At 54.4% G+C, this 57,671-nt stretch carries 51 protein-coding genes (1 of these 51 running past the window's edge); 23 read left to right on the forward strand and 28 right to left on the reverse strand.

Features of this window, described 5'->3' with window-relative positions; genetic code table 11:
* The first annotated feature begins 101 nt into the window (after positions 1 to 101).
* Both DYY88_RS00005 and DYY88_RS00010 read left to right on the forward strand, forming a co-directional pair.
* Positions 102 to 503 carry a hypothetical protein gene (locus tag DYY88_RS00005; RefSeq protein ID WP_130199281.1) on the forward strand — a complete coding sequence of 134 codons (402 nt, stop codon included), beginning with the start codon at positions 102 to 104 and terminating at the stop codon, positions 501 to 503.
* Positions 503 to 2,038: a phytoene desaturase family protein gene (locus tag DYY88_RS00010; protein ID WP_084606913.1), complete on the forward strand. Its 1,536-nt coding sequence runs from the start codon at positions 503 to 505 to the stop codon at positions 2,036 to 2,038. The genes DYY88_RS00005 and DYY88_RS00010 overlap by 1 nt, the downstream gene beginning before the upstream one ends.
* Here the strand turns inward: DYY88_RS00010 and DYY88_RS00015 are convergent.
* From DYY88_RS00015 to holA, 3 genes are all read right to left on the reverse strand, one after another.
* Positions 1,963 to 2,973: a hypothetical protein gene (locus tag DYY88_RS00015; RefSeq protein WP_039724844.1), complete on the reverse strand. Its 1,011-nt coding sequence runs from the start codon at positions 2,971 to 2,973 to the stop codon at positions 1,963 to 1,965. The genes DYY88_RS00010 and DYY88_RS00015 overlap by 76 nt on opposite strands.
* Before the next feature lie 183 nt (positions 2,974 to 3,156).
* Complete coding sequence (locus tag DYY88_RS00020; protein ID WP_052288166.1) at positions 3,157 to 3,666, reverse strand: DUF4168 domain-containing protein; 510 nt, start codon at positions 3,664 to 3,666, stop codon at positions 3,157 to 3,159.
* Between the two features lie 73 nt (positions 3,667 to 3,739).
* Positions 3,740 to 4,750, reverse strand: a complete 1,011-nt coding sequence (gene holA, locus DYY88_RS00025) for a DNA polymerase III subunit delta (protein ID WP_039724843.1) — start codon at positions 4,748 to 4,750, stop codon at positions 3,740 to 3,742.
* A 67-nt stretch (positions 4,751 to 4,817) separates the two neighbouring features.
* Between holA and DYY88_RS00030 the strand changes: the two genes are divergently transcribed.
* Both DYY88_RS00030 and DYY88_RS00035 read left to right on the forward strand, forming a co-directional pair.
* Complete coding sequence (locus DYY88_RS00030) at positions 4,818 to 5,435, forward strand: cobalt-precorrin-8X methylmutase (RefSeq protein ID WP_039724842.1); 618 nt, start codon at positions 4,818 to 4,820, stop codon at positions 5,433 to 5,435.
* Positions 5,432 to 6,676, forward strand: a complete 1,245-nt coding sequence (locus tag DYY88_RS00035) for a bifunctional cobalt-precorrin-7 (C(5))-methyltransferase/cobalt-precorrin-6B (C(15))-methyltransferase (RefSeq protein WP_039724841.1) — start codon at positions 5,432 to 5,434, stop codon at positions 6,674 to 6,676. The genes DYY88_RS00030 and DYY88_RS00035 overlap by 4 nt, the downstream gene beginning before the upstream one ends.
* Here the strand turns inward: DYY88_RS00035 and DYY88_RS00040 are convergent.
* Positions 6,659 to 7,501 (reverse strand): CPBP family glutamic-type intramembrane protease, encoded by an 843-nt coding sequence (locus DYY88_RS00040; RefSeq protein ID WP_052288165.1) that lies wholly within the window; start codon positions 7,499 to 7,501, stop codon positions 6,659 to 6,661. The two genes, DYY88_RS00035 and DYY88_RS00040, sit on opposite strands and share 18 nt — an antisense overlap.
* Positions 7,502 to 7,661: 160 nt before the next feature.
* Here DYY88_RS00040 and DYY88_RS00045 point away from each other — a divergent pair, with 160 nt between their 5' ends.
* Both DYY88_RS00045 and DYY88_RS00050 read left to right on the forward strand, forming a co-directional pair.
* Positions 7,662 to 8,111: a MarR family winged helix-turn-helix transcriptional regulator gene (locus DYY88_RS00045; protein WP_039724840.1), complete on the forward strand. Its 450-nt coding sequence runs from the start codon at positions 7,662 to 7,664 to the stop codon at positions 8,109 to 8,111.
* A gap of 385 nt (positions 8,112 to 8,496) precedes the next feature.
* On the forward strand, positions 8,497 to 9,264 hold the full coding sequence (locus DYY88_RS00050) for a DODA-type extradiol aromatic ring-opening family dioxygenase (RefSeq protein ID WP_039724839.1): 768 nt from the start codon (positions 8,497 to 8,499) through the stop codon (positions 9,262 to 9,264).
* Here the strand turns inward: DYY88_RS00050 and DYY88_RS00055 are convergent.
* Entirely contained in the window at positions 9,261 to 9,497 is a 237-nt protein-coding gene (locus tag DYY88_RS00055; RefSeq protein WP_039724838.1) for a TfoX/Sxy family DNA transformation protein, read from the reverse strand. The two genes, DYY88_RS00050 and DYY88_RS00055, sit on opposite strands and share 4 nt — an antisense overlap.
* A 52-nt stretch (positions 9,498 to 9,549) precedes the next feature.
* Here DYY88_RS00055 and DYY88_RS00060 point away from each other — a divergent pair, with 52 nt between their 5' ends.
* Positions 9,550 to 10,530: a glutathione S-transferase family protein gene (locus tag DYY88_RS00060; protein ID WP_039724837.1), complete on the forward strand. Its 981-nt coding sequence runs from the start codon at positions 9,550 to 9,552 to the stop codon at positions 10,528 to 10,530.
* Positions 10,531 to 10,589: 59 nt separating this feature from the next.
* On the opposite strand, the gene DYY88_RS00065 is transcribed toward DYY88_RS00060, so the two are convergent.
* The 3 genes from DYY88_RS00065 to rpmG form a co-directional block, all read right to left on the reverse strand.
* A complete protein-coding gene (locus DYY88_RS00065; RefSeq protein WP_039724836.1) occupies positions 10,590 to 12,647 on the reverse strand; it encodes a ribonuclease catalytic domain-containing protein in 2,058 nt (685 codons plus the stop codon).
* A gap of 65 nt (positions 12,648 to 12,712) precedes the next feature.
* On the reverse strand, positions 12,713 to 12,928 hold the full coding sequence (gene rpsR / locus DYY88_RS00070) for a 30S ribosomal protein S18 (RefSeq protein ID WP_039724835.1): 216 nt from the start codon (positions 12,926 to 12,928) through the stop codon (positions 12,713 to 12,715).
* A gap of 48 nt (positions 12,929 to 12,976) precedes the next feature.
* Entirely contained in the window at positions 12,977 to 13,165 is a 189-nt protein-coding gene (gene rpmG / locus DYY88_RS00075) for a 50S ribosomal protein L33 (RefSeq protein ID WP_072041276.1), read from the reverse strand.
* Positions 13,166 to 13,391: 226 nt separating this feature from the next.
* Between rpmG and DYY88_RS24585 the strand changes: the two genes are divergently transcribed.
* On the forward strand, positions 13,392 to 14,228 hold the full coding sequence (locus tag DYY88_RS24585) for a cold shock domain-containing protein (protein ID WP_084606912.1): 837 nt from the start codon (positions 13,392 to 13,394) through the stop codon (positions 14,226 to 14,228).
* 38 nt (positions 14,229 to 14,266) lie between these two features.
* On the opposite strand, the gene DYY88_RS00090 is transcribed toward DYY88_RS24585, so the two are convergent.
* Positions 14,267 to 16,081 (reverse strand): ABC transporter ATP-binding protein/permease, encoded by a 1,815-nt coding sequence (locus tag DYY88_RS00090; RefSeq protein WP_039724834.1) that lies wholly within the window; start codon positions 16,079 to 16,081, stop codon positions 14,267 to 14,269.
* A gap of 277 nt (positions 16,082 to 16,358) precedes the next feature.
* Here DYY88_RS00090 and DYY88_RS00095 point away from each other — a divergent pair, with 277 nt between their 5' ends.
* Positions 16,359 to 17,831, forward strand: coding sequence for a glycoside hydrolase family 13 protein (locus DYY88_RS00095; protein ID WP_039724833.1), 1,473 nt, complete (start codon positions 16,359 to 16,361; stop codon positions 17,829 to 17,831).
* On the opposite strand, the gene DYY88_RS00100 is transcribed toward DYY88_RS00095, so the two are convergent.
* On the reverse strand, positions 17,785 to 18,930 hold the full coding sequence (locus DYY88_RS00100; RefSeq protein WP_039724832.1) for a calcium/sodium antiporter: 1,146 nt from the start codon (positions 18,928 to 18,930) through the stop codon (positions 17,785 to 17,787). The two genes, DYY88_RS00095 and DYY88_RS00100, sit on opposite strands and share 47 nt — an antisense overlap.
* A 525-nt stretch (positions 18,931 to 19,455) precedes the next feature.
* On the opposite strand from DYY88_RS00100, the gene DYY88_RS00105 reads away from it, so the two are divergent.
* From DYY88_RS00105 to DYY88_RS00115, 3 genes are all read left to right on the forward strand, one after another.
* The gene (locus tag DYY88_RS00105) at positions 19,456 to 20,034 is read left to right on the forward strand and encodes an Npun_F5749 family FMN-dependent PPOX-type flavoprotein (RefSeq protein WP_039724831.1); all 579 of its coding nucleotides are present in this window, start codon (positions 19,456 to 19,458) and stop codon (positions 20,032 to 20,034) included.
* A 105-nt stretch (positions 20,035 to 20,139) separates the two neighbouring features.
* Entirely contained in the window at positions 20,140 to 20,406 is a 267-nt protein-coding gene (locus DYY88_RS00110) for a hypothetical protein (protein WP_039724830.1), read from the forward strand.
* Positions 20,407 to 20,573: 167 nt separating this feature from the next.
* Positions 20,574 to 21,947 carry a hemolysin family protein gene (locus DYY88_RS00115; RefSeq protein ID WP_039724829.1) on the forward strand — a complete coding sequence of 458 codons (1,374 nt, stop codon included), beginning with the start codon at positions 20,574 to 20,576 and terminating at the stop codon, positions 21,945 to 21,947.
* A gap of 380 nt (positions 21,948 to 22,327) precedes the next feature.
* Here DYY88_RS00115 and hemF read toward each other — a convergent pair whose 3' ends face one another.
* The gene (gene hemF / locus DYY88_RS00120; RefSeq protein ID WP_044150350.1) at positions 22,328 to 23,374 is read right to left on the reverse strand and encodes an oxygen-dependent coproporphyrinogen oxidase; all 1,047 of its coding nucleotides are present in this window, start codon (positions 23,372 to 23,374) and stop codon (positions 22,328 to 22,330) included.
* 528 nt (positions 23,375 to 23,902) lie between these two features.
* Here hemF and DYY88_RS00125 point away from each other — a divergent pair.
* Positions 23,903 to 24,472, forward strand: coding sequence for an SRPBCC family protein (locus DYY88_RS00125; protein ID WP_302849217.1), 570 nt, complete (start codon positions 23,903 to 23,905; stop codon positions 24,470 to 24,472).
* 35 nt (positions 24,473 to 24,507) lie between these two features.
* Here DYY88_RS00125 and DYY88_RS00130 read toward each other — a convergent pair whose 3' ends face one another.
* The 4 genes from DYY88_RS00130 to gghA form a co-directional block, all read right to left on the reverse strand.
* Entirely contained in the window at positions 24,508 to 25,698 is a 1,191-nt protein-coding gene (locus DYY88_RS00130; protein ID WP_039724827.1) for a glycosyltransferase family 4 protein, read from the reverse strand.
* A 62-nt stretch (positions 25,699 to 25,760) separates the two neighbouring features.
* A complete protein-coding gene (locus DYY88_RS00135) occupies positions 25,761 to 27,200 on the reverse strand; it encodes an MFS transporter (protein WP_052288164.1) in 1,440 nt (479 codons plus the stop codon).
* Positions 27,201 to 28,094, reverse strand: a complete 894-nt coding sequence (gene recO / locus DYY88_RS00140) for a DNA repair protein RecO (protein WP_039724826.1) — start codon at positions 28,092 to 28,094, stop codon at positions 27,201 to 27,203.
* A 91-nt stretch (positions 28,095 to 28,185) separates the two neighbouring features.
* On the reverse strand, positions 28,186 to 30,792 hold the full coding sequence (gene gghA / locus DYY88_RS00145) for a glucosylglycerol hydrolase (protein ID WP_044150228.1): 2,607 nt from the start codon (positions 30,790 to 30,792) through the stop codon (positions 28,186 to 28,188).
* Positions 30,793 to 31,483: 691 nt separating this feature from the next.
* On the opposite strand from gghA, the gene ggpS reads away from it, so the two are divergent.
* The 4 genes from ggpS (at position 31,484) to DYY88_RS00170 (ending at position 37,704) form a co-directional block, all read left to right on the forward strand.
* A complete protein-coding gene (ggpS, locus tag DYY88_RS00150; RefSeq protein WP_039724824.1) occupies positions 31,484 to 32,983 on the forward strand; it encodes a glucosylglycerol-phosphate synthase in 1,500 nt (499 codons plus the stop codon).
* A gap of 190 nt (positions 32,984 to 33,173) precedes the next feature.
* A complete protein-coding gene (gene glpD / locus DYY88_RS00155; protein ID WP_039724823.1) occupies positions 33,174 to 34,868 on the forward strand; it encodes a glycerol-3-phosphate dehydrogenase in 1,695 nt (564 codons plus the stop codon).
* A gap of 225 nt (positions 34,869 to 35,093) precedes the next feature.
* Complete coding sequence (locus DYY88_RS00160) at positions 35,094 to 36,077, forward strand: NAD(P)H-dependent glycerol-3-phosphate dehydrogenase (RefSeq protein WP_084606911.1); 984 nt, start codon at positions 35,094 to 35,096, stop codon at positions 36,075 to 36,077.
* 1,366 nt (positions 36,078 to 37,443) lie between these two features.
* A complete protein-coding gene (locus DYY88_RS00170; protein ID WP_052288163.1) occupies positions 37,444 to 37,704 on the forward strand; it encodes a hypothetical protein in 261 nt (86 codons plus the stop codon).
* A 188-nt stretch (positions 37,705 to 37,892) separates the two neighbouring features.
* Here DYY88_RS00170 and DYY88_RS00175 read toward each other — a convergent pair whose 3' ends face one another.
* The 9 genes from DYY88_RS00175 to DYY88_RS00215 all read right to left on the reverse strand — a co-directional run bounded on the left by DYY88_RS00175 (position 37,893) and on the right by DYY88_RS00215 (position 47,904).
* Complete coding sequence (locus tag DYY88_RS00175) at positions 37,893 to 39,191, reverse strand: dihydrolipoamide acetyltransferase family protein (protein ID WP_039724821.1); 1,299 nt, start codon at positions 39,189 to 39,191, stop codon at positions 37,893 to 37,895.
* Between the two features lie 172 nt (positions 39,192 to 39,363).
* Positions 39,364 to 39,849, reverse strand: a complete 486-nt coding sequence (locus DYY88_RS00180; protein ID WP_039724820.1) for a GNAT family N-acetyltransferase — start codon at positions 39,847 to 39,849, stop codon at positions 39,364 to 39,366.
* Between the two features lie 224 nt (positions 39,850 to 40,073).
* Positions 40,074 to 40,904: an alpha/beta hydrolase gene (locus tag DYY88_RS00185; RefSeq protein WP_039724819.1), complete on the reverse strand. Its 831-nt coding sequence runs from the start codon at positions 40,902 to 40,904 to the stop codon at positions 40,074 to 40,076.
* 395 nt (positions 40,905 to 41,299) lie between these two features.
* Positions 41,300 to 42,124, reverse strand: a complete 825-nt coding sequence (locus DYY88_RS00190) for a DUF3800 domain-containing protein (protein WP_039724818.1) — start codon at positions 42,122 to 42,124, stop codon at positions 41,300 to 41,302.
* A gap of 34 nt (positions 42,125 to 42,158) precedes the next feature.
* On the reverse strand, positions 42,159 to 43,628 hold the full coding sequence (locus DYY88_RS00195) for a restriction endonuclease subunit S (protein ID WP_084606910.1): 1,470 nt from the start codon (positions 43,626 to 43,628) through the stop codon (positions 42,159 to 42,161).
* Positions 43,621 to 43,953, reverse strand: coding sequence for a hypothetical protein (locus tag DYY88_RS00200; RefSeq protein WP_130199282.1), 333 nt, complete (start codon positions 43,951 to 43,953; stop codon positions 43,621 to 43,623). Before DYY88_RS00200 ends, DYY88_RS00195 begins: the two co-directional genes overlap by 8 nt.
* A 237-nt stretch (positions 43,954 to 44,190) precedes the next feature.
* Entirely contained in the window at positions 44,191 to 45,783 is a 1,593-nt protein-coding gene (locus DYY88_RS00205) for a type I restriction-modification system subunit M (RefSeq protein WP_130199283.1), read from the reverse strand.
* Between the two features lie 517 nt (positions 45,784 to 46,300).
* On the reverse strand, positions 46,301 to 47,341 hold the full coding sequence (locus tag DYY88_RS00210) for a permease (RefSeq protein WP_039724814.1): 1,041 nt from the start codon (positions 47,339 to 47,341) through the stop codon (positions 46,301 to 46,303).
* An 89-nt stretch (positions 47,342 to 47,430) separates the two neighbouring features.
* The gene (locus DYY88_RS00215; RefSeq protein WP_201278891.1) at positions 47,431 to 47,904 is read right to left on the reverse strand and encodes an ArsR/SmtB family transcription factor; all 474 of its coding nucleotides are present in this window, start codon (positions 47,902 to 47,904) and stop codon (positions 47,431 to 47,433) included.
* Between the two features lie 98 nt (positions 47,905 to 48,002).
* Here DYY88_RS00215 and DYY88_RS00220 point away from each other — a divergent pair, with 98 nt between their 5' ends.
* The 3 genes from DYY88_RS00220 to arsJ are packed head-to-tail and all read left to right on the forward strand — an operon-like array spanning position 48,003 to position 51,401.
* A complete protein-coding gene (locus DYY88_RS00220; RefSeq protein ID WP_039724813.1) occupies positions 48,003 to 49,052 on the forward strand; it encodes a PstS family phosphate ABC transporter substrate-binding protein in 1,050 nt (349 codons plus the stop codon).
* Between the two features lie 33 nt (positions 49,053 to 49,085).
* On the forward strand, positions 49,086 to 50,096 hold the full coding sequence (locus DYY88_RS00225; protein WP_236146267.1) for an ArsJ-associated glyceraldehyde-3-phosphate dehydrogenase: 1,011 nt from the start codon (positions 49,086 to 49,088) through the stop codon (positions 50,094 to 50,096).
* A 57-nt stretch (positions 50,097 to 50,153) separates the two neighbouring features.
* On the forward strand, positions 50,154 to 51,401 hold the full coding sequence (gene arsJ, locus DYY88_RS00230; RefSeq protein ID WP_039724811.1) for an organoarsenical effux MFS transporter ArsJ: 1,248 nt from the start codon (positions 50,154 to 50,156) through the stop codon (positions 51,399 to 51,401).
* On the opposite strand, the gene DYY88_RS00235 is transcribed toward arsJ, so the two are convergent.
* Positions 51,402 to 52,040 (reverse strand): class I SAM-dependent methyltransferase, encoded by a 639-nt coding sequence (locus DYY88_RS00235; RefSeq protein WP_039724810.1) that lies wholly within the window; start codon positions 52,038 to 52,040, stop codon positions 51,402 to 51,404.
* Positions 52,041 to 52,766: 726 nt separating this feature from the next.
* Between DYY88_RS00235 and DYY88_RS00240 the strand changes: the two genes are divergently transcribed.
* Complete coding sequence (locus DYY88_RS00240) at positions 52,767 to 53,423, forward strand: tetratricopeptide repeat protein (RefSeq protein WP_039724808.1); 657 nt, start codon at positions 52,767 to 52,769, stop codon at positions 53,421 to 53,423.
* A 107-nt stretch (positions 53,424 to 53,530) separates the two neighbouring features.
* Here the strand turns inward: DYY88_RS00240 and arsB are convergent, their stop codons facing one another.
* Together arsB and DYY88_RS00250 are read right to left on the reverse strand one after the other, a co-directional pair.
* The gene (gene arsB, locus DYY88_RS00245) at positions 53,531 to 54,682 is read right to left on the reverse strand and encodes an ACR3 family arsenite efflux transporter (RefSeq protein ID WP_039725037.1); all 1,152 of its coding nucleotides are present in this window, start codon (positions 54,680 to 54,682) and stop codon (positions 53,531 to 53,533) included.
* A gap of 273 nt (positions 54,683 to 54,955) precedes the next feature.
* Positions 54,956 to 55,285 carry an ArsR/SmtB family transcription factor gene (locus DYY88_RS00250; RefSeq protein WP_039724807.1) on the reverse strand — a complete coding sequence of 110 codons (330 nt, stop codon included), beginning with the start codon at positions 55,283 to 55,285 and terminating at the stop codon, positions 54,956 to 54,958.
* A gap of 216 nt (positions 55,286 to 55,501) precedes the next feature.
* Here DYY88_RS00250 and DYY88_RS00255 point away from each other — a divergent pair, with 216 nt between their 5' ends.
* Entirely contained in the window at positions 55,502 to 56,317 is an 816-nt protein-coding gene (locus DYY88_RS00255) for a hypothetical protein (protein WP_130199284.1), read from the forward strand.
* 420 nt (positions 56,318 to 56,737) lie between these two features.
* Positions 56,738 to 56,926: a hypothetical protein gene (locus DYY88_RS00260; protein ID WP_039724805.1), complete on the forward strand. Its 189-nt coding sequence runs from the start codon at positions 56,738 to 56,740 to the stop codon at positions 56,924 to 56,926.
* A gap of 107 nt (positions 56,927 to 57,033) precedes the next feature.
* On the opposite strand, the gene DYY88_RS00265 is transcribed toward DYY88_RS00260, so the two are convergent.
* Positions 57,034 to 57,671, reverse strand: the 3' end of a protein-coding gene (locus DYY88_RS00265) for a flavin monoamine oxidase family protein (RefSeq protein ID WP_052288161.1). 838 nt of this gene lie beyond the right edge of the window; only the last 638 of its 1,476 coding nucleotides appear in the window; its start codon lies off the right edge, out of view; it ends in the stop codon at positions 57,034 to 57,036.

Here is a 57,671-nt window from a genome sequence, read left to right on the forward strand (position 1 = left end):
CCCTTGCCAGGTGTCAACGTATTGGCCACTGCCATTGAACGTTTCTTCTTTGTCAAACAGGGCGCTGCAGCTGTTTCTAAACCCCTACAAGATTAGCATGGTTGAGAGGGAGTAACGTGCCGCGATCGCTAACGCCAGAGATCATTTCACAATTGCTCGCGCAACCGTATGGCGCGACGCGATCGGCAGAGTATGAGCGGTTGATGGAGATTTATTGCGTGGTCAAAGCTGGGGGCACTGCAGCTCAAGTGACGGCGGCGCAGCAGTTGCAGGCAGCGGAGCAAGCCAATCTGGAGGCGGAGATCGCGCAGTTATCCTCCCAAGCGAATACTGCAAATCAGGTGGCCGCTCTGCGTCAAGAAATTCAAGAAGTGCAACGTTCAGTAGCGCACCGGGTGGCGTATCTGCAAAGTATCGACCCCCAAGAAGAGCGCACCGTGCACGACTGCCTGCCCGCGATCGAAGCCCATTTTGCTCAGCTCACAACGCCGCCCCCGCAATGATGTCCTCCCCCCCTCCAGAAGTCGTCGTCATTGGCAGTGGGCTCGGCGGCCTCGTCGCGGCGGCCCTGCTCGCCCGCTATGGCAAGCGCGTTGTTGTTTGCGAAAGTCACACCCTTCCCGGCGGCGCGGCCCATGGGTTTACCCGGCGGGGCTTTCACTTTGATTCGGGGCCGTCGTTCTTTTCGGGGTTGAGTGAGCCCGCGTCGCGCAATCCGTTGCGGCAGGTGTTGGATGTGTTGGAGGAGCCGTTGGCGGCGATCGCCTACGATCCCCTCGGCTATTACCATCTGCCCGAGGGCACCCTGCCCATTTATCGACAGCTCGCCGACTACCGCCGCGAGGTGGCAAAGTTCACCCCCCAAGGAGCGACGGAACTCGACGCCTTTGTGAACCGCTTGCTGGCGCTGTATGAGCCCCTGAGCCAAATTCCCAGCTTGGGGCTGCGACCCGATTTCGGCGTCGTGCCGTTTTTGTTGCGCCATCCCCTCGCGTTGTTGAAACTGCTGCCCCAGGTACCCGCGGTGCAAAAGTCGGCGGGGGCGTTGATGGATCAAACGGTGCGCGACCCGTGGGTGCGTCAACTGATTGATTTGGAATGCTTTTTGCTGTCGGGGCTCGATGCCCACGGCACGATCGCCCCTGAAGTCGCGTTTGTCTTTGGGGAACGCGAAACCGCCCCGGTAGACTATCCCGTCGGCGGCAGCGAGGCGATCGTCAATGCGCTGGTGCGGGGCCTGCAAAAGTGGGGCGGCGAGTTGCGGCTGGGCACCCATGTAGAGCAGATCTTGGTCGAGGACGGACGCGCCACGGGCGTGCGGCTCCAGTCGGGGGAAGCGATCGCCGCAAAGACAGTAATTTCCAACGCCACCCTCTGGGACACCTACAGCCACTTGTTGCCACCAGACACATTGCCCCAGGACTTTCGGGAAACGGCGATCGCGACCCCCGCCATCAACAGCTTTATGCACCTGCATCTGGGCATTGATGCCACAGGATTGGAGGATCTCACCGTCCATCATGTGGTGGTGCAGAACCGCGATCGCCCCCTCGATGCCCCCGGCAATACCTGCATGATTTCCATCCCCTCGGTGCTCGATCCGAGCCTCGCCCCCGCAGGCAAACACGTCGTTCACGTTTACTCGCTGGAGCCGTATGCGGGCTGGCAGCGCGATGAAGCCTATGGGCAACGGAAACGCGATCGCGCGGAGCCGCTCTACCAGGCCCTGGCTAAAGTGATTCCCGATATTCGCGATCGCATCGAGGTCGAGCTGATTGGCACGCCATTGACGCACCAGCGGTTTTTACGCCGCTATCAAGGCACCTACGGGCCAGCGATTGCCGCCGAGCAGGGCTTGTTTCCCAGCTGCCGCACTCCGATTGCGGGGCTATTGCGGGTGGGCGACTCGACCCTGCCCGGCATTGGCGTGCCCGCAGTCGCAGCCTCGGGCATCCTCTGTGCTCATTCGCTGGTGCCCGCATCGCAAACGGCGGCCCTGGTGGAGGTGCTGGTTTCCGCCAGGGGGCGATCGCAGTAGCGGTCAAGCAAGTCGTGTCGGGTCGGCGCTAACTCCATCGACAGGGTCGGGGCAGGCGTCGTGACGGAAGTCGTCGCCACTGGTGCCAGGGGGACGGTCGCAATCGGGGTGGCCGCTGGCGTCACGGGGGGCAAATCCGCGAGGGAGGGTGTCGCACTTTCAGAAATCACTGCTTCAGGAGCGGCCATCGCTGCTAACGGGTCGTAGGTCACCACGTCCGTCATCGCGATTTCCGGCGGGGCGGCTGGCGGGACTGCAGGCGCTGGCAAATCAGCGGGCGGAGCGATCTCAATCTCGTCGGGCAACGCCGCAAACAGTTCAGGCGCATTGTTGATCGCAGCCACCTCAGTCGCAGGGGCGGCGGGCGCTGGTGTGACCTTGGGGGGAACTCTGGGGGTCGCGGCCGGAGCAGCGGGGGCCGGAGCCGAACGAGGGGCAAAGCTGGGGGTAGTGGCGGCCCGTTCGGGTCGGGGTGAGTTGACGGCCTGGGGTCGAGGGGCGATCGCCACCGAGGAGCTGGCTGCCAGAGGAAACGGATTAACCGATGGTGGTGGTGGAAACGGCGTCGGTAGGGGAGCGATCGCATCTACCCGATAGGTGATTCCCCCTGGCAGACCGGCAGGCAATCCGCCCACCAAATCGACCTCTCTCACCGGATATTGCGCCGGGTCATACAGGGCTGGATTATAACCAGGCGGCTCATCGATTTTTCTCGCCAGTTGAGGTTGATCGGGTAACGGGGGCCGGGCAATTTGCTCAAACTCAGGAAACTGACCGCTCATCGTATCCAACGAAAACTTGGCCGACTCACTGACCTGATCGCTGGGGTCAGGGACAGGCTCGGGGGCGGACTTGGCCGTTTTGGGTAAATGGGTCAGGTTGTAAGCGGTCAGCGTAATTAAGCTGCTGCAAGAAAAAAGCGCCCAGGTATGCATAGGTCGGTACCGGAAAACGTATTCGGAAGGGAGCTATTCCCCTTTTCCAGCACCGCCCTCCTGAATCCGTATAATTTCCGATGACAGTCTGTAACCAATGTCAAACGACTCTCCCCAGCCCTTGAGCACTCAGCCAGGAACATTTGCACAGACCTGTAAACACCGCCGGCTCAGCCCCGAACACTACTGGGCTTCTTGCAGGCGCAGCAGCTCTTGTTGAATGCGTTCAAAGACGGTTTGGTCAGAAGCGTGAGCGTCGGTGATTTGGTTAAACCGTCGCGCCGTGAGCCCCATATCTTCCACTGCCGCCCGCGAATCGTTGCAGTAACGGGTCAAAATTTCCCGCACATCACGACGCACGGAGCGGGGCACCTCCGAAATATTTTGGGTATTGGTGCAGCTCATGTTGATGGCACTGATGTCCATTTCCACCGTGAGCAAAATATCTTTAATTTGCGTATACGCAGCGTTGCGATACTGGTCGATCGCTAACACCGCCCGCGCATACTGGGTGATTTCTTCGTTTGAAATGCTGCTTTGGGCGATCGCGGCCTGCTGCGTTAACGGCCACTGGACCCCAGCCGTCGCGGGTAAACCAACGACCCCCAACCAGCCCGAAACCACACCGATTACCAGCAACTTAGACCAGCGCTGTCGCCGTTGCGCAGTTGGCATCACTAAAAAACTCGTCATAGCCTGAGACTCAATCCCAATATTTCAGTGTGGACAGCGATTGCTTGTGCAGCTACTTATTGTAATCAGGAGACTACCGCACGCGCGCAGAAATCTGCCGAGGATTTTGACAGATTTGGGCAATTTCGACCACTTTGGTTTGCAAGAGGGCGGTGGCATCTTGGCCGCTTTTGAGCCCCGCTTCGAGGGCTAGCAAGTGTTCCAGCACTTGTTGCAAACCGCTGAGCGAAAGCATCGCCACTTCCTTTTGTAAGAAGTAAACCCGCTTGGGGTTGCCGATTTCTGCCGCCTTGGCGATGGTTTGCGGATTGCGTTCGCCGCTGTCGGCCATCAGCTTGACCCACAACCAAGTCCGAAATTGTCCGACGAGGGTAGAGACGATGCGGAGGGGCGCTTCGTTCCGATTCAACAGGTCAGCGAGCAGGCTAAGGGCGCGATCGGTGTTGCCCTCGCGCAGGGCAGCGGCCAGTTGCAGACTGCTCTGGGTGCTCACGGTGACCAGTTGCGACACCGCCGCCGCATCGATGGGACCAGGGCGATCGCCCCAATACAGCGACAATTTTTCTAACTCCAGCATAAGCTGGCGAGTTTGGTTGCCCACCGCATCCACCAACAAATCCACCGCGTCTGAGGTGAGGGTGAGCCCCTGGGCTTTCGCGGTTTGCTCAATCTGCCGCACGATTTGGTCACTCTTCCACGGGGGAATGGTGCCAAACTCTCGAATTTCGCCATGCTTTTGCAGCAGTTTCGTGAATTTGGAGCGACCATCGGGCTTTTGCTGACTGCTCAGCAGCAAGATGCTGGTGTCGGGCACCTTGGGTAAAGTGCGCTCAAATTCCAAGCGCAGGGCTTCGCTGCATCGTTGTCCCAAAGGCGTATCCACCAGCCACACAAACCGTTTGCCTGTGCCAAAGGGGGGTGTCATGGCCTGGTTGAGGGCGATGGTGGGGCCTTCGGCGACGTCGCTGCCAATTTTGTCATAGTTAAAGCTGGCCCAGGCGTCATCGATCGCCCGCTCCCGCAGTTGCGCGATCGCCTGATTCATTTGAAAGTCGTCGTCGCCCCAGAAGTAATAGACTGCCATCGGCTCTGTGAGTGGTGTCCTGCGCCTAACCGTTCTAAAATCTTAAATCCCATCACCCAGGGTAACGATGCCGCCGCTATCGCAACATCCCATTTTGCAGGAAAGTTTTGCCCGCATCGATCGCGAGCTGGGCAGACACGACTTTGCTCCTGAAGAATACGCCATTCTGCGCCGCATCATTCACACCACAGCGGATTTTGACTTCGCGCAACGGCTGAAGATTGCGCCGGGGGCGATCGCGGCGGGCATCCAAGCGCTGCAAAGCGGGACGCCCCTGGTGGTGGATGTGGGCATGGTGCGGCAGGGTTGTCAGGGCATGGTGCAGCGGACGTTCAACAATCCCCTGTGGACGGCAGTGGACCTGGCAAGGACAGCGGCCCCCGGCCAGACTCGCACCGAAACGGGACTGCTCAAAGCGTGGGAGCAGTGGCCTGAGGCGGTCTATGTGATCGGCAATGCGCCCACGGCACTACAAGCGCTCTGCGATCGCGTGGTCGATGCCCCGGTGAAACCACCGCTGATTATCGGCGTTCCCGTAGGGTTTGTCGGCGTGCTGGAAGCAAAATCGCGGTTGGCGGCGTTGGCGGTGCCTCAGATTCGGGTGGAAGGCCGCAAGGGGGGCTCGACGGTGGCGGCGGCGATCGTCAATGCCCTGCTGGTGTTGGCGTGGGAAGCGTTGCCATGACCCCCATTCAAGTGGTCGGCGTGGGACTGGACGGCGCAGCGGGACTGGCCCCAATGGTGCTTTCAATTATCCAGCAAGCCCAGATTTTGGCGGGTAGCGATCGCCTGCTCCAGCAATTCCCCGATCATCCCGCTCAGCGCTGGACCTTAAAGGATTTGCCCCAGCGGTTACAGCAGCATGTCGCCCAGCCAGATCCGGCATTGGTGGTGGTGCTGACCTCCGGCGACCCGCTGTTTTTTGGGCTGGGTCGGCAGCTCCTTCAGGTCATCGCACCGGAATGGCTCACCTTTCATCCCCATGTGAGTTCGGTGCAGTTAGCCTTCAGCCGCGCCAAACTGCCCTGGCAAGACGCGACGGTGGTCAGTGCCCACGGGCGATCGCTCGACCGCCTAGCCGCCGCAGTCAAAAAAGGGATCTCCCCCATCGCCGTCTTGACCGACCCGGAAAATACGCCGACCGCGATCGCTCGCTGGTTACAATCCCTCGGACTGCCCACCCATTACCGCCTGTGGGTCTGTGAAAATCTGGGCGGGGCGGATGAACAGGTGCGGCAATTTGCCCTCTCTGAGGTTCCCTCCGGTGTCTGGAGCGGCCTCAACGTGGTGATTTTGCAGCGCTGTGACGCGCCTCCTGAGCTGTCCCGCATTCCGCTCTTGGGCATCCCTGATGCAGTGTTTCTGAGCTTTCGCGATCGCCCTGGCCTGATGACGAAACGGGCGGTGCGAGTGCAAATTTTAGCGGAGTTGGCACTCCAGCCCCACCAGGTCATTTGGGATATTGGGGCGGGTACGGGCAGCGTCAGTGTCGAAATCGCGCGATTGGTGCCGACTGGGCAGGTCTGGGCGATCGAGTGCACCACGGCAGGCGCTGAATTGATCCGACAAAATGCAGCGCGATTTCAGACGCCCAATCTGCAAGTGATTACTGGATCAGCCCCCACAGTCTTAACTGACCTGCCCGCCCCCGATCGCATTTTTATCGGCGGCAGTCATGGCCAGCTGACCGCAATTCTGACCCATTGCTGCGGGCAGCTGCGGGACGCGGGCGTCATCGTCATCGCCTTCGCTACGTTGGAAAATCAAGCCGAACTCGCCCAGTGGCAACGGGATCATCCCGACTGGACGGTGACCTATCAGCAACTCGCCCTGACCCGCTCCGTCGCCGTGGGCAGCTTTACCCGCTGGGATCCCCTCAATCCCGTTATCTTAGCGACGCTGCAACGGTCAGCCGGGGGGCAATAAGTCAGCGAGCAACCACACCACAACCGCCGTCAATATCAGGAGTGAGCCATCCCATATATCCGTCAGCGGCTGGGCAGCGCGCCCCGTCAGCCACGTCGGTTTCTCCTCGACCGGCGACGGGCGCACAAATTCACCGATGTAGGCCAGACCTGTCACCCAACCTGCGTGCAGGCCCCAAGCGATCGCGATCGATCCGTCATCCGCCCAACAGGCGACCACCAAAACCAGCCCCAACAGCCAGAGCCCCGGTTGCTGCCACAAACCCTCACGCCCATCCCAAATCAGGTGCGCTACCGCAAACAGGGCACTCGCGATCGCTGCCGCACCCCACGGCGAGAGCACCAGCGCGAGCTGAGTTTGCAACCAACCGCGAAAAATCAGTTCTTCGCTGCCGCCAATTACCAGGCCCAGCGCCAGCAGCCCGACGGTGGGTAACCAGCGCTCCCTTAACGTCTCACTCTGCCGGGTGTTGTCGTCAGCAACAGGTAGCGTGTTCAGTCCGCTGAGTCGCTTTACCCACAGCACCAAACCCAGCCCGGAGATCGCCACGCCCCAGCCCAACCCAAAAGCCCAGACACTGTGCCAGCCCCTAACCAATCCCTGGTCTGCCCAGGTTTGATGCAAGCGACGATTGGCGATCGCGATCGCCACGGGAGCCAGCGCATACAGCGGCAGCAGCAGCGCCAACTTTTGCTCCGGTGGCGTGGGCTGAAAGGGTCGCCAGCCGATTTTTTGACTGAGGGGAATTGCTAGCAAACTCCAGACTCCCAACCAGCCCACACAGAACCCAACAATACTGACGACAACGCGGGGGAGTTCTTCCATCGTGAACAGTGCTACCAGCCATTTTCCAGCCCTTCGAATATAAAGGGATCTGAGTTCCGAAGCGCGGAGGAATGAGGATCAAATCACATCCAAACGGTTAAAGCAGCTAGCCTGTCTGCGTGGGATGATTTGAATTAGAACTGTCTGGGCTAAGTTACCCATGTCTGCCGAAGTTTCTCGCAATGAAATGCATCCCACTCAAGCCTTGGCAACGGTGCGATCGCTGGCCCGAGCTTACCAAGCGTTTGCCAGCTATTCCGAAACCTTTGTGCGCCAGTACGATCTGACACCCGCCCAGTTTGATGTCGTGGCGACTTTGGGCAATACACCAGGCATGACCATGGGAGAAATCGGAGAAAAGACACTGATTACCAAAGGGACTCTCACTGGCGTCGTCGATCGCTTAGAGAAAAAAGAATTGGTCACACGGGAAGTCCCGCCGGAGAATCGTCGCAGCGTGGTGGTGCGCCTCACACCCAAGGGTCAGCAGGTATTCGAAACCGTGTTTCCGGCTCACGTCGACGACATTCATCAACACCTATCAAGCCTCGACGCCTCCGAACTAGAGCTTTTACAAGTGCTACTAAGCCGCATCCAGAAAGCATTCTAAATGTCATTTCCAACTCGTCACCTTTGCGCTTGCCGCTTCAAGACTGAAGATGTTATTTTGGATTCAGACAGTTTTAACTAGAACTATTTAGCTGAAGCGGCTAAAAGCCGAGGTGATTGGCTTGGCTCCGTCTTCCTTGTCAGGGCTTTCCTATCATCGCCAGCCAAATCAATCTGGATCGGCAACGAGAAAGCTCACAACTTAGCGACGAGAGCTTAAACAACTCACCTGATTTTTAGTTTTAGTTAGAACTATTCAGGAATAGACAAAAGTTCGTCGTCATTGATTTCATCGACTAAGGCTTGGGGCAGTCGATGCTGGCCGCCTTAAAAGACGTCAAGCCGTTGTCCCTGAGTGTCTTTACCCTTTCGTTGAGGTTGTCGTTATGACGTTCCCCACGCTCTTTATTTCCCATGGCGCGCCCGATTTGCCGATTCGCGAAGGGGCCACGCAAACTTTCCTTCGAGGCTTGTTTACAGAAATTCCCGTGCCGAAGGCGATCGCAATTGTCTCAGCCCACTGGCTCACTGCTCAGCCCACCATCAGTTCAGCAGCAAAGCCAGCCACGCTCTACGATTTCGGCGGCTTTCCACCTGAGTTATCTCAGTTGGTGTATCCCGCTCCGGGACATCCAACCTTGGCAGATAAAATTGCCAACCTGTTGACTGCCCAGGGATTTCCCGTGCGCTTGAATGGGCAGCGGGGCTATGACCACGGCGTTTGGACGCCTCTGATTTTGGCTGACCCGACAGGACGGATTCCAGTGGTGCAGATTTCGATGCAGCCCCACGAAACGCCCGCTCACCATTTGCGACTGGGCAAAGCCCTAGCGCCGCTGCGAGATGAGGGAGTGCTGATTGTGGGGTCTGGAGCGGCTACCCATAACTTTGGCGGCTTTAGCGATCGCTATGATGCACCGCCTCCCGACTGGGCTGTAGCGTTTGATGATTGGCTAGCGAACGCGATCGCCCAAAACAACATCACTCAACTGTTGAACTATCGCCAAATCGCACCCTTCGCCGCCCGCAATCATCCCACCGAGGAACATTTGCTGCCTCTATTTGTGGCGCTGGGGGCAGGCGGCCAAGGGCGGCAACTCCATCGGGGCTTCACTTACGGGGCCTTTAGCATGGCGGCCTATGCCTTTGCTTAGCGCAGTTGCCAGCGTAGGGCTGATTTTTGCGCGGCTGACAGAGCCCGCCAGTCCACATCCAAAATCGCCCCTTCCAAAGCCCACAGCAAATTCAAGCTCACCTTGGGATGACGCTGGCGAATCATCTCAAACGCGGCAACCGAAACACAGGCTTGCAGCTCATGCAGACTGTAAATTTCAATCTCGGCTAACCATTGCCGCGAGACTTTTCCAACATTGCGAATCTGGGTCATCCCCTTCGCCCAACCTAAACCTCAATTCTCATTTAACTAGGAGATCAACCCCATGGCTCTCGGCAAACTGATTGATGGTCAATGGACCACAGCATGGACAGAGCGTGATGACTCGGGTCAGTTCAACCGCATGCCGACCCTGTTTCACCATCAAATTACGGCAGACGGTTCTAGCGGCTTTCAGGCCGAACCGGGACGCTATCACCTCTACGTGTCGCTGGGGTGCCCGTGGGCGCATCGTACAGTGCTGCTGCGATCGCTCAAGGGCCTGCAAGACGTGATCAGTCTCTCCATTGTCGATCCGGTCATCAGCGACCAGGGGTGGCAATTTTCGGAACGGTTTGGCAGCATTCCCGATAGTCTGTACGGCTCAGAATATCTTTGGCAAATCTACGTAAAAGCGAAGGCCGACTATTCGGGGCGGGTCACTGTGCCCGTGCTGTGGGACAAGCACACCGAAACCATTGTGAACAATGAATCGCGCCAAATTATTCAACTGTTCAACTCCGCCTTTGACGAGTTTGCGCAGCATCCTGATCGCGACTTTTACCCGACTTCCTTACGTCCCCAAATTGATGCCGCGATTGATGCGATTTATCAGCCCATCAATAATGGCGTCTATCGCAGCGGCTTTGCCTCGTCCCAATCGGCCTACCACCAAGCGGTCACAGAGCTATTTCAAGCGTTAGACCACTGGGAAGACATCCTCGGGCAACAACGGTATCTGGTGGGCGATCGCCTAACTCTGGCGGATTGGTGTATGTTCACCACTCTATTCCGGTTTGATCTGGCCTATCACGGTCTTTTCAAAACCAATCTCAAACGCCTCGTCGATTACCCCAACCTGTGGAACTATTGCCGCGAGCTGTATCAGTATCCGGGCGTTGCCGAGTGGTGCAGCATCGACCATGTCAAACAGCTCTACTACGCTGGGTTGCCCGAGCTGAATCCCAGCGGTATCGTCCCAGCGGGGCCAAATATTGATTATGCCGAACCCCACACCCGCGATCGCCTGCTGGCCACAGCAGCCTAAACAGACCCCCAAGCTGGCTTCCCACTGACCACGACTACTGTACGGAGAGCAGGCGTGAGTTAGGAAGAAGCCGCTTCAGTCACTTCGGCGTGGGCTTCGGCCTGACTCGGGGCCGAGACCTCCGCCATGCGAATGATGTCCTGGCGGGGATTAGCCTGAGTGATTTGCACTTGCAAGCGCTCACCCAGTTCTACATTGCGCTCAAAGCGCATGGGCAATTCCAGACCTAAATCTTCGAACATGACCAGCCCTAAGCGATCGCCTTCCCGCAGCCAGCGCAGCAGCATCACCGACCAAACGTAGTCAAACCCTTGTCGGCGCAAATATTCCAACGCCCAATAGCGCTTGGTTTGCCGTTCCACCAACACGGCCTCATAGGCCCCCGAACTGACCCCCTGAGTCAACTCGGTAATCTCTTCGGAAGAAAAGGGCAGCGGCTCGCCGCGCAGGTGGGCCTTAATTTGAAAATGCGCCAGCAAATCGGTGTAGCGACGAATCGGCGAGGTGACCTGGCTGTAGCCTTCCAAGCCCAAAGTGGCGTGACGGGCGGGGGTGATGCCCATCTCGCTGCGAGGCATACAGCGCCGAATAGCCGAGTAGCGCACCAACGCTGAGGGCAACTGCATGAGTTCTTCGTCAGGGGGCAACTCTGGCTGTGGTTGACTGCGGAACGGCATGGCCAAGGCGTGGTCATGGCCGTAGCGGGCCGCGACCTCTCCAGCCAAAATCATCATTTCCGCCACGAGTTCACGAGCGGGCGAATCGTCCAAAACTTTGATTTCGATGGACTCCTGCTCCTCGACCTGAGACACCCGAATCGACGTTTCCGGCATGTGAATATTGATGGCGCCCTGCTGCGCCCGCCATTGCTCACGCACTTTCGCCCAATGGGCGATCGCTAACAGTTCGGGCTCGGCCTGAATGCCTAAATCCAGCATTTCATCGACATCTTCGTAGGTGAGTCGATAGGTCGGCTTCACCAAGCTGGCAGCGATTTGATAGTCGGCGATCGCGCCTGCCTCGGTCAGGACAACCCCAAAACTCAGGGCACAATGCACTTCTCCCTGAATCAAGCTCATGGGGCCAGTCGCCAACTCCAGCGGAAACATCGGCACCATGCCGGTTGGCAAGTAAACCGTTGTGCAGCGACGCCGCGCTTCCAGGTCCAAATCATCCCCCGGAATCAGCCAGCGCGTCGGATCGGCAATATGCACCCATAATCGCTGCTGACCATCGGCTAAGGTTTCGACACTCAGCGCATCATCAATCTCGCGAGTGCTTTCGTCGTCAATGGTGTAAGTTTTGAGGCCCGTCAAATCGAGCCGATTGGCATCGGCATCGGGCGGCGGATTGCTCAGGCGGTGTTGCGCCATAGTGAGAAGAGCCTCTGAGAAGTCCACTGGAATTTGCCGCTTCCGCAGTTCCAGATTTTCGTGCGGCTGCCAAACCCCCAAATCCACCAGCAGATTAAAAGCTGATTCCGGGCTAAAGCCTCGCTCCAGGGCCGATAAGATTTCCTGGGCAGGCGCTTTTTGGTTCGACTCTTCGCCCCACAAAGCCAACTTTTCAATCACTTCGATGCGCGGGCGATCGCTCTTGTGCCATTCTACCGATTCGCCCGCTAGCCGTTGTCGAACGCGCGACAAAAATCCTTCCCATTCGGCCTTGCGTTGAGCTTCTTTTTCGATCTGATGCAGGAGTTCTTGCACCTGACTGGCAGGACGAGGCTCGTAGCGATCGCCCTTTTGCTTGAAGTAAATCTTGTCTGCCGACAGCATTTGGTGTGCCGCATAGCAAAAAGCTGCTCCCTGATCAGAGAACAGCAATTGCGCTAAAGCTACCGGATCCGTCGATTCGTTGGTTTCACTCAGTAGCTCCCAAGCGACTTCTAAGTTGCTGGGATCAATATAATCTGCCGCTTCAGCCACAATGTCACTAACGCTGTCAGGCTCAAAAACCTGCCCCGTTAGCTGAAAAGTCAGTGAGCGAGGGTGAACCGTATGGGACTGACCCTGGTCATCAAGGACGACCCAGTTCTTTTTGCCCTCAGGCCGATCTAACACACCTAAGCGGGAACTTCCTTTGACCTGGAATTCGACAAGTGTCCCCTTTTCCACAGTCCCCAACGTTCCCCAAGATTGTCACGACATCTAAAGCATAGCGGCTAGACGCAGCGTGCTGATTAGCCTTCCGTATTCACATAGGGCAGCAGTGCCAGCATCCGCGCCCGCTTAATGGCGGTGGTCAGATCGCGCTGCTGCTTGGCCGTCAAACCGGAAATCCGACGGGGCAAAATCTTGCCACGCTCAGTAATAAACTTGCGGAGCAAATCCACATCTTTGTAATCAATCGCGTCACCCGGCTTGATGGGGGACAAGCGACGACGGAAATATGCCATTGCAAAACCTACCTTTATTGCTAACGATTGCGGTAATTGAGGATGAGATTACTTAATCTCTTTGTGCACGGTGTGCTTGTTGCAGTGCGTGCAGAATTTCTTCAGTTCGATGCGGCTGGGGGTGTTACGACGATTTTTCTCCGTCGTGTATCGCGATACCCCATTCGACCGCTTATCGTTGTTGGTGCGACACTCAGTGCACTCAAGAGTAATTACTAAACGAACGCCTTTAGCCATGACAAGTTAGATCAGCCTTAATAAAACGAGAGACACAATCTCCTATTATTTCACGGCAATCCTAATCCGGCAAATCTTTTTCTTTCCAACGAACCCCTTTCCTGAGCCTCGAATCGGTGCTGCCCAAGCTTGAGCAGTGCAGTTTGAGCAGCAGGGACGAAATGCGAGGGATGTTATTAATGGCTTATGGGAACCCTACCGGTAGTTGAGCTTATTCGGTGGCCTGATGGTAGAGAGTCGTCAAAAAGGCACACTCAAGGTCTGGAAAAGCGATCGCGGCTTTGGCTTCATTAAGCCAGAAGACGGCAGCCAGGATGTATTTGTTCACATCACGGCAATCCGTAAGGCCGTGCGCGACCCCAAAGTGGGCGACCAAATTCTGTACACCCCAGCGTTGCAAAACGACGGACGACTCAGAGCCCTCAATGCTTCCATCCAGGGATTACCGCTGCAAACACCGCAGACCTCGCCAACAGCCATTCCACAGACACCCCAAAAATCGGCTCTGAGCCGTGGTGAAGCATCGGATTCTGGGCATTACTGGCTGTTAGTGATTGGGGTGTCTGTAATCTCTCTTCTGAGCTTAGCCATTCTCGGAATTGGATGGTTAACAGCTTCAAATCTGCAATCCGATGAGGACAGGGCAACAATGACTGAGGCATCACTGCCGGACAGTAATGCCGCGCCGGACAGTAACGCCTCAACAGCAGCCAACACTCCTCCTGAGCCAGCAACCTCTCTGCCAGAGCCGATCTCCCCCCCAGCAGAACCATCCTCCGAACCCTCCAAACCGATCGAAACCGTTTCACCACCGACGAGCATTCCTTCAAGCCCCGCCCCAACGACTTCTGAGCCAGAGCAAACTACGACTCAACCGATTGCGTCAATTCCGACCTGCAAGATTAAAGGCAATATTTCTTGGAATTCTGGACGCAAGTATTATCACCTACCAGGAATGGAAGATTATGCCATCACTGAGATTGATATCAATCGAGGCGAACGTTGGTTTTGTTCAGAGGCTGAGGCAAAAGCCGCCGGTTGGAGTCGAGCACCGACCCCCTAATGCGGCATTAGCAACTATAGAGACTACTAGAGCACAAGCTAAGCACCTTTCAGCGCATGGAGCTGCCAAGTGTGGTCTTCGGCGAGGCGCAAGAGCCAGCGGTGGTGGGCCTCCAGCGATTCATGGTGGCCGACGCTGAGATAGGTGGTCGATGTCGCTTCGAGGGCTTCGTAGAGCTGCGCTTCGTTGTGGCGATCAAGGGCACTGGTGGCTTCGTCGAGCACGGCGTAGCGCGGAGAATGCAGCAACACTCGGGCAAAGCTCAAGCGCTGCTGTTCACCCAGTGAGAGCACATCGCTCCATTCTTCATCGGCATCAAAACCGCCAAAGCGCTCAGCCAAGTCAGGTAAATTGACCGTTTTGAGCACGTTGTGCATCTGCTCGTCCGTGATGTCAGCATCGGGGTAGGGATAGCGCAGTTGCTGACGCAGCGTACCGAGAATCATGTAAGGCTTTTGGGGCAAAAAGAGCAAATCTTTGAGTTCAGGCCGCTGAATAAGCCCCTGACCAGAGTTCCACAAACCGGCGATCGCTCTTAATAAGGAACTCTTGCCACATCCGCTCGGCCCCGCGACCAGCAGCGAACTGTCAGTATCGAGTTCCAGCGTCAGGTCTTCAATCAAGGTGCGCTGGTAGTTGGGGGTTTGCAGCGTGAGGTGTTGCAGACTCAGTTGGGGAGCCGTTGCCTGCGCGATGAGAGGCTGCGGAGGAACGGTGTCGGTTGTAGGGATAGTCGCATCGGCAGCTGTCGCTGTCGCTGGGGATGCCTCAGTGATCGCCGCCTCGCCAGTGGCTTCTGAGTCGGACTCCGTCGCTAATAACTCAGCCGCATCTTTTTTATGTTCAATCTGGCCAAGGGATTCAGCGAAGTCATGGAGTCGGTCGATGCCCGCCCCAAAGGCGGTGAGCGCCTGAAAGCGATCGACAATCACGTTGAGGGAAAAGAAAACGCGGATAAACGCGCCCTGGGCTTCACTGACCTTGCCGACTTCTAAATCACCGCTAAAGACGGCGGGCGCGACGACTAGCGCGGGCAGCACGAAAGGAATGAATTCGTAAGCATTGGTCAAACCGTTGAGGCCCAGTTGCCACTTAAGGAGCCGTTTATAGTTGTCGAAGGCCCGCATAAAACGACTTTTGACCTGGGTCGATTCCTGCTCTTCACCCTGGTAGAAGGCGATCGCTTCGGCGTTTTCGCGAATGCGGACGAGGCCAAAGCGGAAATCGGCTTCCCGCTTCAGTTGCTCAAAGTTGAGGCGCACCAACGGCTTGCCAAATACACCGACAGTAAAGAGGGTGCCGACAATCGCATAACCGATCAAAAATAAGACCAGTTCCCGTGAAATGCCCCACAGCACCCCACTAAAGGCGGCGATTTCCAGCAGGGAGGAGGCCACCACCAACACTAGCGTGAGCGACTCTTGGGTAAAGCTGCGCACATCTTCCGCAATCCGCTGGTCGGGGTTGTCGAGATCAGCGTTGAATTGGTTGATGCGGTAAAAGGCGCGATCGCTAAAATACCGAGTCACAAAGCGATCAGTGAGCCACCGCCGCCACTCTAGTCCGAGGCGATCGCGCAGATAGGTGTAGCCCGCCAACAATGGCGCGTAGACCACCAACACCCCCACAAAAACGAATACAGTCTGCCAAAAGCGGGCTTCATCCTTAGCCGAAAGGGCCGAAATCAGTTCCCCCCGCTGAGTGTTGAGCACCACGCTCAGCCCGGTGTAGCCCAAAAGCAAGATGACAATCAGCAACAGCAAGCCCCGTGCCCGCCACTTTTCATCTCCCCACCAATAGGCTTTGGCGATCGCCCAAAATCGGCGCAACCCTTGAAAATTCAACCGTTCCATAGCGGACTGTCACTGTCGGCAACAACCTTTTCATTGTGTGTCATTTTGTGAAGCTTTGGCGATCGCGCTACGAACCAGACACGGCGGCAGAGTGTGTAAGCTGCCCCATTCACTCAAGCGGTTCTAGGGCGCTCACCGCTGCCCTGTTCCGCTGACTGTTGGGCAGTTTGGTTTGGCCCACTTTCACCTGGCTCCCAAATTGGTAATCTCTGCCTATCTTCTCTCCCGCTGCGGGACGCTTTCCGTTAGCCTATGCGTGGAAGCAAGAGGTCAGATCATGACTATCCGGACACCAGAATGGGTTAAACACGCAGTTTTTTACCAAATTTTTCCGGATCGCTTTGCTCGATCGCAGCCACCACATCACTGTCCTGAGATGGCGGTCACGTTAGAACCTTGGGATACGGCCCCTACTCTCGCCGGATACAAAGGGGGGAATTTTTGGGGCATCATCGACAAGCTCGACTATTTGCAATCGTTAGGCATCAACGCGATTTACCTGACACCGATTTTTCAGTCCACTTGCAACCACCGTTACCACACCCACGACTATTACCGGGTGGATCCCTTACTGGGCGGCAACGAAGCCTTTGCTGAATTCTTGGCGGCGGCCCACGATCGCCACATTCGGGTCGTGCTCGACGGAGTCTTCAATCACGCCAGTCGCGGCTTTTTCTTTTTCAACGACATTCTGGAAAATGGCCCCCATTCGCCCTGGTTAGACTGGTTTAAGGTGGAAAGATGGCCCCTCTCAGCCTACGACGGTAGACTGCCTGCCAACTACGTGAGTTGGGTGAATAATCGAGCGCTGCCGCAGTTTAATCACGACAATCCGGCGGTGCGGGAATACATCATGCAAATTGGCGAATACTGGATTCGTCAGGGCATTGATGGCTGGCGGTTGGATGTCCCCTTTGAAGTCAAGACTCCAGGCTTTTGGGAAGAATTTCGCGATCGCATCAAAGCCATCAATCCCGAAGCCTACATCGTCGGTGAAGTGTGGAAACCGGCAGCGGAATGGCTGGATGGCAAAACCTTCGACGCGGTTATGAACTATGTGTTTGCGGGGCCGACGATGGCCTTTGCGGCGGGCGATCGCGTTGTGCTGAAACATGCCGAGATCCCCGATTACTATCCCTACCCGGCTTTAGATGCAGCGGGGTATCAGGCCAAAATTGAGGAGCTACTCGACCTCTACGATTGGGAAATTCATCAGGTTCAACTCAACCTGATTTCCAGTCATGACATTGCCCGGGCGTTAACGGTCATGGGGGACGATGTCGCAAGCATGCAACTGGCCGTGCTGCTACAGATGACTTTTCCAGGCGCGCCCTGCATTTATTACGGCGATGAAGTGGGGCTCAGAGGCAGCCTCGACCCTGACTGTCGCTGGGCGTTTCCCGCTGAGGAAAAGTGGGACACCGACCTGCTGAAACACCACCAAGCCCTCATTCAATTACGTCACCAGCACCCAGCCCTGCGCACGGGAGCATACCATCCCCTCATGGCCGACGGTTTGCTTTACGGGTTTGTGCGTCAGCATTCCCAAGAAGTTTTAGTGGTATTAGTCAATAGCGGTGAGGGCGATCGCACGATTGATTTAAGCCAGGTAGCACCGGGCCTGGGCGATCGTTGGCAAGTGCTTTACGGTCCACTGACCGTTGAGTCAAAAACTGAAGAGACCCAGTCAGTCATTACTGTCCCTAGTCGTTCGGGTGGGATTTTGACTCGACTTGAGCCTGCTGCCTAGCGGCTTGAGCTTCTTTTGCCGTGGTCAGTCCGTTGGGTCGCCGCAGCACAATCGTAAACAGCGTAATCACCGTAAGAGGAATGACAAACAGCAACATGACATTGCTAAACAGCCCTAACTTTTCATGGCCGACGGCATTCAATCCCAGATAAGCGGTATACGCCACGTAGTAGCTGACGAACAATAGTCCTTCCCAGCGAGAGATGCGGTTTCCCGTGTAAAAAATGGGCAGAGAGGCGATCGCCACCGCTAGCATTACCGGAATGTCAAAACTAATGGCCGCGTTAGACACCGGGACACCATGAAAGGTCGCCGTCACGCCTAAAATCGTCAAAATATTGAAAATGTTGCTGCCGACAACGTTGCCCACGGCGATGTCGCGTTCCCCCCGATAGCAGGCCACCAGTGAGGTCGCGAGTTCTGGCAAAGAAGTCCCAATGGCGACGATTGTGAGGCCAATAATCAGCTGACTCACGCCAAAGGACTCAGCGATCGCCGTGGCCCCAAATACCAGCAGATTGGCCCCGACCACTAACACGATGAGTCCCACGACCAACATCAACACGTTTTTTAGAGCTTGCTGCCAGTTGCGTTGAGCGGTTCCCGCATATTCTTGCTCGTACTCTGCCTGCACCGCCACATCTGACTCTTTGCGGCTCTGATACACCAGAAAGGCGGTGTAGACGACGCTACCCACCAGCAAAATCACGCCATCAAACCGACCCAATTCACCATCCACCGCAAACATCAGCATCAGCACTGTAACGCCAATCATGATGGGCACATCGAGGCGGATAATCTGCTGAGCGACAGTCAAAGGCACCACGATCGCGGCAATGCCCAGGGTCATCAAAATGTTAAAGATGTTGCTGCCAATCACATTGCCTAGAGCAATTTCGGCTTGTCCCTGAAAACTGGCTTGCAAACTCACCGCCAACTCGGGGGCGCTAGTGCCATAGCTCACCACTGTTAAGCCAATCACCAGGGGCGATAGGCCAATGACAGCCGCTAGCTTGGCGGCTCCACGAACAAACCCCTCGGCCCCAGCAACGAGCAACACGAGGCCAGCAATCAAGGACAAAACAACCGGAATACTCATACCAAAGTCACTGTGGGCATCATGTTAGTTTGACGCAAATCGCAGGGGGAACAACCGCAGGGCAGTTGCCAAGTCCCCGACTGTTCGCCATTTATCAAAGACTTCATGACCAGCCAATGGTGTTCGATTTAGCCGTTGTATCGGTCGCTGAGAGACCCAAATCGCCAAACACCAAATCACGGAAGGAAAATTGGAAGCCATGCAGTTGATGATTATCCTTGGGCAAGATGCTAAATCACATCTTAAGCTGGTTGTTAGTCCACTAGCATATCGATATTTCATGCTGGATATCCGATTCAGCGATTACACCTTCTGGTTTCTTTACCTACGCCCCAGCCAGCAAAATGATTGCTCAGGAAATCGATCGCTGTTTCCACTTACAAAGATCTCGGAGCCGTGCGATCGCCCTTAATACAGTCGCGCCAGCCTGCACCGATAGCGGCTTTGGGAGAAGATGACAGGACAAGCTGAGACACACCTTGCTGGCCAATCCTCTCAATGCTGATCTAAAACCCATTGAAACGTATGTCACTCGCCCCTTGGCGATCGCCCCTAGCCCGCGCCTTGCACCGTAATCGCAGCAAGGCTTACAGTCGTTATCCACAACTGGCGACCGTTGCCGCTGACGGTCGCCCGGCTAATCGCACGGTAGTCTTTCGCGACTTTTTGCCCGATACCGATAGTTTGCTATTCGTCACCGATGTCCGCAGCGCTAAGGTGCAGCACATTGCCCAGCAGCCCTACGGTGAGCTCTGTTGGTATTTCACGAAAACGCGAGAACAGTTTCGCCTGAACGGTCACCTTAGTCTCATAACCGCTCAGGATCATGACGCCGCCGCTGGCCAAATCCGTCAGAATTTATGGGACAAGCTCTCGACTAACGGGCGACAACAGTTTGCCTGGCCCAACCCCGGTGAGCCGCGCACCGAGGGGGGGTATGAGCCGCTTGATTTGGCGTTGTCGCCACCGCTATCCCCTTTTGCGGTGCTGATTTTGGCCCCGGAGCAAGTCGATCATTTAGAACTGCGCGGTGAGCCGCAAAATCGCCATCAATATTGGCAGACCGCTGACGGTGGGTGGCGATCGCAGGCCATCAATCCCTAACACTCATAAAAACTTGACGATTGTTGCAATCTCGGGGGTGTGACTGGTCGCAAATCGAAAGACCGCCTATGATATTTGGACACGATTAGTTGGAGTGCTAAGGGCATGGGAATCAGTCCTGCAGTTGCCTTTACAACAGTTTTGCTAGCGCTCATGGTAGGGGCTGGTGTCGTCAGTTCCTCATGGGGCTATGCGCTAGGTCGCCAGGCCCTCATGGGAGTACGACAACCCGATGCCCGCCCAACCAGCAGTGCCGCCTCAAATCAAGCATCCCCCGCGTCTGGCAATGGGTCTATGCTGCTCAATGAGCAAGAGATTATTGACGAGGCTAAACTGCGGATGTCGGGTGCTCCCCTCAACGAGGGGCAGTAGCATCGGAGACGACCGGACACGAGCCGAATTAGTTGGTAAGTGGCGGCGCCAGGTTTAGCGTATCGATTGCCGATGGATGAGGCAGCAGACCTGGCTATCATACCGAATCAGCGGCACGACTGAATTGCAATGAGCTTTTGGATTCTTATGCCTTCTTACCTCTGATAATGCTTGCTCAGACGGATGTGCCGTTGCTAATTGTGAATCCTGGGCTGACGGGGCCAGCGATCGCGGCTCGTCTATTTTCTGTGTTGGCCTTAATTGGGATTAACGCCTTTTTTGTCGCGGCGGAGTTTTCCATCGTGTCCGTGCGGCGATCGCGCATCAACCAACTGGCCGAAGCAGGCGACATTCAAGCTCGAACGGTGCAAAGCTTTCAACGCAGTTTGGATCAACTGCTCTCCACCACCCAAATTGGCATCACGCTTTCCAGCTTGGCTTTGGGGTGGATCGGCGAATCCACCATCGCCACCGTATTGCTGCAACTGTTTCACTATTTGTCATTAACGCTGCCCTATCTCGGGGTGATTGCCCATTCCCTCTCAATTTTGCTGGCCTTTGTGCTGATTGCCTATTTGCAAATTGTCTTGGGTGAGCTGTGTCCCAAAGCGGTGGCGATGCTGTATCCCGAGCAGTTGGCCCGCATCTTTGGCCCCCTGAGCCTAACCGTCGCCCGATTGTTTGCCCCCTTCGTGTGGATTCTCAATCAATCCACCTGGTGGTTGTTGCGCTTGTTTGGCATTCGCTACAGCGGTAACCAAAGCTGGTACAGCCGCGTCACCCCCGAAGAGTTGCAGCTCATTATCCGCACCACGACCGAATCGCCGGGGCTGGATGAAGAGGAACGCGAACTGCTCAATAACGTGTTTGAATTTCGCGATGTCACCGCCGGGGAAGTGATGACTCCCCGGACGCAAATTGACGCTTTGCCCAAAACGGCCACCTTGCAAGAAGCGTTGGCCGCGATCGCGGCAACCGGCCATTCCCAATTCCCAGTCATCGGTGACTCGCTGGACGATGTCGCCGGTATCTTGTCCCTCAAAGATTTGGTCGGACCACTGGCGCGCCAGGAAGCCACCCATACCAGCTCGATCAACGACTGGATTCGTCCCGCTCGCTTTGTGCCGGAATACACCCAGCTCCACGACCTGTTGCAAATCATGCAAAAGTCGGGCAAGTCGATGGTGATGGTGGTGGATGAATTTGGCGGCACCGCTGGCCTGCTGACGCTGACCGATGTCACGGGCGAAATTATTGGCGATAGCAACGAGATGGAAGAAGACGTCGACGTCTTGGTCAGCATGTTAGATGACCAGGCGTTTCGAGTGCAGGCTCAGACCTACATCGAAGAGGTCAACGAACTGTTGGGAGTGGCGTTGCCCGTCGCCGAAGAATACCAAACATTGGCGGGGTTCCTCATTCACCAGTTGCAGAAAATCCCCGTCATTGGCGACAAAGTCTTTTACGACCAGTTTGAGTGGACGGTCACCGCCGTCGATGGTCCAAAGGTGTTGGAAGTGATGGCCAAGCGGCGATCGTAACGCCCCTCAGCAGCGCAATCAGACGGGGCTGATTGCGCCTCAAAAAATTGAGCACTGACCCGCTGATATCCGCAAAATCAGTGCTCCAAATCATCCGATCTAGCGGTGAAGTCTTTGCCTGAGGGCTGTGCGCTGCAATAAGACCAATTCTGAACTTGACCGCCACACTTGGCCCTCACCCCAACCCCTCTCCCAGCATTGGGAGAGGGGCTTTGCAGAGACAGGCTTTGTAGCCCTGCTTCAGAGAATTGGTATAACCTCGCCAAATTAGTCAAGAAGCTGTAGGGGTTGGGCAGTGCCCAACCCCCAGCACTGGGGATGAGATCAGCAAGCATCCCCTGATGGACAGATCCGTATCGTTGTCAGCCGCCGGGCGTGAGCTACGCCGTAACGTTGCCACCAAGCCAGTCTTGAGGCTTCAAGAAGATGTCGTAGAGCTGCTGTTCGGGAGTGTTCGGCTCGGGTTGATAGCTGTATTCCCACCGGACGAGGGGCGGCAGCGACATCAGAATTGACTCGGTGCGGCCATTGGTTTGCAAGCCAAAGATGGTGCCCCGGTCATAGACCAAGTTGAACTCGACATAACGCCCTCGACGATAGAGCTGAAAATCGCGCTCGCGATCGCCATACGCCTGATGTTTATGGGCTTCAGCGATCGGCACATAAGCGGGCAAAAAGGCTTTGCCACAGTCATTCACAAAGTTAAAGAGGTCTTCCCAACTGCGCTGGGGTAGTTCGCCCAACTTTTGACTGTATTGAGCGGCAGGGCCGTTTTCATCGGGACCGCGATAGAGTTCGCCACGTCCGTCTTGATAGTCGAAGAAGATCCCCCCCACGCCGCGAGTTTCATCTCGATGCTTGAGATAAAAGTACTCGTCGCACCACAGCTTAAAGTCGGGGTAGTAGTCAGGATGATGGCGATCGCAGGCATCCTTCAGCGTTTGGTGAAAGTGCTTCACATCCTGCACATCAGGATAGTAAGGGGTGAGGTCGATGCCGCCACCAAACCACCACACTGGCCCGGCCTCAAAGTAGCGATAGTTGAGGTGAACGGTGGGAATGTAAGGATTGCGCGGGTGCAACACCATCGAGGTGCCCGTCGCGTAGAACCCGTGGCCCGCCGCTTCCGGACGCTGCACCAAAATGCTGGGCGGGAGTTGCTGACCCCACACTTCCGAAAAGTTAACGCCGCCCTGCTCAAAGACGCCGCCATTTTTGATGACGCGTGATCGCCCGCCGCCACCTTCGGGTCGCTCCCACTGGTCTTGCTGGAATTGCGCTTCGCCATCCAGCACTTCGAGGCCCGCACAAATTTCGTCTTGAATGCCCTGCATAAATGCACTCACGCGATCGCGGGAGTCAGCAGGCGGGGGAGCCGGTGTAGCGGTCGGCGCTTGAGTCTGGTTGGGTGCAGAAGAAGTGGTCATAAACTTGGTAGGGTTAACCAGCAGATATAGATTACGAAGGAAAAATGCCGCCTTATGCTGATATGGGGGTGCCCCGAGCATGAACGGCTACCGATGCCTGAGATAGAGCCATGCAGCGATACCTGCCATTGGGATGCCCGGTCTAGCCCCTCATCGGCGATCGCAATCATTGCTGATCACTACTGCTGAGCTACAGGTAACCCTTGACCTATCAGGCATTGAACGTTTTTTACCCTAACTTGAAATAGTTGCAGGTTTAGCGCTCTAAAACATTTCTCTACAATGAGGACACTGTCAAAATATTGAGAAATCTAAATATTTAAGGCAAGCGTTTGCACCCAGGTCATCAGTCGTTGACGATATCAGCACATTTATTGTGCATCAGGCGACGCCCCGAAAGCGGAGTTAACCCAGCAGCGGCTCGCTCGTGGTCGCTCTCGGACTCAACTGCACCGCCCGCCCAGCCTCGCTACCATCTAAACTACGGCCTGTTTTTAGCTATCGCTGTCATCGTCTCTGTGGTTTGCTATGAAAGTGTTTCAGTCGCTCTGGAAAAATCTGCACCGCTCCCATTCGCCCGGTGCGGTAGCCCGCGACGCTAGCGTGAGCGAGCTGAGTCAGCGATCGCCCATGGCGCATTCGATTTATCGAACTTATCAGGCGTTAAGCACCGCCCCGGTTGAAACGCTCTGGCAAACCCTGACCAACTTGGCCGACATCTCGACGTGGCATCCGCTCATCGACAGCACCAATGCCCCCCGGGGACTGACGGCTAAGCCCGGCTTAATTTATCGCGTGATGCCTCGCTGGGTCCCCATTCCCATCAGAATTTTTGTCGAGCGAGTCTCTCCCAATGAGCTCATCAGCATTCGCATGTTCCCAGTTCCCGGTTTAGAAGAGCGGGTGATTTATCGGCTGGAATCCACCGTTTGGGGCACCCAAATTTCCTACTCGGTGTGTCTACGCGGGTGGCTATCGCCCGTCGCCTGGTCTGTGCTCCGGCCCTATGCGTCCAAGGTGGCCGAGGCGATCGCCCACGCTGCCGAAGAGACCGCCGCCTCAGCCCTGCCCAGCAAACCGTCTGGATTTGAAGTCTAACCACGGGCGTGAGCTGACGCGGTAAGCGGCGGAGCTCAGAGAACGATATAAGAAGAGTTCGCGGCAAAGTTGGGGGCCACTAGCTGCTGATAAATTTGCTCCACATGGGCAACGTTCGTGGTGAGGGTATATCGCTCCAGCACTCGCTGTCGCGCCTTTTGCCCCAACAGTCGGGTGATCTCCGGCTGGTCTCGCAAAATGGGCAACACCGTTTGCAACTGCTGCCGCACCCGCTGGGTATCAATCACAATGCCCGCGCCCTCTTCTAACACTTCGCCATCGGCCCCCGCATCCGTCGCAATGCAAGCGGTGCCGCACGACATGGCTTCCAGCAGCGACAGCGACAGCCCTTCCACCATCGAGGGCAGCACAAAGGCATCGGCCCCGCGCAAAATATCAATGCGCCGCGCTTCGTCTTGCACAAAGCCCAGCCAGTGAATCGAGGGATCACTGCCATAAAACATGCGGAGGGAAGACTCGAGGGGGCCGTTGCCCACGATCGCCAGTTGGCAATCGGGTCCCATTTGCGCGTGTTGCCAGGCCCGTAGCAGGGCTTCAACATTTTTTTCGGGGGAAAGGCGACCCTGATAGACAAAGAGTTGGCGGGCTTGCAGCGTCGATTTGATGGCAGATGGCCCAGGGCAATATTTGGTCACGTCTACCCCATTGGGGATGACCGCCAACGTCGCGGCGGGCACCCCCAACCGGATCAGAATATCGCGTTGCAGTTTTGAAAAAACAATGACGCGATCGCACCGCGCCAGCGTCGACGCATACATCTGATAAGTGACGTGCTGCGCCCCCGAACTCAGGGTTCGCAGCTTGCGGTCAAAGGCGGGATGAAATGTCGCCACCAATGGCACTTGCAGAGAGGCACAAATCTCCGGCAACCGAAAATCAATCGGCGACAGCGTCAGCGAAGCATGCACTACATCCGGTCGGACTTGCTGCAACGTATCGACCAACTGCCTGCTGGCGCCCAAAGCCGGAATCGTCAGCATCTGCGACTTAAACCAAAATGGCAGTGCGACCTCGTGGCACGCTTGGTGGGTAGCGGCTTGCGGCCACAAAATCGGCGTTGCCGCCTCCGGAGCAGCGGCAGGGGCATTCTCAAAATGGAGAAACGTGACGCGATTACCACGCTCCAGCAGGGCCTGGGTAATCTCGCGACCGTAGGTGACATTTCCACAAAACGGTGATTTTTTACCAAGCCATGCTACGTGCATCTATCGGGAAAAAGCCTATTTATGCGCAGGATGGGTGGTATGACCGCTGTTTACCTGAATCTTCAAGCGCGATCGCTCTCTGGCTGTGTGAGAGAAGCGTTTACCGTGCCGTCATCACCCGTATCGGCACTATACCAGGTCAGCAGACCACCCGAAGCAACCACGCCCCCCAAGATCGTCAAAACCAGGGACAGGCCCAACCAACTTTCGGCCACGCTTGCCAGGGCCAGGGGCAGACTCAAAGCGATGTTCACCACATTATTTTGCAAGCCAAAGACTTTGCCTCGCATGGCAGCAGGAGTTTGCTCTTGAATCGTCGTCTGCATGGGAATGCCAATCAGCGCCGCAAACAGACCGAGGAGGGCAATCAGCCCTAAAGTCGGCCACAGTTGCTGGGTCGTCCAGGCCATGCCCGCCAGGGCTCCCGCCATGCCCAGGGAACCGGTGAAGCCCAGCGATCGCCGGGGCAACCGCCCACCAAACTGGCCGATCAGGGTGGCGCCAACTGCCATGCCGCCCCCCGCCGCTGCCAGCAGAAAACCAAACTGAGACGCTTTTAGCGCGGGCATCACTTCCGCCAGGCGCACCGCCAATACCGCCAATGCCGCAAAGACCGAAAACAGCAGCACGAGCTGAACAATGGCATTCCTCACCACCGGCTTGGTGCCGAGATAGCGCACCCCGTCTTTAATGTCGTCCCAAGGGTGGGGCGGCTCATGCTCTGGCAGCGTATCTTTGTGGGTCCGCACCAGCAGCAGCAATAAGCCGGCGATCACGTATCCCGCTCCCACTAGGAGTGATTTGCCCCAACCCGCCCCGCCATCGACCGATTTCAGCAGCGTATCCGCCAAGGTCAGCAGCGGCTCACCGATGGCAAAGCCGATGATGACAGAGGCCATCATCGTGGTGGTGTAAAGCGAGTTAGCCGCCAACAGCCGAGGATTTTTGACAATGAGGGGGATCATCGCTTGCTCTGCCGGGGCAAAAAATTGCGTCAGCGTGGAGACCGCAAAGGTCACGCCCAGCAACAGGCCAAAGCCAACGGGAATCTGGCGAATGCTGCCCCAGTCTTGGGAGAGCCACAGCAGGGCAGGCAGCGCAATCACCAGTCCCCCCCGCAACAGATTGGTCAGCACCAGAACGGCTTGCTTGCTCCAGCGATCCACATAAACGCCTGCTAACGAACCAAACAGCACCGCCGGAATGGTGAACGCCACCATGACCGCCGAGACCCAGCCGCTGATGGATTGATCGGGGGCATCAAACTGGCTGCCGATAATGGCAATCATCAAGACCAGATAGACCTTATCGGCCAGCTGCGAAAACACCTGGCCGCTCCACAAAGTGAGAAAGTTGCGATTGCGCAGGACAGGCCAAAAGCCCTCGTACTCAGAGATCGCCTCATCCTGCCCAGAATCAGAAGCTGCAGCCGAATCGGCTACCGCTGGCGGGGCCGCGATCGCATCATCTGGACTGGAATTGAGGTCGGACTCGCGCAGCATCTATCTCGTCGAAATCGGGTTAGGAAAGCAAGCATCGATCAGGGTGGCTGATCGAATGGGGCGGTCAAAATGAAATTCGGCATACTGGCGCAGCAGGCGCTCAATCCGCTGCCAGCCCATCAGGCGCTGTTCGGGCGTGGCCATGCCAGGGAGCGATCGCTGAGTCACTAATTCGGTCTCGCCTAGCTGCTGCAACCATACCAGTTCTTGAGCTGAGATCAGGCTGACGGCAGGATTTTTGTGAGATCGCCTCGGCCCCCCTGAGCCATTTACAGCGTAACGTCCTGAAGCAGTCTTTGCTCGGGGGCTGTTCGTCTGAATCTGTGCCAGTTGATCCACCGTGACCACCCCACCCGACCCCGGGCTAAACCCCACGTGCCAGTCAGCCTGTGCCAAATTCGGCATGATCTCAGTCTGGGTAATACAGCACTGATTGAGCTCTGGGGCGACCCCTGCGGCAACCAGAAGTTGAAAGATCCCCTGATTCAAACAGGCCAGAATATCGGTCTGCTCCGCTTGCTCTAACCGCTGCAATTGTTCAATCAGCAGGGCAAATAACGCTCCCTGGGGCTGGCCGCTCAGCGCCTGACACAGCACCAACTCAGCCAGATACTGGCTGGCTGTAAGTCGCGCTAAATCAGTCGAGAGTCCCGGAAACGATCGCACCGTCTCTGCCTGCACCAGTTTGTCCAGGCTCTTGCCCTGCACAATGAAGAGTTCATTCACCACAAACTGGCTGCTGCGCCCCGCTAGTCGCGACTTGTGCTTACGCGCCCCGGGCACAATCACCCGCACCAATCCATGCTCAATGGTCAAGATCGTCACCATGCGATCGGTCTCGCCCATCGGCATCCCTTTGAGATTAATTCCAGTCGCTTTATAAGAACGAGACATGCCGCAGTGAAAAAGGAGTCAGAAACCGCACTTTATCAGTTTTGCCTGAATGCTACATCTTTGCGCCGATTCTGACCGTCGGGCTGGAAGTTCAACTTTTTTCCATGGGCACGAGCAAGACGCCTTCGCTGTCACGCAGCTCAAACGATCGCAAATCCTTGAGGTCTTCCTTGATATCAATGCCCGGAGTCGTCAGGGCTACCTGCCATTCCGCCATATCGAGTTGCAGCCAGTCGCCGGGGTTAACGGTCATCGGTTCGCCCCCCATGTGGGTCAAAATGACCACCTCGCTGCCGGGGGCCACATCGGGGTGCGGCTCGCTGCGGTAGCCGTAAAAAATGGTGCGTTGGTCATCGCTAATGCGGTTGAAGCGATCGCGCCCCGTCAGATTTTCCCGTAGCCAGGGATGGCTCAAGCGAAAGTGGCGCAACTGCCAACTAAAGCGGGTCTGCTTGCCGTCTAACGTTTCCAAATAACGGCCCACGTTGCACATATCGTGGCCGTCTTCCATAAAGGCCATGGCAAAGGCTTTCAGCTTTGGCACATCCAGCGTCGCGAGGAAGCGCGGCAGATGATCGTGCTGCAATTCTTCCATCGAGGGCACGGTGCAAAGGGTGCTGTCGTCGCCATCCAGGCATTTCTGACAAATTTGCGCCACTTCTTGCAAGTCATAATCCGTCTCGATCATGGCGTCCCGCAGAGCATAGGCAAAGTCCCGCAGTTGGTCGTACTCTTTGAAGCCCAAGGCCTTTAACCGGGGAAACGCATCCGCGTCGGTGTACATTTCGGGCTCAATTTCCCAATCCAAAAAGCCCACTTCCTCCGAAACGACTTTGACGCCGTAGCGATCGTCCGTATTGCGGAAAAAGCCCCACGGCGTTTCCACCGTGGCATTCAAAAAGTCCATCGGCAAACCGGGCGAAAAGCCATGCACCCACAGCAACGTGCCCGGATTGTTGTAAGCCCGGTGCAATACCTGGGGCAGCGTCTTGCCTAAGTTCCAGTTGATTTCAGCCTCGGGATCAATCTGGTTGCCCCGGCGCACGGTGTCATGATTGCCGCACCCGGTAATCCAGTGATCGCCCTGAAAAATCACCTCGCAGACCCGTCGCCACTTGCGATCCCAAAAGCCCTTCACCGTGGGGGTGTTGTGGGCAAAAATCAGCGGTCCCCACTGAAACGAACCGGGCTTCATTTCCACCAGTTCGCGATAGGTCGATTTCTCTTCCCAGCCTTCCTCGGGCCAGGGGCGACCATCTTCAAAAATGGTGAACATGAGCCGTCGGTAACCCTGAATGTCTTGCACCACATCGCTCATGGCGAGCAGGTAGGCGTCATCCTGCTCAACCCGACCGGACAGGGGATTGAAAAAGCGAAAATCTTGACCGCCATCCACCCGAATGCCGTCGGCTCCGGTATTGATTTTGCGTCGCTGCATTTCCAGCAAAATGGCCCGCACCTGCGGCAACTGATGGTTCAAGTCTTGACCGTACATATTGGGGCCTTTAAAGAACTGCTGGGTCAGCAATTCAATGCCCTGGTTGTCGGAGTGGCCGTACACCAAATCGTAAATGAGCCCAATGGAGCCCCCCGCAAAGTTGTGCAGGGCCGCCACAAAGTCCACCACTTCATCCGGTCGCAGACTGCCTAACACAGCAGGATTCGTCGAAGACGAAGCCAAAATGGGCACATCATAGCCCCAGTTTTGGGTGTCGGGCTTGCGCAGAGTCACCGTGACAGTACGCTCGTCAACGTCATTTTCTGGGGCGATCACCACGGTCTTCGATTCGACGGAGACTTCTGTGTCGACTTCGGCTTCGATCGCGGCCGTTTTCGCCGCCACGGTGCCCTCTGCCTCCGCCGGGGGTAAGGAACCGATCGCAAAACACTCGTGCTCGACGTTGGTATCTTCGCGGCGATACTCAATCGTGGGTTCTACGGGCAAGAGTTGCACGCAGTCATAGCCACAGTAAACCTCTTCGGCCGGGGTCAGGGACTCCCCCGCTGCGATCTTGTCCGAGATGCGATTGAAGGTGTGAGTCAGCCCCTCAAGGGTGCCTTCGGGAGAGGCCGTCTTGACGTGAATTTGCAAAATGTTGGTCGGTGTCGGCACTCGCGGGATCTCAGCATCGGGAATGCCCTTCGGGGCTGCCGTCCGCCGAAAGTAGCTCAGATCTGCTCGCCGCCGTTGCAAGCGGCGCATGTCATACACTTCGGCAGGGGCAAATACGCCATAGGGGGTGGAATACGGCAGGGGATCGCGAATGATGTGGACGCGCTGCTCGGCATCAACGTAGCGCAGCCAATAAAACGAGCCCGCCGTATTGCGATTACCCGCTTTGACCCCCGCGACTACGCCCCAGAGAAATTCTCCCTGCTGCTCCAGGGGCACGAGATCACGCTGAAACTCGATGACTTGTAGCGGTTCGCGAAAATTGACGGGCGTCAGGGGGGTGAAAATTTCCAGTTCCAGCGATCGCTCTGACTGGATCACATTCGCGGTGAGTTCCGGCGTCCAAAAGCCAAATTCCGTCAGGCCATCCCGTCGATAGTGCGCGCCCAACCGCTTAGCTAATCGTTGCCCCCGCCCAAAGTACGTATCGTCAGATGCCATGACCGAAGCGGCCCACTGCAACAGCGTGTGGGTTTCATCTTCAACGAGGCGCACGGTAGAACTAGCAGGACTCTTGACTGGCACGATATCGACTCTCTTCAGTGTTAAGTGACGGGTTTCAGGGGGCAGCACAACAATCGCAGCCCGCTGGGCAATTGCCCAACATCATGACGGTGGGGCTCACGGCAGCCATCAAACCTGCGATCGCGCAAAGCTGGCGTCAGTATTATTCCCCAGAGGATAAAGAGGCATCACGGAGATGGAGGAAACGTCTTCTATGTTCCGTTTATGGAACTCGCTAACCGACTCAACCCCGTGACGATCATGTCACTAAGCCCGCGACTCTCCCCCTCTTTGTAACAGGCTACTGCAATCCACCCGTTCTGGAAGGCTTCAGGCAAATTCCGTAGCGGCCCCGTCCACATCATTCAGCAACGGGCGATGGTCAATTTTCATCGAAGAGCGATCGCTTTTATATCAATTGACAGTCATCAACATCTATCGCGGGGGGGAAGTCCAGACTTTAAAGACCTTATTTGATGGGATGGATAGCGTGGCTCATAAATTCTTTGTTTAGAGAACTGCACGAAATTACTTGATGAAAACGATTTTATTAATTCCGTTTGCACTTGTCATGCAGGTCCTTTGGCAGAGCAAATCGTGTCAGTATGGCAGACATTGATAGCCCCATGATTGACCGGTTGCTTGCTCCCTCACAGCAGGTGGCGGTCAGAGCGCTGTTTCTTTTAACCCAACGTATTCAGGAGACCCTGATATGAAATCTTCCCTTGTCATCCTTTATCACCGCGAACCTTACGACGAGGTGGTGGTTGACGGCAAGACTGTTTATCGCGACAAGAAAAGTCCTAACGGGATCGTCCCCACGCTCAAAACTTTCTTCGCGAATGCTGAAAGTGCCACCTGGATCGCCTGGAAGCAGATGACGGCGAAGCAGCAAAGCAATTTTGAAGAGCGCGTCGTCATGGAAGGCGGCAAAGAAAGCAGCCAAGTTCGTCGCATTCCGCTATCGGCCCAACAAGTCAAAGATTTTTATTACATCACAGCGAAAGAGGCTTTTTGGCCAATTTTGCACTCCTTTCCCGAGCACTTCACCTACGAAAGCTCAGACTGGGATAACTTCAAAGCGATTAATCAACTTTTTGCGGATGCCGCGTGCGAAGACGCCGCTGAAGACGCCCTGATCTGGATTCACGATTACAACCTGTGGCTGACGCCGTACTACATTCGGCAAAAGATGCCCAATGTCAAGATTGCCTTCTTCCATCACACTCCCTTCCCGGCGGCGGATGTGTTCAACATTCTGCACTGGCGCGAGGCGATCGTTGATAGCCTGCTGTGCTGTGACCTCTGCGGCTTCCACATTCCCCGCTACGTCGAGAACTTCGCTGGCGTAGCCCGCAGCCTGCGGGATGTGAAAACCGTCGAACGCGGCCCGGTGCGCGAGGCCTTTACCCCCCACGGCGTGGCCTTGTCTGAACCGGATATGACAACGAAGTTGAGCTATCAGGGACGCACCGTCCACCTCGACGCCTTTCCGGTGGGGACCCACCCGCAATATATTGCCGACGTAGTTAACTCTGAAAAAGTGCAGGCCAGCATTAAGCAAATTCGCGATGACATTGGCGACAATAAGCTGATTGTCTCGGCTGGCCGGGTGGACTACGTAAAGGGCGCGAAAGAGATGTTGCTCTGCTACGAGCGGCTGTTGACCCGTCGCCCCGAGCTGCAAGGCAAGGTCAATTTAGTCATGACCGCTGTGAAAGCCGCCGCTGGCATGCGGGTGTATAAGACGGCCCAGAGCCAGATCGAGCAAATGGTCGGTAAAATCAACGGTCGCTTTTCGAAACTGAACTGGACACCGATTTTGCTGTTTACGGAGCCGGTGCCGTATCACGAGCTGATGGCGTTTTACGGCACGGCTGACATCGCCTGGATTCCTCCCTTGCGGGATGGCTTGAACCTTGTGGCGAAGGAGTACATCGCGGCGCACCAAGGACGCGACGGGGTACTCATTCTCTCTGAGTTCACAGGGTCGGCGGTCGAGTTGCCGGATGCGGTTTTGACCAATCCTTATTCTGACAAGCATATGGATGAGTCGATTGATCAGGCGCTAGCCATGAGCCCCGAAGAGCAGCAAGAACGGATGCAGCGGTTGCACCAAGTAGTGTTGCAGTATGACGTGAAAGAGTGGGCTAACCACATGTTCAGAGCAGCGAATGCAACAGCGTCGCCGGGTGAACCTGCGTTAGTGTAAGGGCAAGTTATGGAAGGTTGACCCTTGCAGTAGGCGCGATCGCCGTCCCCCAATCCATGACGAGGCTCACGGTGAAGGGTATTGTGTGATGGCGATCGCGCCCCCTGCATTGCTGATCAAACAGCCTCCAAATTGGCTGCGCAGCTAGCGCTCATAGCCACTTATTTGCTGCATTCAAAGGATTATATAGATGAGAGATCTCCAAGCCATTCAGCGGCGAGACTATGATGTTGTCGTCATTGGGGGCGGCGTCAACGGGGCGGCCACGGCTCGCGACTCTGCCCTGCGGGGCTTATCGGTACTGCTAGTCGAAAAAAATGACTTTGCCGGCGGCACCACCAGCTGGTCGACCCGCCTCGTCCATGGCGGCTTGCGCTATTTGGAATATTTTGAATTCAACTTAGTGCGGGAGTCTTTGCGGGAGCGCGAGATTTTGCTGCGCACCGCCCCGCACCTGGTGCAGCCCATCCAAATGACGATTCCGATTTACGGCAGCGGCACCCGCAGCTATTGGGAAATTCAAGCGGGCATGGTGTTGTACGACGTGCTCAGCTATGACAAGACCCTGCCCAACCATCGCATGCTCTCAAAAGCCAAGATGCAGCAGCTCTTTCGCGCGGTGGATCGCGACAATCTGAGAGGCGCGGCCCAATATTACGACGGTCAGGCCGAACATGCTGAGCGGCTCTGTCTGGAAATGCTCTTAGATGCCCAATCTGCCGGGGCCGACGTGCTGAACTACACCACCGTCACCGGGTTGCAGCGCGAGGGCGATCGCCTCACCGGGCTCACCGCCTATGACCAAATCCATGACGAAGAATTCACCGTTAACCTACCCGACCATGCCGTGGTGGTGAATACCTCAGGGCCTTGGGTCGATCGCGTGCTGGGCTTGGGCCGTCGAGATGGCGAAGCCGCCCCCATTGGCGACGAACGTAAAATCGGCGGCACGAAGGGCAGCCACATCATCGTCGATCATTTTCCCGGCGCACCGGACACCGCGCTCTATGTCGAAGCAAAATCCGATGGTCGCCCCTTCTTCATCGTGCCGTGGTGTGGTCAGTACCTCATCGGCACCACCGACTTGAAATATACCGGCGACTTGGATCGGGTCAAAGCCGACGATGACGAAGTCGATTATTTGATCAAAGAGACCAATCAAGTGGTTTCGACGGCACGCCTCACCCGCGATGACGTGAAATTCACCTATTCGGGCATTCGCCCCTTGCCCTACGTTGGGGACAAAAAAGCCGGTAGCATTACCCGCGCTCACATCTTGAACGATCACACCAAGGACGGTGTGAGCAACCTCATTTCTCTCATCGGCGGCAAGCTGACTACCCATCGCCAAGTGGGGGAAGAGATGACTGATTGGGCCTTTAAGAAAATGGGTAAACCCGTGCCCCCTTCGCCCACCCGCAAGCGACCGCTGCCGGGCTGCATCTTGCCCGATGACGATCGCATTGAGACGGCTTACCAGCGCTATCGCGATCGCCTGCAAACCGATACGTTGGAATATATCTTTGACGTTTACGGTGCTCGGGCAATGGAGCTGCTAGGTCTGATCGACGACCAGCCCGATCTGGCAGAAAAGCTCATTCCCACCCATCCAAATATTCGCGCTGAAGTCGTCTTTGCGATGCGATCGGAGATGGCCCACACCGTGCTCGATTTCACTCGCCGTCGGACGATCTTGGCGATGAATGCCAACTACGGCTACGACGTGTTGGAACCCATTTTGGACACTCTGCGTCAGCACTGCGGTTGGGATGACGCCAAATGTCAACAAGAGACTGCCGATTACAAGCAGTTTATGGAAGAAAACTGCATCCCTGACTATGTGCTAGAAACTTCCGTTGAGGGGCGATCGCTGCAAGCCGTCTAAGGCTGGCACACGCGATCGGGAAGCTATAGTCCCTTGATTTTTAGGTCTGGGTAATCTGGCGATAAAACCTATCATTGGCTCGATGCCTGGAATCTTAGACCTAAAAATCGAACTTCACTTTACCCTTATCAGCCCGGTATTTTTAGAGTGATTTTTGCGCAGATTTGCGGTTCCCTCGCAACGCCCTCTTGCTAATTCTCTACCTTCACCTTCATCACTGAACTTATGGACGCTAACGTGACCTCACCGATTTCGATCGATGCTCAGCAGGCTCAAAAGCAATCAGCCGAGCTGACCATTTTGGGTGCCGGAGCCTGGGGCACAGCCCTGGCCTCTCTGGTCGAAAAGAACAACCATACCGTTTGTTTGTGGTCGCGCAGCAGTGAGATGTCTTTGGCCGACGCCGTGCAGGATGCCCATGTCATCCTGTCAGCCGTGTCGATGAAAGGCGTACCGTCCGTGGCTGCGCAGCTCAAAGAGCTCAACATTCCGCCGGAGACGATCATTGTCACAGCGACCAAAGGGCTCGACCCCGAAACGACCCGCACCCCCTCCCAAATTTTCCACGACACCTTTCCCGATAATCCGATTGTGGTGTTGTCTGGCCCCAATCTGTCGAAAGAAATTGACCGCGGGCTACCCGCCGCGACCGTCGCGGCCAGTTCGCATCCCGAAGCAGCAGAAGCTGTGCAATACCTGTTCTCGTCGGATACGTTCCGGGTCTATAGTAGTCCCGATCCGCTCGGCGCAGAACTGGGCGGCACCTTGAAAAACGTGATCGCGATCGCGGTCGGTATTTGCGAAGGGTTGGATTTGGGTTCAAATGCGCGATCGGCCCTCATGACCCGCGCCCTGCCCGAGATGATTCGCATTGGCACTCATTTAGGCGGTCAGGCCGAGACGTTTGTCGGGCTATCGGGATTGGGCGACATGCTCGCCACCTGCACTAGCGTCCTCAGTCGTAACTATCGCGTGGGCTACGGCTTGGCCCAGGGCAAATCCCTCGACCAGATTCTCGAAGAACTGGGCAGCACAGCAGAGGGGGTCAATACAACCAACGTGCTGGTGCAAATCGCCAATCGAGAAGGGATTCCCGTGCCTATCTCGCGACAGGTCTATCATCTACTGAATGGTAAAATCACGCCGCAAGAGGCCGTCGAAGCCCTGATGGAACGAGATCTCAAGGCCGAAGCGTGCTTACTGACCTAGTCAGCAGTTGGGGATAGACAAGGGACTGCGGCACAGAACCCAACCAATCCCGTCAACTTCCCCCCCAAATGCCATGGGAAGCGGATATATAGCGCCGCGTAGATAGCTCCGTACATTCTCATGCTGCGGAACAAGGGGCTTAAGCCCCTTGCCTGTTGGTACCTTACTGCGGACTGCTATAGCAAATCGCAATTAGGTCAGGTCACACTCAGTTGTCGAATCGATTGCGGGACAACCATTCCGTGTACTTTACACCTTGAATCGTTTGCCCTTTCGCCATCGCACCTGCGATCGCAATCCGCTGAGTAGAACCTAGAAGCAACGAATTCCATTGGCGATGGGGTCATGAATTGCCGTCCACTTCATCCGCTAAAAATCACGGCTCTGCTCTACAGACTCCAGCAAATGCGAGGCATCGAAGGTGAACAGATCGAGTATCAGCAACGGTAATCCGCCATCTCGTTTCAACTTTACGGCACCCGATTCTTCCATTCATCTAGACCAATCTGCTGCATCTCCATAAGCAGTCTTAATATCCCCAAAAATATTGGATCCAACGACTCTAGTGAATTCAATGCTGAAGATTTTCAGTAGCAGTGGTCGCAAAGTCAGCACACCGTCTTGAAGAAATTAGCAACTCGTTCATGCCCAAAATCTGAGCTCCAGCGCCACAATTTGTCCTCAAGCCCATTCCGATTCCGCCTCTAAAATTTGGGCAAATTGCTGAAATCAGCTCAAGATTCAGCGCTCCGTCGCATCCTCCCTTATCAACTTTCGGTACAAGCCTGAGAGCATTATTGTTGATACGCCACCAGACACGCACGCTGTCAATCCTGTTATTCCCATCGCCAGGCTCAGGCATCGTGGCTCAAAAACACCGGAATCAGGTCACGGTTCTTCACCTAGTCAGGTCTGGTATTGTTGACTGCATAAACAGCCAACACAGCCTGTTTCATGATTCGAGAAATTACACAGCCGCCGATTCAGTGCCCCTGAATCAATCCCATTCTCCAGAGCGATGCCATTCAAGAAAACGTGATATAACGTATTCAAAAATACATTGAGCTGTAGACCAAGTGAATTGTCAGGGCCTTTTCTCTCATTGTGAGCTTACGAAGCCAGTCAGCGACCGTATTCACTAATGCAGTTTGAGCCCTGGGCGAATCGTATGATAGTGACTGAATCAATATGAAATGTGCAGTCGGCTTAAAATTCTCTATGCTTTTTGCCTGTCCGATGACTAGATCATGAGAGAAAAAGATTACTAAGTTCGTCCTGATCACATTCAGTTCCCTCCTAAGCAACTATGGCACGGTACACCAAGCTATTTAGAGCAGCGAGTTCTTTAGCTCAGATTCGTCAGAGGATGGCTGATACGCTGGCCGCCTGCGATCTCAATCTGATTTATGAAAATGATGAGTATCTCGTCGCTAAAGAGAAACCTGGGGGCGTCAAGCCAAATTTGCTCGCCACAGTTGAGGTGCTCATTAATCCGCCGACTGTAGCAGAGCCTGCGGCCCGGGTTGATGTCATTGTGCAAAATGAGGAACTGCCGCTTCGCCGCGACAACCACTGCTATCAAATTTTTGAGGTGGTGAATCAGGCGATCGCGAAAACCTCGCTCTAACTGAGCTATGAAGCGATAGCAAACCGCAACAATTAGGTCAGGTCATGCTCGGCGGCTAAATTGCCTGGGTTGAAAGTGTTCCGTAAACCTTGCCCCTTTCAACCCTCTGCTATATGAAGGCCAACAAAAAGCCGGAATGGGCATGCTGCCCATTCCGGCTTTTTGCTAAACAGCAGCTTCAGACACGACTACAGCGTGAGTGACTGAGGCTCGTTTTCAATGAGAGCGGCAAGGTCTTGCAAGAAGGCCGCCGCATCTGCTCCGTAAATGATGCGGTGATCGCAAGTGATATTCACTTGCATCTGGCGCTTGACGCCCATCATGCCGTCTGGCGTCGCCACGACGGCGGGCTTAGCCCCACCAATGGCGAGAATTGAGCCGTGGCCTGGGGGCAAAATGGCATCAAACTTATCGACCCCAAACATGCCCAGATTCGACAGGGTAAAGGTGCCGGTGGAATATTCATCTGGCTGAAGCTGCTTGGTGCGAGAACGAGCCACCAGATCCTTCCACGTCCGCGATAGAGAATAAATATCCATTTGGTCAGCCCCCTGGAGGACCGGGGTAATCAGCCCCCCGCCTTCCATGGCGACCGCCACGGAAATGTTAATGCTGCTGCTGTACTGAATACCTTGTTCGGTGTAGGCCGCATTTAGCAGGGGATGCTTTTGCAGGGTCACAGCGACGGCTTTGGCCAGCAGCCCGGTCATGGTCACACCCTTGGACTTGATTTGCTTGTAAAGCTGGTCGAGGGCATCCGTCGTGATGGTGTAACCCACCCGGAAAGTCGGCACTGACAGGCTGGCATTCATGTTACGCACCACCGCCTGCTGGAGCGTATTGAACGGCACCAGTTGCCCCGGAGCCGCTGGAGCGGGCGTCGGGGCGGCTGGCTTAGCCGCAGGAGCAGCACTCGCCGCTGGGGCGGCGGCTGGAACGGCGGGAGGCGCGGTTGGGGTGGGCGTCTTACCCGCAGCTAATTCAATATCTTGCGCCACAATGCGGCCATGGGGGCCGCTACCTTTTACCGTTGCGAGGTCAATTTTGAGTTCTTTAGCGAGTTTGCGAGCGCGAGGCGACACAATCGTGCGGCCGCTGGATGCTGCCGCGCTGCCATTTTGCGACGGAGCAGGGGCGGCAGGAGTTGGAGCAGGGCTACTGGGTGCGGGCGCGGGGGGTTTAGCCGCGGCGCTGCTACCACCGCCGCCACCACTGGCAGCTTTGGCTTTGGCCTCTTCAATCTCGTCTTCGGTTTCGGCCAAGAGGGCGATCGCATTGCCGACGGGCGCTTCTTCCCCGGCTTCGACCACGATGGCAGCCAGATAGCCTTCATAGAAGGATTCCACGTCCATGTCCGCCTTGTCAGACTCGACAATGACGACGGTCTCACCCTTTTCAACCTTATCGCCGGGGGATTTAACCCAGGAGACAATTTTGCCTTCCGTCATCGTTGAACTGAGGGCGGGCATGAAAACTTCGCGAATCATGGAGTGTTTGCTTCCAAAACGACAGCCTAAACGTGCCGGACAGCACCGGGCAACAGCAATCTATTCTATCCTGTCGGGTTCCCTTGCTCGTAATGTGTGATGCTAAAACCCAAAGTTTTTTAGCGGTGAAGAGGGGGGATTCCAGTTTTCCCAATCGCCCGCTCTCGCATCGCTAGACCGCACTTTGCGTATATTTCACGGTCGGTTTCAGTTCTTCAAAGACGCGGTAAGGGCTTTCGATCATCCCGAGCGCAGCGTAAGTCTGTTGGGCGCGATCGTTATCGCGCTCGACGTACAGCCGAAATCCGCACACGTTCGGCTCCTGATCAGCGAGATTTTTGGTGAAGGCGTACAGCTGTCGATAAATGCCTTGACGGCGGTATGCCGGTGCCACGAACACGCTCTGTATCCACCAAAACAAACCGTTGCGCCAATCACTCCATTCCATGGTGACCATCAGCGCTGCTACGATTTGCTCATCCGTCTCAGCGACGAGATAAAACCCGAGCGAGGGATTTTGGATCAGGGTATTCACCCCAGCGGCGATGACTTCAGGTATCAACGCTTTGCCTTCGGTTTCCCGTGCCATGGCCTGGTTAAAGGCCGCGATCGCCCCCGCATCCCGCAGTTCCGCTTTCCGGATCTGAATCGTAGCCATGTCGTTAACTCCTGCATCACGGCTCCATGGGGAACTACTCTATCTTGCTGAGAGGGCGCTTTTGCAGACAGCGAAAGAGGATGAGATTGGCGCGATGCGATCGCTCAGAGCTTGGTGGGCAGAACAGAATCGGGCCAGTTAATCAGGAGAATTTTCCCGACTGCAAAACCAAAGAAGCGCAGGCTTTACCTCGGTTCGTGTGCAATTCAACTGACGGCGGCGACTTAGTTTGGTTGCTGTGCTTCAACCATTTGCTGAAAAGACCGGAGCGCTTGTCGATGTTGCTCTCCGGCCACCCAGGTGAAATCGTTATGTCCGGCGGCGGCGACCCAGAGAGACAGTTTCGGCTCTGATGCGGCTTCATAGAGGGTTTGGCCGTGCTCCAGCGGGATGGTTTGATCCGCTTGACCATGCATCACCAGTACGGGGCAACGAATCTGTGGCATTTTGTCGAGGTTAGGAAACTTGTCGAAGGGGAGCAAGGGAAACGGAACCACGACTCGAAACGCCGATGTAAAAGTGCTCTCTAAGATCAACCCCGCGATCGGATATTGAGTGGCAAGTTCAGTGGCCGAGCCGCCGCCTACAGATCGACCGTACACAATAATCCGTTCAGGCGGGATGTTGAGCTGTTGTGTGAGATATGAATAAGCGGCAGCCGCATCTTGATAGGCATTCTTTTCGGCGGGCTTACCGTCGCTGGTGCCATAACCCCGGTAGTCATAGGCAAAGACACTAAACCCCCAGCCATGTAAGCGATCGAGTACGGGACGAATATCCCCTAAATCTTCGGCGTTGCCGTGGATGTAGAGCAAGGTGTATGCCGCTTGAGAATTCGGCAAAAATATGGCGGAAATCTGTTCGGTATGGGTAACAGGGACTTTGAGGATTTCCTGAGTGTCTTGATAGCTGGCAGGCTGAGGCAAGAAGATCATGCTATCGGCTCGAAAAAAGACGTAAAGCGCAAAAAAGGTGTAAATAAACAGCAGCGATCGCATCAGTCTTTGCCAACTGAATTCCCCAATCAGTAGTCTTCTCAACAGCAAACGGCTCACAAGTAAACTCAGCTAGCACTAGTCCTCAATACTTTTCAGCTGTTGAGCAAAATAACGATTGAGTTCAGCGGCGGTAGATAGCCTTAAAGTTCATGACAGATTGCCTAAATACGCCGCTGCAACGATTTGTTATATCGTTATTTCTATGACAGAGATTGTGAGAGACGCCTAAACGCCCGTAGCACAAGGAATGTAGAATCAGATCTAAAAATGGAGCAAAGTCCCATAACTTCCATCCAAGTCACCTCGCTCCAGCAGCTTCAATGAAGCAACCTGTCAGAACGGATGATGAATACGCTAAAATGGGGGGTTGCTCATGATACCAATTTATTCAAAGTATACTAGTATATAGAGGGGCGAACGTCGGCTTCATGCCGTGTGTCTGAGTAGCAACCCTACTTAGATCTAGCCCCTCTTAGCTTTTCTAGAGTTAACGGATTACGATCGCTGTACCACTCTCCATAGCCCTTATTGCGTTTGTCGTCCAAATCCATAATTAGCCTGTACTTGTGGGCAAGCGGTTTGAAGAATTGATCTTCCTCCCGTTCGTAAAGCCGTTGTAGTGCCCAAAGGTAGTAGTCAACGACTTGTAGTCCTGCAACCTGTGATGGATAAGCAGGTTCAATCAAGATTGAGCTGCTAGAGCTGATTTTCCATTTGGCCTCAAAGTTTTCCTGAGCTTGGTTGATCGCTTGTTCCAATGCGTCTTCACGGGCTTCTTTGCCTCGTCTGGCAATGGCAATCTGAACGACGTCTGCTTTGTGCAGCAGATTTTTGAAGAGGCGCTTTATCAGATCGTCGTAGATTGCGTTCTGCTGTAGCTTCTTGCCCAAATTCTTGAAGTTTGCCTTGGCGGCCTCAGCCATCTCGACTTTACTGCGAATGGCAACGAAAACTTTCACATCCAAAGCCTGGATTAGCTCAAAGACTTGTTCGCGAATCTCGGCGTAGTCATCTTTGGCATGAAAGGCGATCGCGGTCTTCTTGGCCTCCGGCTGCATTGAGGGGATGCCCTTATAGCGTGGGTGGGTCATGAGTTGGGCTCGCAGGGCATTTAGTTCCCAAGTGACTGTTTCAGGATCAGCAATTTGGGCTACACCCACCATAAAAAACTTGGATGCTCCCGGTTGGCCTACGATAATGCGCCCTTTTTTGTTGAAGAATGAGAGATCACCTGCCTCATCGACAAAGTAGTGGCGAAATTTAATGTCTTCGGGCATTTGCAGAGATGAAGTACGCTTGACCTATTTTATATCAGCCAGAGATTACGGCTTCTAGCTCTGCGATTGCTTTATCCTCTAAATCATTAGCCTCATCCCTGTAGGAGTATGCAAGACGCATGAAATCTCCTATCGCTTTTTGCTTGTCAATAGATATATCTGGGCATAGAACATTTGCCAAATGAAATTCATCTACATGATCTACTACGCCACCATACACTTGAGCAAGAACTTGGTGTTTGGCGTAAGGAGTTAGAAAAAAGGCTGTAAGAAATCCCGAATCATATTGTTCATTTGGGAAGATTCTAATCATGTCATCTGAACCAGCCCAGTGCGTATATTTAGCAGTAACTAACCCCGCACGGGCAGCAGTGCCAGAACGAGTTACTAAAATCTCATTCTCTCTCAGCATACACTCTTTAATGACCTTAGCATTAGCTACCGAAGAGATTGACTGATACTGAGTTATTCGGAATGACATTAAATAAGAAGGTTGAAAGAAAGGAACTCCTTGTTTCTCTTTAACGTAAATTCGTTTGAATCTAGGAGGTCGGCTTATTTGAGTATCTGTATCTCCCAAACGGATGAATTTGCAGTTGGCTTGATGAAGCTTATGAATTACACTTCGCAAAATGGGAACATGATGTTTAGAATCAAATCTAACCACAGAATTATTCACATCTGAGTCACCAAGAAACTCTGATGAAGAAATCTCAAAAGCCTTAGGATCATTTACCTGACCTAAATACTCAATTTCATCTTCAGTAAAAGGCTCGATCCCTAAAACTTCGTATAGATCCCTTTCAGCCTTGTCAAAAAGTAGATTAGCCCTATCTCTCAAAGCATAAGCTCGAAGAATTTTTCCATGAATAGATTTCCGTTTTTCTTCTGACGGTAACGGAATAGGAATAGAAGCCAAGTGTTTTGGCTCCAATTCATCTACTGTTGAACCATAAGTACTGCTAGAGATAAAAGCCTTCCCAAATTTACTCGCCAGGAAAGCATATAAATAGCCTGATGGTATATCAACGGGTTCGATCCTGATAGTATGATCAGAAATCGCACATCTCTCTAGGGTTTTATTGATAAACAGCACATTGCCAACTGTGCCTGAACGGCTAACAACAACCCATCCTCTCGGAATCATTAAATCGCCGAGTTTCTTCATGCGATGTGAAAGAAATTTCTCAGGCCGCAGAGGCAAAAAGAACATATTTCGAGAGCTGACAAACGGTACTCCATGCTCTGGTTTTGTATAAATTCGCTTGAAGTTGCTTCGTGCTTGCGTTTGTACTGGGTGCCAGATTGTTCCGCACAGTTCACCAAGAGATCTAGTAGGGTGTCCACAGGCTTCTATGGCATCAAGGGCACGGAAAGCTCCTTCTGAATAAGCGCCTGCATCAAAGCGAGAATCAGCCTCATATAGCCACTTTGAGCCAATTGAGAACTGACGTACATCAGATTGAACTTGATGAAGTTTGGGAAGCGCTACAGCACTACACATGCAGCCACCTCGGAGTCTTCTGGGCTAGCCAGTTTTCAAATAATTGAGTTACGGCAGGAAGCTGGTCGTCAACAATGGCTTCTTCAACTTCCTTCGCAATCTCTATCACTTCTCCCTTGGCGTTTCGAGTCGTGACGTTTCGAGTTGTCTTGCGCAAAACCTCTTCACCTTCTGGAGTTCTCACGTAGACAGGATTACCCCGCAAATCCCAACCGACTCGATCGGCGATCGCCATAAAAATCTCGTACTCTGGAGGTCGTCCTGTTTCAGCGACCAACCGTAGCTCAGTCTCAGTAAACTTTTGCAATACCAAAACACTGGTCATCGTGTGAGTATCAGAACGTGCAAAGGTTTGGCGAGGAAGATCGATACTGGCAATGACATAAGCCCGTCTTAAAACCATTCGACGGATAAAAGATAGACCCGGATTACAGCATTTCTCACTCTAGTGAGGTGCAGTAGCAGCAATTTGTAAACCAGTTTTTAATGTCTGTCAAAGAAACTTCCTTNNNCTCGATAGAGTAAGCTTTCATCCCTGTCTCTTAGCAAATTCCAAAACATACTAAGTGTATCTCACGAGACTGGAAAAGGCTGTAGACAAAATGCTATCAGGTAAAACAATTGCTATTCGCCCACCCGGTTTCACAAAATCTAGACATCGCTCAACAAACAATCTTTCGGGTGCCAGAGAAGATCGAGCAGCCTTGGCCTCAGCCGTGGTCATTTCAAACTGATCCAAAATATAGGGATCATCGATCATTAAATTCGAACCAAAGGGTGGATTCGCAAAAACCACATCAAATGACTCTAATTTAACTTTCTCAATCCCTTCGCTTTTGTTGGCAATCCATTCACCAGGTGGCAACAGTGAATTTGCATGATAAACATTACATGAGCCGTCACCATGCATGGCTAGATTCATCTGTGCTGCTCGAACTAATTCATCGAGTTTGTCGATCCCATAGAGGTTATTGTTGCAAATCCGCTCTAAACTGCTAGCGACCTCTAGTTTTACTTTTTCGGTATTTTTGTTGCCATATTTCCGCTTGATTCTATCTTCTTCAAGATCCCGAAGCTGAATCAAGGTAGCCCTGAGAAAACCACCCGTCCCGCAGGCTGGATCTAAAACTTTAAGTTTAGTTCTCTGTTCTGGTGAATACGTTGCAAGAACGATTCCAACCGCCATGTCGCAGACATTTCTCGGAGTGAAGAAAGCACCATGATCACGGCGACTGGTGACACTGACAATTTCTTCATAAGCCTCGCCTTTAATGTCGCTTGCAGTTTCCTGAAAATTAAACTTCTGAAACTCAGAAACGATATAAGCCAGTGAGCGGTTGTCTAGATCAATATCTTCATTCTTTGAAGGGAATATATGCGAGTACTGCTTTTTTACTGCATTGAATATTTTCTTGATTCTGGTTCGTAATTTACGTTGGCCTAATTCGCTCCGGCGTTCTTCTTGTGTAATACTGAATTCCATGACGCCACTGGTTTCTTGCTCGTCATGCACTTTGCAGAAAATCAACTTCAGCAGTTCAAAGAAAGCCTTTTCTTTAGTTAAATTTCCATTAACGTGTAAGTAATTATGACAGCGCTTAAACGTTCCCCGTAGTCCCTCAGTAGCGGGTACAAGCTCCGAAAACTCAAGGCGCTTGGGTTCACTCTCGCCTTTTAATGGAATGTCTGTTGCTTCTGGAAAATCATAATTCCCCCTATTGTCAACAGTTTTTTCAAATGCCTGCATTTCTGAGGCAACCCACAGCCCCCATTTCGCATTCACGCAAGCCGACATGTAAGATTTGAGCTGATCAACACCATCTTTTCGATCAGTGGGCCTGACATCCTCCTGCTTGGCTTCGACAATGATGAAGATATTTTCCTGTTTATGCTCTGTACCTTCATGGAAAATAGCAATGTCTACCCGCTTGCGTTTCCCACTGCCCATCTTGATGGGAAACTCGCAGTGTAGATTCTCTCGCTCGTAGCCATACTCCTCTACCAAGCTTCGAGCGACTCGTTGGCGAACATGCTCCTCTGGAGTGTCCTTTCTGAGCGTGTCAGGGTGTACATAGCAGCGGATTTTGCCCGACGGCACCAATAGGATTGGTTCGTTGGTATCTGAAGGTACGCTCCGTAACTGCTGCGCCGTCAAAATGCTATCCCTCAAAGCTTTGTGGTTTGCAATACCTGATTTTAAGACAGGTTAGCGGTTTCAGGGTTCTCAGCAGGCATGAGTTTAGCGACCAAGCTTATAATCGAAGCCGAGTTTGAAGCCTGGTATAGACAGAGAATTGAAGCGATATAACTATTTATTGGACTGACACATTCCATATAACTCCCCTATACGGGCGTATAGGTAGAAATCTTTCAGCCTAATCGCCGGATTTGGGTAATTAGGTGGAAATATGTCAGCCTAACACGCCGATATCGGTGATTAGGTAGACGAGTTCAGTATAATCAGCCCTTCATGGTGGGCTTAGGATTACTCAGGGTTTATTTATCATCGTTGCTGGAGTCTAATCGATGAAATCTGAACCACGCCCTGGTCAGTTGGTAGCACAAGCTTGTGATGCGCGTTTCAGATTCCCCAGCCAGTAAGTCGTGAGATTGGGAACGCACATCGCAACCGGGGAACGGCTCTTTGGAATCGGGAATTCAAGAGTGCTAGCTCAGAGCATCACGGTGTAAGCGAGTCCTGCCACCATTGAACCGATAAAGGCAAAGGCGAGATAAGTGATGAAAACGGGCCGACGGGCGAGGGCGAAGACGGCAATCATGGCGGGAATGCTAGTTGCGCCGCCTGCGAGGAGGAAGGTCATACCTGCAGCAGGCGACAGACTTTGGTCGATGAGTCCTTGGACAACGGGGAGCGCGGCGTAGCCATTGAGATACAGCGGCACGCCGATGAGGGCGGCGAGGCCAATGGAGAGCAGACCACCATCGCCCGCGATCGCTTGCACCCAGTCTGTGGGCACATACACCAGCATCAAGCTTTCGATCAAAAACGCTAGGGCCATCCATTTACCGAGGAACCAGGCATTTTTGCGCGCGCCCTGCCAGAATTTTTGTTGGCGATCGGATTCCTTCCAGAACTGCCAGACAGGGGGCTTGGGATTGCGGACACGACTGCCCCCACAGCCCCCGTTGCCGACGCCTTCCCGCAATGGATTCTCGAAGGCGGCGATCGCCCAGCCGGATCGCATCAGCGCCAGGGTACCAAAGCCGCCCAGCAAGCCAATGCCCACCGTCGCAACCGTTTTGAAGATCGCAAATTGCAACCCCAAGGTGCCCACCGTCAGCACAAACATGGAGGGATCCATCAGCGGGGACGCCAGCCAAAAGGCCATCACCGCCGCCACGGGCACCCCCATCGACAGCAGCGCCGCGATTAATGGAATCACCCCGCAAGAGCAAAAGGGCGAAAACGCGCCGAAAATGGCGGCGACGGGAATCATCACCGCGAGCTTGCCCTGGAATGCTTTGGCAATCAGGTTGTCGGCCCCGCTAGCGGTAGCGTAGGCCGCGATGCCAATGGAGAGCAGCAAAAACGGGGCGACGCTCCACAGGCTGTCGAGGGTAAAGCGGAGGCTGGCAGACGCTTGGGCGGGAGCGAGCAGGATCAGGGCTAGGAAGATGAGGGCGATCGCGATCGCCACTCCATCCACTTGCCGCACACTGCGGCCAAATCGGGTCAATACGCTAGTGGCCATGCTGTAAGTCCTTCGATAGTTCGAGAAATACCAAAATACCAATCAAATTAAGGGACGTTAATTCAGTCCGCCTGAGTTGAAGTTTGCGGTCAATCAGTCTCGTTGTCGTGAGTCAACTCCACGACCTGATTGCGGGTGCAGCATTCCTCAAACAAGAAATCCATAAGGGACTTCAGCTTGTCGGACTGGACGCTATACCAAATCCATTGCCGATCTTTGGCCGAGGCGACGAGGCCAACCTGACGCAGCTTATCGAGGTGGTGAGACAGGGTTGAAGCGGAGATCTCCAGCTCTTTTTGAATCTCACCAGCGGGCAACCCCTGGGGATGGGCGGTTAGCAACAACCGGACAATACTTAACCGCGATGGTTGCCCCAAGGCGGCAAAGGCAGCAGCAATGGTATCGAGAGAGCATTCAGACTGAGATTGTATTTCCATATTTCGATAATTATCGAAATACTCGCGATCGTCAAGAAGGTAACGGAAACTTAGCGATCGCGGTTCCGCCTGCACTGGAGAATTACTCGCCGAGGTGTGCTGAGCCGCTCCCAGTTCTCGATGCAACTGGCCTCACCGGCTAAATGTCGTCTACACGACTTGACATTTCAACTTAGATTGAAATAATCAGAATGTCGATGCGCCATCGCTGTAGGTGAAATATCGTGGCACTTCAAACCTGGAAAAAGCTTACCCCTCTTGCATTGACGGCTCTAACAGTGGCCTGCTCAGCACCTTCGGAGCCGACTGTGAATTCTTCACCCGAAGAAATAAGTGCGGCCAACAGTTCAAGCTCAATCAATATCGACGGGTCGAGTACCGTTTATCCCCTGACCGACGAAGTCGCGAAGGAATTGCAGTTTGAGCAGGGTGAGGCGGCTCCTAACATCACTATCGATTTCTCCGGGACGGGGGGCGGCTTCAAGAAATTTTGCGCGGGTGAAACCGACATCAACAACGCCTCACGCCCCATCCTCAGGGCAGAAATGGAAATCTGCAAAGTCAATGGAATTGAGTACATCGAGATTCCCGTGGCTTTTGATGCCCTGACGGTGGTGGTGCATCCTGACAATGATTGGGCGGACGACATCACAGTTGCCGAACTGCAGGCCATGTGGGAGCCCGCGGCAGAGGGAACCATCACTCAATGGAGTCAGGTGCGAGGCGACTGGCCGGATCAACCGTTAAATCTGCATGGCCCTGACGTTGAATCCGGCACCTACGACTACTTCACTGAGGCGATCGTGGCGGAAGCTCAGGCCAGCCGGAGCGATTACACGGCTCAGAGTGATGATGATCTGATTGTCCGGGCCGTCCGCCAAGACCCCAATTCTCTCGGCTTTTTTGGCTACGCCTACTACAACGAAAACCGCAGTCAACTCAAGGCTCTGGCGATCGACAGTGGCGCTGGCCCCATCGAGCCCGCCGATGAAACGGTGCAGAGCGGAGCGTATCAACCCTTGACCCGCCCACTTTTCATCTATGTCAATGCGGATGCCATGGCCGCCAACCCCGACCTGCAAGCCTTTGTTGAGTATTACCTCCTCAACGCCCGGTTTCTGGTAGAGGTGGTGGGATACACGCCCTTGCCGAATGAAGCGTACAACATTGCCTCTGAGCATGTGGCGGAAAAGCGCATTGGGACCGCGTTTGGCGGGCAAGCGCCCACGAATCTCACGCTGGAGCAGTTGGTGCAGACAGAGCGAGATTTCTAATTTTCAGACTGACGTATAGATAAAGAGAGTTTGATGGTAAAGGTTGCAATTAATGGCTTCGGTCGGATTGGCCGCCTGGTGTTCCGGGCGAGTTGGGACTGGCCGGAGTTGGAGTTTGTCCACATCAACGAGATTAAAGGGGGCAGTGTCGCAGCGGCCCATTTGCTTAAGTTTGATTCGGTGCATGGGCGCTGGCCGCCGGAGGTGGAGGCTACGACTGAGGCCGAAGTGCGGGTGGACGGCCAGCCGCTCAGCTTCAGCGAGTACACAACTCCGGGCGCGGTTCCTTGGGATGAGCTGGGGGTCGATATCGTTTTGGAATCTTCCGGCAAGTTTCGCACGCCGGAGCTGCTAGAGCCCTACTTTCAGCGGGGGGTGAAGAAGGTGATTGTAGCGGCTCCGGTGAAGGAAGGGGCGCTGAATGTGGTCTACGGCATTAACGACCACCTGTATAACCCCGATGAGCATCATCTGCTGACAGCAGCCTCTTGCACGACCAACTGCCTGGCGCCCGTAGTGAAGGTGATTCAGGAGGGGCTGGGCATCAAACATGGGGTAATCACCACCATTCACGACCAGACCAACACCCAGACGATTGTGGATGCGCCGCACAAAGATCTGCGGCGGGCGCGCGCTACGGGGATGTCACTGATTCCGACGACCACGGGCTCAGCGACGGCGATCGCCCTGATTTACCCCGAGCTTCAGGGCAAGCTCAACGGACTGGCCGTGCGGGTGCCGCTGTTGAATGCATCCCTGACGGACTGCGTTTTTGAGGTGGAGCAACCGACGACGGTGGAGGCGGTGAACCAGCTCTTTCAGGCCGCTGCCGAGGGCGAACTGGCGGGGATCTTGGGCTACGAGGAACGGCCTCTGGTCTCGATTGACTATAAAGATGATCCCCGCTCTTCGATTATTGATGCGCTCTCCACGATGGTGGTCGATGGCACGCAGGTCAAGGTTTTGGCCTGGTATGACAACGAGTGGGGCTATGCCAACCGCATGGCCGAACTCGCTCGCAAGGTCGCCCAAAGTTTGGCCTAAAAGTTGCGCCTCACGGTTCTGCTCTCAGTTGTTCCCCAGCCTGGATGTTTCACCCTGATGGATTCTTCTCCCACACTTGATCAAGTCAGTATTCGCAATTACGCGATCGTGACCCTGGCCTACTGGGGCTTCACCATCACCGACGGGGCGCTGCGGATGCTGGTGCTGCTGTATTTCCATACCCTGGGGTACACTCCCTTGGAAGTGGCGATGCTGTTTTTGTTCTACGAAATCTTTGGCATTGTCACCAATCTCTTCGGGGGTTGGATTGGCTCCCGGTTTGGGGTGAAGCTCACGCTGTACAGCGGCATTGCCCTGCAAATTTTAGCGTTGCTGATGCTCACGCCCGTCAATGAAAACTGGGCCCTGGCCTTGGCCGTGCCCTACGTGATGGTGGCCCAGGCCTTTTCTGGCATTGCCAAGGACCTCACCAAAATGAGTTCCAAAAGTGCGATTCGCCTGGTGATTCCTCAAAATGCGCAGTCGGCTCTATTCAAGTGGGTCGCCATTCTCACCGGGTCGAAGAATGCGCTGAAGGGAGTGGGCTTTTTTCTGGGCAGTCTGTTGCTCGCAACTTTTGGCTATGTGAATGCCCTGCTGATCATGGCGGGAGGACTAATGGCGGTGCTGGTTTCGGGGCTCTGGCTGCCGTCGGGCATGGGCAAGGTCAAAGCCAAGGTGAAATTTCGCCAGCTGTTTTCCAAAACCCGAGAGATCAACATTCTCTCGGCGGCACGGTTCTTTTTGTTTGGCGCACGGGATGTTTGGTTTGTGGTGGGGCTGCCCGTTTTCCTCTACAGCGTCTTGAACTGGTCGTTTGAACAGGTGGGCGGCTTCCTCGCTATCTGGGTGATTGGCTACGGCATGGTGCAGTCGTTGGCCCCTACTTTGCTGCGTCGATTTGGCTCGGGGCGACCACCTCAGGCCAGCACGATTCGGTTTTGGACTGGCCTGCTGACGGCGATTCCGGCCTCGATCGCGATCGCACTCCAGCTCGGTCGTCCCCCCGGCCAAACGATTGTGGTGGGCCTGATGGTATTCGGCGTGGTCTTTGCCTTCAACTCGGCGGTGCATTCGTACCTGGTGCTGGCCTACACCGAGGATGACAAGGTAGCCCTCAATGTGGGGTTCTATTACATGGCCAACTCCGGCGGGCGCTTGGTGGGAACGGTGCTCTCTGGGCTGATCTTTCAGATGTATGGCCTGGTGGGATGCCTGTGGACATCGGCGGTGTTTGTGCTGCTGGCGGAGTTGATCACGCTGAAGCTGCCAAACCCGAAGTCAACCCAAGAACTGGTGAGTTAATTAGCTGATCGATGGCGGTTCGGAGGGGGTGGCCTCGATCGCCATCAACCCCCAGATCAGACCAAAGCGAACTCGCTGCGATCGCTGCACTCGATACCCGGCTGTGGTCAAAAATTCGTGCAGTTCTGCTTCGGTGTAGCAATTCTTGTGGGCCGGATCGACCAGGCTCAGCCCCCAGTCACACAGCCGACAGACGAGAAAATCGCGGCACCAATCCAAAATCACCACTCGCCCGGTCGGATGCAGCACCCGCCGCATTTCCGCCAGCACCTGATCCGGTTCATTGAAATAGTGAAAGGCGTTAGCACACACCACCACATCGAACTCTGCTTGCTGCCAGGGCAGGGCTGAAGCTGAGGCTTGCTGGAAGGTGACGGTCGGTTGATCGGTGAATTTCGGGCGAGCGATCGCCAGCATCCGTTCCGAAAAATCCACCCCAGTGATCGCCTGCTCGGCGTGGCGATCGCTCAGCAGCCGCTCCAACTCCCCCGTACCGCAGGCCACATCCAGCACCGTTTCCGTCGGAGCAATCTGCGCCCACTCCACCAAAAACGACAGCGTATTGGTAATGTAGCCCCGCCAGCGTTGGTCATAGATATGAGCGAGGCGATCGTATTGCCGCTGCACCAAAAGTTCCATAAGATCATACGAATTTAGATTTGAAATGTCCCATCTCTGGTACCAAGAACCCTCAGGTGAAAACTAAAACTAGTATTAGCTTTAGATCACCCTTGCTATCCGCTTCACCAGATTAGAGCCAAATACAAAGGAACCCTTCACCCAAGTCAGTTTAAGAAAGCGTTAATATGCAAAGACATCCCAAGCGTAGTCATTTATACTTAAATTATTAAGTAGGGATTAAAAAGGCATCTCCGATGGAGAGTCTAAACATATGCTTTTCTACCTCCCCATCTCTCTAGACACTCGCCACAACGTTCAGAGAGGTTATCACCATGAAAACTTCCAAACACTTTTGGACAGATCATCAGCAAGGGACACGTTTTCTTCGGAATCGGCTACATTCCCGATTTGGAATAGCCATCCTAGGTTTGTTTGCGGTATTTGCAACGACCACTGGAGCCGCATTAGCACAACCGAGAGTGGGCGTAATTTTAGACACTAGTACTCAACGGCACAAATAAGCATAGCCATTATGCGGTTAAGGGCTTGCCCGTATAGTTCCATTTGAAAGGCTTGGCCANNNACAATGAGGGCGGGCAGGGCGCGACCAGGCATCAGACTCAGGCCTCTAAAACTGACTCCTTAAGGGTATCTGCATTTCCGCCATGCGGTACTAGCTATTCGCTTGCGCCCAATGTTGTGCGACAAACAGAGCTGTGGGAATTTCCTGACGGACACTTCCTGATGGTATCCGAGTACTACTGCTTCGGACACCCAAATTATGGTCAGCATCGCTTCAAGCTAATCAGACCTTTTTCAGAATACTGGGAAGATTTGCGGGATATTGAAAGAAATTCTGGGATTGAAGAGCTTCGTGATGATGCTTGCAACGCGCTACGAAGAGGAGCCTACGATTTAACTGGCATTGATGAATATGCACAACTCGCTTTCAATCTTCGATCCCAAAATCGTATCGCAGAAGGCATTGAAGTCCTTCAACATGCAGTCGAGCTTTATCCTACAGAACCAATCCTCTATAACAATCTTGGTCTCTTGCTAAGGATTTCCCAAGACTTTGAGGGGGCAATTTCCACCTACCGTCAAGGTATAGCCAGGGCTTTGGATTTTGAACTTAAAGCTCTTTTATACACAGGATTAGGGAACGCATTTGATGATGCAGGCAGAACGGAAGAAGCCTTTGATGCATATCGTCAGGCGATAGTACTGGATCCGAAACTTGCGATTGTTCACTATGACTTTGCGATCGCCTTATGGCGAGCCGGACGCATTGACGAAGCTGTCGAAGAATGTAAAGAGGCTCTACAACTCGATTCAAACTTAACTGCAGCTCAAGAATTGCTGGCTGACTTGGAAGCAATGCAAATACCTGACAGCATGTAGCCCCCAACGTGGAGATACATCAACACATGTAGAGACGCTCTAGCCCATTGCTGCCCCGTTCCCTTGGCCACTTCTTTAGCTTGGCACTCAGCTCACGACATTCAAATTTACCCCATTGGTCGCGCACAACGGGGATCTGGCAAAGTTGCTTTTTCAGGCTCTCGGGGGAACCAGAAAGCGGTTTTCTTGCAAAATTCCACCAGCATGAGCATCACGGGCACTTCGATCAGTACGCCGACGACGGTTGCTAAAGCAGCGCCAGAATTCAGGCCGAACAGGGTAACCGCTGTGGCGATCGCCACCTCAAAGTGATTGCTGGCCCCAATCAGCGCCGCCGGAGCCGCATCTTCGTAAAACAGGCCGAGCTTTTGGGCTGCCACATAGGTGATGAAAAAAATAAAGTTGGTCTGCAAAAACAGCGGTACTGCAATTAATAGGATGTGCAGCGGATTGCGCACGATCAAGTCGCCTTTGAACGCGAACAGCAGCACCAGAGTAATCAGCAGCGCCGCCACGGAAATCGGGCTGAGATACTTCAAAAAGACGTCGTTGAACCAATCGCGCCCCTTGTGCCGCAAAATCCAGGTGCGCGACACGGCCCCCGCCAGCAGCGGCAACCCGACATAAATCAGCACCGACAGCACAATAGTTTCCCAGGGCACCGTCAGGTTATTCGCCGCCAGCAACCACCGCCCCAACGGCGCATAGAGAAACAGCATTGCCAGGGAGTTGATCGCCACCATCACCAGCGTATGGCCCTGATTGCTGAACGACAGGTAGCCCCACATCAGCACCATCGCCGTGCAGGGGGCAATGCCCAATAGAATGCACCCGGCAATGTAGGAATCCGCCAGCGCGACTTCCGTCCCACGAATCAACTCCGTACCGCTGAGCAATGGCCGAAACAGCCAGCCGAGAAAGAACTGCGCGAACACCACCATGGTGAAGGGCTTAATCAACCAGTTCACGACCAGGGTCAGCACCACCGGCTTGGGCGTTTGGGCCGCTTTCTTCGCCTGGGAAAAATCAATTTTCACCATGATGGGATACATCATGAAAAACAGGCAGATGGCGATAGGAATCGACACCTGAAAAACGCTCATCGCGTCGAGGGTGACAGCAATCTGCGGAAACACCCGCCCCAGCAGGATGCCCGCGACAATGCATAACGCTACCCACACCGTCAGGTAGCGCTCAAAAAAGCTGAGGGTGCCTCCGGCCTGCACGGCTTTAGGATTAGTTTCTGAGCTAGTCGACATGGGCATCTAAGACATATACAGGGTAAGTGGGCAGACTTTTCTTGATGGGCCGGGGAGTGGGGGAGCAAGGGAGAACAGAGTTGGGGGGCGGATCGCAGTTGATGCCATCGAGAACGGGTGAATCAATCCTCGGCAGGGGGGCGCGATCGCCTCACGCATCTCAACGGCTATGCACATCAGTCAGATGTTTCAAGTTCCATGATTTCAAACCAGGTTGAAATATCGCGGCAACGTCCAGGCATCGCCAGCGGTCCATCTCGATTGAGGTGGTTGCTATTCATCCGGTGAGCAGGTGCGAGCGGGGAGTCGGGGACTGTAGCGGCGGAAGTCTGACAGGTACTCTTCCAATTCCACCAGGCGGGACAGGTTGAGACGGTAATAAATCCAGCGGCCTTCCTGGCGCGATCTCACTAAGCCCGCTTGCTTCAGCGTTTTTAGATGAAACGAGAGTTTGGACTGGGCAACATTGAGGCGATCGCACAGGTCGCAAACACACATTTCCTTTTCCCGCAGCAATTCGATCACCTCGACCCGTAGCGGCTCCGAAAGGGCCTTAAAGATGGCGATCATGTCGACCGCAGTGCTGGTGAGAACCGTTGACATCAAATCAGGTTGAAGTATGGAACGCCCCTAGCTTATCAAGTCCTGAACTGAGTGACCAGAGACCGAGAGCGCTGCCCCCTACGCCAAAGAAGGGGAAGTTTCCATGATTCAAAGGTGACTCTCACGGGATTTAGGCCACTGTTGCCTAGCCGCAATGACGTCACAAACCGCGCTAGCATCCTATGCTGTAGCCTTGTTACTCGTTTTGGGTAAACCATGCCAATGCCCCTCTCCCTCAAGACGCTGCGCCTCAAGTGGCAGTTACTCTTCGGCATTTTGCCTTGGGCACTGCTCTTTGTGGGCAGCAAAGTCGGGCTGCATCAGCTGCATTGGGATGTGTGGACCTTTGACTCGATGACGGGCACGCTATTCGCTGCCGCGTCTTTCATCCTGGCGTTTATGCTGAGTGGCACCCTGCGCGATTATCAAGCCAGTCTTTATATGCCGACCGAATTGGCGAATGCCGTGGAGGCGATCGCCGATACGAACCAACTCATCGCCCAAGCCCATCCCCACTATGATCCCGCCCCGCTGAACCAAGCCCTCGCGCAGCTCACCCGACACCTCTTAGCCTGGCTCGAAACTCAGGCCGCGATCGCCCCCGTCGAGGCGACCCTTGACCAACTCAACCATCACTTTGCCGACCTCTTGCGCCTGGGCGATGCGCCGCTGATTGGTCGTGTGCAAAGCGAGCAAGCCAAACTGCGCCTACTGATTCGTCGCATTCACATCATTCGCGATACTGATTTTTTGCAACCCGCTTATGTGCTGCTGGAACTCTTTTTGGTCAGCGCCGTAGTGACATTGTTATTGGTGCATACCGCCCGATTTGAGCAAGGGCTCATCGTCTCGACCTTACTCTTCATTGCCTTTGCCTATTTGCTGCGTCTCATTCGCGATCTCGACAATCCCTTTCAATATGGCGACCACTCAGTCTTAGATGCCGATCTCTCCGCCTTGCGCGAAGTCGTCGCCCAGTTGCCACAACTCAAGGCAGAGAAGGCCCAACCTCAAAGCGATCCCCATCGTTAGTCACCCCCCAGGGTGCGGCTTTGCCCGTCAGCGTGGGACCGCGACCTTGATTAACCGCAACGACACTCAGTCTTGAATGTGAATACATCAGCGCAATTTACACATCGGCCAATCAATAGATAAATTTAAGATTTTATTCATCTTTTTTGTGTCTGCTTTTACACTATTTGAGAAAAGAAAGTGAAGTCGCTTTATTCAGATTATCGAAATCAAAGTTTCATATATCTTTCAGGGTATTTTGGTTTTTTTGGTTGCATATTCAATGTTGTTTGAAATACCATTTCTATATGTCAAAGGATATTTTTGAATATTAAGTCTCTTTTGATCCCCGCAACTTTTCCTCGTCAGTCGGCTGGTTGATTGTAATCACCGCTACTGCTTGCCACCTGATAATCTCGCTTTGAGACCCAACTAAGATAAATGAATTACTCACAGCACATTGTTAACTGCCCTAACTGTGGCGGCCATGCCTCTCGGCACTTTCTCGATCCCGAAGCTTTGGTGCGCACTCAGTGCCCCCATTGCGATTACTTGATGATTACCTGTAGCAAGACTGGCAATGTAATTGAAGCTTATGCGCCAGGTTTAATGGCGATCGCCGGTCGTTAATTCTGGCTTGCCCCATGCATTGGCGACCATACTGGTGCTGCACTCAGGGAGATTGTCATTGGACAGTCTCCCTAAATTTTTGGGCTGAGCGCTGGCAAGTGACGCCGCTAACGACCTTCGGTTGTCAGTGAGAACCCTGACTGACGACTTTGTTGGTAGTGCTGCAAACGCTGTTGCTGAGCGGCGATCGCCGGTTGATGTCCGATATCTTGCAAAATTGCCAGGGTCACCTGCTCGGCAGTTTCACAAGCCCCTTCCATATAGCCTTGGTAGCGACGAGAACAATGTTCTCCCGCAAAAAAGAGGTGCTCAGTACGCTGGCCTTCGAACCCATAAAATGCCGACCATTGCCCAACCTCGTAACAAGAGTAAGCGCCCGCTGAAAATGGATCCGTCAACCATTGGCTGCGGAGCCAGTCGGGCGTTAACTGTGCTGCGCAAATGCCGGGGAAAAGTTGAGCCAAATCAGCTTGCATCATGGGCGCCAAATCCGCCAGGTCCAGTGTGGTGATCGCCTGTCCCGCAGCGCCCCCTGGATACGCCACCAGCAAGGCTATCTCGCTAGAGCGTAGGCTGTCACAAGCTTCCCAGCAATGCTGCATCGCCAGATCGGTATAGGCCAACCCATTCAGCCCCTGCTGTCGCCACACTTTGGTGCGATAGGCGCTGATGACTTTGGTCGGCGTACTGTAACCCAATTGCTGAATCGCTTGCCGCTGCGAGGGGGGCAGGTCAACTTGTAGAT

The organism is Leptolyngbya iicbica LK (assembly GCF_004212215.1).
In the GTDB taxonomy this organism is placed as follows: Bacteria; Cyanobacteriota; Cyanobacteriia; order Phormidesmidales; family Phormidesmidaceae; genus Halomicronema; species Halomicronema iicbica.

Bases quoted from the DNA above. Each gene is read 5' to 3' on its own strand.
- DYY88_RS00010 (WP_084606913.1), top strand. From the start codon at position 503: ATGTCCTCCCCCCCTCCAGAAGTCGTCGTCATTGGCAGTGGGCTCGGC.
- DYY88_RS00015 (WP_039724844.1), bottom strand. From the start codon at position 2,973: ATGCATACCTGGGCGCTTTTTTCTTGCAGCAGCTTAATTACGCTGACC.
- DYY88_RS00020 (WP_052288166.1), bottom strand. From the start codon at position 3,666: ATGACGAGTTTTTTAGTGATGCCAACTGCGCAACGGCGACAGCGCTGG.
- holA (WP_039724843.1), bottom strand. From the start codon at position 4,750: ATGGCAGTCTATTACTTCTGGGGCGACGACGACTTTCAAATGAATCAG.
- DYY88_RS00030 (WP_039724842.1), top strand. From the start codon at position 4,818: ATGCCGCCGCTATCGCAACATCCCATTTTGCAGGAAAGTTTTGCCCGC.
- DYY88_RS00035 (WP_039724841.1), top strand. From the start codon at position 5,432: ATGACCCCCATTCAAGTGGTCGGCGTGGGACTGGACGGCGCAGCGGGA.
- DYY88_RS00040 (WP_052288165.1), bottom strand. From the start codon at position 7,501: ATGGAAGAACTCCCCCGCGTTGTCGTCAGTATTGTTGGGTTCTGTGTG.
- DYY88_RS00045 (WP_039724840.1), top strand. From the start codon at position 7,662: ATGTCTGCCGAAGTTTCTCGCAATGAAATGCATCCCACTCAAGCCTTG.
- DYY88_RS00050 (WP_039724839.1), top strand. From the start codon at position 8,497: ATGACGTTCCCCACGCTCTTTATTTCCCATGGCGCGCCCGATTTGCCG.
- DYY88_RS00055 (WP_039724838.1), bottom strand. From the start codon at position 9,497: ATGACCCAGATTCGCAATGTTGGAAAAGTCTCGCGGCAATGGTTAGCC.
- DYY88_RS00060 (WP_039724837.1), top strand. From the start codon at position 9,550: ATGGCTCTCGGCAAACTGATTGATGGTCAATGGACCACAGCATGGACA.
- rpsR (WP_039724835.1), bottom strand. From the start codon at position 12,928: ATGGCATATTTCCGTCGTCGCTTGTCCCCCATCAAGCCGGGTGACGCG.
- rpmG (WP_072041276.1), bottom strand. From the start codon at position 13,165: ATGGCTAAAGGCGTTCGTTTAGTAATTACTCTTGAGTGCACTGAGTGT.
- DYY88_RS24585 (WP_084606912.1), top strand. From the start codon at position 13,392: ATGGTAGAGAGTCGTCAAAAAGGCACACTCAAGGTCTGGAAAAGCGAT.
- DYY88_RS00090 (WP_039724834.1), bottom strand. From the start codon at position 16,081: ATGGAACGGTTGAATTTTCAAGGGTTGCGCCGATTTTGGGCGATCGCC.
- DYY88_RS00095 (WP_039724833.1), top strand. From the start codon at position 16,359: ATGACTATCCGGACACCAGAATGGGTTAAACACGCAGTTTTTTACCAA.
- DYY88_RS00100 (WP_039724832.1), bottom strand. From the start codon at position 18,930: ATGAGTATTCCGGTTGTTTTGTCCTTGATTGCTGGCCTCGTGTTGCTC.
- DYY88_RS00105 (WP_039724831.1), top strand. From the start codon at position 19,456: ATGTCACTCGCCCCTTGGCGATCGCCCCTAGCCCGCGCCTTGCACCGT.
- DYY88_RS00110 (WP_039724830.1), top strand. From the start codon at position 20,140: ATGGGAATCAGTCCTGCAGTTGCCTTTACAACAGTTTTGCTAGCGCTC.
- DYY88_RS00115 (WP_039724829.1), top strand. From the start codon at position 20,574: ATGCTTGCTCAGACGGATGTGCCGTTGCTAATTGTGAATCCTGGGCTG.
- hemF (WP_044150350.1), bottom strand. From the start codon at position 23,374: ATGACCACTTCTTCTGCACCCAACCAGACTCAAGCGCCGACCGCTACA.
- DYY88_RS00125 (WP_302849217.1), top strand. From the start codon at position 23,903: ATGAAAGTGTTTCAGTCGCTCTGGAAAAATCTGCACCGCTCCCATTCG.
- DYY88_RS00130 (WP_039724827.1), bottom strand. From the start codon at position 25,698: ATGCACGTAGCATGGCTTGGTAAAAAATCACCGTTTTGTGGAAATGTC.
- DYY88_RS00135 (WP_052288164.1), bottom strand. From the start codon at position 27,200: ATGCTGCGCGAGTCCGACCTCAATTCCAGTCCAGATGATGCGATCGCG.
- recO (WP_039724826.1), bottom strand. From the start codon at position 28,094: ATGTCTCGTTCTTATAAAGCGACTGGAATTAATCTCAAAGGGATGCCG.
- ggpS (WP_039724824.1), top strand. From the start codon at position 31,484: ATGAAATCTTCCCTTGTCATCCTTTATCACCGCGAACCTTACGACGAG.
- glpD (WP_039724823.1), top strand. From the start codon at position 33,174: ATGAGAGATCTCCAAGCCATTCAGCGGCGAGACTATGATGTTGTCGTC.
- DYY88_RS00160 (WP_084606911.1), top strand. From the start codon at position 35,094: ATGGACGCTAACGTGACCTCACCGATTTCGATCGATGCTCAGCAGGCT.
- DYY88_RS00170 (WP_052288163.1), top strand. From the start codon at position 37,444: ATGGCTGATACGCTGGCCGCCTGCGATCTCAATCTGATTTATGAAAAT.
- DYY88_RS00175 (WP_039724821.1), bottom strand. From the start codon at position 39,191: ATGATTCGCGAAGTTTTCATGCCCGCCCTCAGTTCAACGATGACGGAA.
- DYY88_RS00180 (WP_039724820.1), bottom strand. From the start codon at position 39,849: ATGGCTACGATTCAGATCCGGAAAGCGGAACTGCGGGATGCGGGGGCG.
- DYY88_RS00190 (WP_039724818.1), bottom strand. From the start codon at position 42,124: ATGCCCGAAGACATTAAATTTCGCCACTACTTTGTCGATGAGGCAGGT.
- DYY88_RS00195 (WP_084606910.1), bottom strand. From the start codon at position 43,628: ATGTGTAGTGCTGTAGCGCTTCCCAAACTTCATCAAGTTCAATCTGAT.
- DYY88_RS00200 (WP_130199282.1), bottom strand. From the start codon at position 43,953: ATGACCAGTGTTTTGGTATTGCAAAAGTTTACTGAGACTGAGCTACGG.
- DYY88_RS00210 (WP_039724814.1), bottom strand. From the start codon at position 47,341: ATGGCCACTAGCGTATTGACCCGATTTGGCCGCAGTGTGCGGCAAGTG.
- DYY88_RS00225 (WP_236146267.1), top strand. From the start codon at position 49,086: ATGGTAAAGGTTGCAATTAATGGCTTCGGTCGGATTGGCCGCCTGGTG.
- arsJ (WP_039724811.1), top strand. From the start codon at position 50,154: ATGGATTCTTCTCCCACACTTGATCAAGTCAGTATTCGCAATTACGCG.
- DYY88_RS00235 (WP_039724810.1), bottom strand. From the start codon at position 52,040: ATGGAACTTTTGGTGCAGCGGCAATACGATCGCCTCGCTCATATCTAT.
- DYY88_RS00240 (WP_039724808.1), top strand. From the start codon at position 52,767: ATGGTATCCGAGTACTACTGCTTCGGACACCCAAATTATGGTCAGCAT.
- arsB (WP_039725037.1), bottom strand. From the start codon at position 54,682: ATGTCGACTAGCTCAGAAACTAATCCTAAAGCCGTGCAGGCCGGAGGC.
- DYY88_RS00250 (WP_039724807.1), bottom strand. From the start codon at position 55,285: ATGTCAACGGTTCTCACCAGCACTGCGGTCGACATGATCGCCATCTTT.
- DYY88_RS00255 (WP_130199284.1), top strand. From the start codon at position 55,502: ATGCCAATGCCCCTCTCCCTCAAGACGCTGCGCCTCAAGTGGCAGTTA.
- DYY88_RS00260 (WP_039724805.1), top strand. From the start codon at position 56,738: ATGAATTACTCACAGCACATTGTTAACTGCCCTAACTGTGGCGGCCAT.